General features: G+C 60.1%; 48 protein-coding genes and 1 pseudogene. 30 read left to right on the top strand and 19 right to left on the bottom strand.

Annotated features, from left to right (window positions below):
* Positions 1–256: 256 nt before the first annotated feature.
* The 7 genes from NIT7645_RS02880 to ccmI all read left to right on the top strand — a co-directional run bounded on the left by NIT7645_RS02880 (position 257) and on the right by ccmI (position 6,945).
* Positions 257–979: a response regulator gene (locus NIT7645_RS02880; RefSeq protein WP_046212146.1), complete on the top strand. Its 723-nt coding sequence runs from the start codon at positions 257–259 to the stop codon at positions 977–979.
* Positions 979–2,445, top strand: coding sequence for an ATP-binding protein (locus NIT7645_RS02885; RefSeq protein ID WP_050686159.1), 1,467 nt, complete (start codon positions 979–981; stop codon positions 2,443–2,445). The genes NIT7645_RS02880 and NIT7645_RS02885 overlap by 1 nt, the downstream gene beginning before the upstream one ends.
* Complete coding sequence (locus tag NIT7645_RS19640; RefSeq protein ID WP_224888728.1) at positions 2,381–2,686, top strand: SHOCT domain-containing protein; 306 nt, start codon at positions 2,381–2,383, stop codon at positions 2,684–2,686. The genes NIT7645_RS02885 and NIT7645_RS19640 overlap by 65 nt, the downstream gene beginning before the upstream one ends.
* 65 nt (positions 2,687–2,751) lie before the next feature.
* Positions 2,752–4,752 carry a heme lyase CcmF/NrfE family subunit gene (locus tag NIT7645_RS02895; protein WP_046212145.1) on the top strand — a complete coding sequence of 667 codons (2,001 nt, stop codon included), beginning with the start codon at positions 2,752–2,754 and terminating at the stop codon, positions 4,750–4,752.
* Positions 4,753–4,760: 8 nt separating this feature from the next.
* Positions 4,761–5,327, top strand: a complete 567-nt coding sequence (locus NIT7645_RS02900; protein WP_046212144.1) for a DsbE family thiol:disulfide interchange protein — start codon at positions 4,761–4,763, stop codon at positions 5,325–5,327.
* Positions 5,324–5,797, top strand: a complete 474-nt coding sequence (locus NIT7645_RS02905) for a cytochrome c-type biogenesis protein (RefSeq protein WP_050686130.1) — start codon at positions 5,324–5,326, stop codon at positions 5,795–5,797. The genes NIT7645_RS02900 and NIT7645_RS02905 overlap by 4 nt, the downstream gene beginning before the upstream one ends.
* A complete protein-coding gene (gene ccmI / locus NIT7645_RS02910; protein ID WP_050686135.1) occupies positions 5,794–6,945 on the top strand; it encodes a c-type cytochrome biogenesis protein CcmI in 1,152 nt (383 codons plus the stop codon). Before NIT7645_RS02905 ends, ccmI begins: the two co-directional genes overlap by 4 nt.
* 28 nt (positions 6,946–6,973) lie before the next feature.
* On the opposite strand, the gene NIT7645_RS02915 is transcribed toward ccmI, so the two are convergent.
* A complete protein-coding gene (locus NIT7645_RS02915; protein ID WP_050686136.1) occupies positions 6,974–9,103 on the bottom strand; it encodes a protein-disulfide reductase DsbD family protein in 2,130 nt (709 codons plus the stop codon).
* Positions 9,104–9,388: 285 nt separating this feature from the next.
* Positions 9,389–9,691: a DUF2933 domain-containing protein gene (locus NIT7645_RS02920; RefSeq protein WP_046212140.1), complete on the bottom strand. Its 303-nt coding sequence runs from the start codon at positions 9,689–9,691 to the stop codon at positions 9,389–9,391.
* 156 nt (positions 9,692–9,847) lie between these two features.
* Here NIT7645_RS02920 and NIT7645_RS02925 point away from each other — a divergent pair, with 156 nt between their 5' ends.
* The 7 genes from NIT7645_RS02925 to NIT7645_RS02955 all read left to right on the top strand — a co-directional run bounded on the left by NIT7645_RS02925 (position 9,848) and on the right by NIT7645_RS02955 (position 15,443).
* On the top strand, positions 9,848–10,408 hold the full coding sequence (locus tag NIT7645_RS02925) for a L,D-transpeptidase (RefSeq protein ID WP_050686137.1): 561 nt from the start codon (positions 9,848–9,850) through the stop codon (positions 10,406–10,408).
* Positions 10,409–10,436: 28 nt separating this feature from the next.
* Positions 10,437–10,907, top strand: coding sequence for a c-type cytochrome (locus tag NIT7645_RS02930; RefSeq protein ID WP_046212138.1), 471 nt, complete (start codon positions 10,437–10,439; stop codon positions 10,905–10,907).
* 372 nt (positions 10,908–11,279) lie between these two features.
* Positions 11,280–11,873, top strand: a complete 594-nt coding sequence (locus NIT7645_RS02935) for a c-type cytochrome (protein ID WP_040182553.1) — start codon at positions 11,280–11,282, stop codon at positions 11,871–11,873.
* A 2-nt stretch (positions 11,874–11,875) separates the two neighbouring features.
* Positions 11,876–12,793: a c-type cytochrome gene (locus tag NIT7645_RS02940; RefSeq protein ID WP_046212137.1), complete on the top strand. Its 918-nt coding sequence runs from the start codon at positions 11,876–11,878 to the stop codon at positions 12,791–12,793.
* Between the two features lie 43 nt (positions 12,794–12,836).
* Positions 12,837–14,231, top strand: coding sequence for a multicopper oxidase family protein (locus NIT7645_RS02945; protein WP_007803406.1), 1,395 nt, complete (start codon positions 12,837–12,839; stop codon positions 14,229–14,231).
* Entirely contained in the window at positions 14,228–14,710 is a 483-nt protein-coding gene (locus NIT7645_RS02950) for a c-type cytochrome (protein ID WP_050686139.1), read from the top strand. Before NIT7645_RS02945 ends, NIT7645_RS02950 begins: the two co-directional genes overlap by 4 nt.
* Before the next feature lies 1 nt (position 14,711).
* Positions 14,712–15,443, top strand: coding sequence for a DsbA family protein (locus NIT7645_RS02955; RefSeq protein WP_040182558.1), 732 nt, complete (start codon positions 14,712–14,714; stop codon positions 15,441–15,443).
* A gap of 42 nt (positions 15,444–15,485) precedes the next feature.
* On the opposite strand, the gene NIT7645_RS19120 is transcribed toward NIT7645_RS02955, so the two are convergent.
* Positions 15,486–15,686 carry a heavy-metal-associated domain-containing protein gene (locus NIT7645_RS19120; protein ID WP_058239067.1) on the bottom strand — a complete coding sequence of 67 codons (201 nt, stop codon included), beginning with the start codon at positions 15,684–15,686 and terminating at the stop codon, positions 15,486–15,488.
* 152 nt (positions 15,687–15,838) lie between these two features.
* On the opposite strand from NIT7645_RS19120, the gene NIT7645_RS02960 reads away from it, so the two are divergent.
* Entirely contained in the window at positions 15,839–18,349 is a 2,511-nt protein-coding gene (locus NIT7645_RS02960) for a heavy metal translocating P-type ATPase (protein WP_050686161.1), read from the top strand.
* A 12-nt stretch (positions 18,350–18,361) separates the two neighbouring features.
* Positions 18,362–18,760 carry a Cu(I)-responsive transcriptional regulator gene (gene cueR, locus NIT7645_RS02965; RefSeq protein WP_038008399.1) on the top strand — a complete coding sequence of 133 codons (399 nt, stop codon included), beginning with the start codon at positions 18,362–18,364 and terminating at the stop codon, positions 18,758–18,760.
* Positions 18,761–18,781: 21 nt separating this feature from the next.
* Here cueR and NIT7645_RS02970 read toward each other — a convergent pair whose 3' ends face one another.
* Entirely contained in the window at positions 18,782–19,546 is a 765-nt protein-coding gene (locus NIT7645_RS02970; protein WP_012187037.1) for a MauE/DoxX family redox-associated membrane protein, read from the bottom strand.
* Between the two features lie 12 nt (positions 19,547–19,558).
* Entirely contained in the window at positions 19,559–20,395 is an 837-nt protein-coding gene (locus NIT7645_RS02975) for a DUF305 domain-containing protein (protein ID WP_012187184.1), read from the bottom strand.
* Positions 20,396–20,574: 179 nt separating this feature from the next.
* Between NIT7645_RS02975 and NIT7645_RS19125 the strand changes: the two genes are divergently transcribed.
* The 4 genes from NIT7645_RS19125 (at position 20,575) to NIT7645_RS02995 (ending at position 23,878) form a co-directional block, all read left to right on the top strand.
* Positions 20,575–21,156 carry a L,D-transpeptidase gene (locus tag NIT7645_RS19125; protein ID WP_082204816.1) on the top strand — a complete coding sequence of 194 codons (582 nt, stop codon included), beginning with the start codon at positions 20,575–20,577 and terminating at the stop codon, positions 21,154–21,156.
* Positions 21,157–21,281: 125 nt separating this feature from the next.
* Positions 21,282–22,544, top strand: coding sequence for a multicopper oxidase family protein (locus NIT7645_RS02985; RefSeq protein ID WP_007803424.1), 1,263 nt, complete (start codon positions 21,282–21,284; stop codon positions 22,542–22,544).
* Between the two features lie 113 nt (positions 22,545–22,657).
* On the top strand, positions 22,658–23,170 hold the full coding sequence (locus NIT7645_RS02990) for a disulfide bond formation protein B (protein ID WP_442416241.1): 513 nt from the start codon (positions 22,658–22,660) through the stop codon (positions 23,168–23,170).
* A gap of 42 nt (positions 23,171–23,212) precedes the next feature.
* Entirely contained in the window at positions 23,213–23,878 is a 666-nt protein-coding gene (locus NIT7645_RS02995) for a L,D-transpeptidase (RefSeq protein ID WP_012187180.1), read from the top strand.
* Between the two features lie 76 nt (positions 23,879–23,954).
* Here the strand turns inward: NIT7645_RS02995 and NIT7645_RS03000 are convergent, their stop codons facing one another.
* Positions 23,955–24,512, bottom strand: coding sequence for a hypothetical protein (locus tag NIT7645_RS03000; RefSeq protein ID WP_012187179.1), 558 nt, complete (start codon positions 24,510–24,512; stop codon positions 23,955–23,957).
* Between the two features lie 397 nt (positions 24,513–24,909).
* Here NIT7645_RS03000 and NIT7645_RS03005 point away from each other — a divergent pair, with 397 nt between their 5' ends.
* The 5 genes from NIT7645_RS03005 (at position 24,910) to NIT7645_RS03025 (ending at position 30,865) form a co-directional block, all read left to right on the top strand.
* Positions 24,910–25,503, top strand: coding sequence for an EF-hand domain-containing protein (locus tag NIT7645_RS03005; protein ID WP_223229252.1), 594 nt, complete (start codon positions 24,910–24,912; stop codon positions 25,501–25,503).
* Positions 25,504–25,642: 139 nt separating this feature from the next.
* Positions 25,643–26,029: a DUF302 domain-containing protein gene (locus NIT7645_RS03010; RefSeq protein WP_050686143.1), complete on the top strand. Its 387-nt coding sequence runs from the start codon at positions 25,643–25,645 to the stop codon at positions 26,027–26,029.
* A gap of 105 nt (positions 26,030–26,134) precedes the next feature.
* Entirely contained in the window at positions 26,135–27,055 is a 921-nt protein-coding gene (gene lgt, locus NIT7645_RS03015) for a prolipoprotein diacylglyceryl transferase (protein ID WP_050686145.1), read from the top strand.
* Positions 27,056–27,133: 78 nt separating this feature from the next.
* Positions 27,134–29,479 (top strand): copper-transporting P-type ATPase, encoded by a 2,346-nt coding sequence (locus NIT7645_RS03020; RefSeq protein WP_012187177.1) that lies wholly within the window; start codon positions 27,134–27,136, stop codon positions 29,477–29,479.
* A 48-nt stretch (positions 29,480–29,527) separates the two neighbouring features.
* Complete coding sequence (locus tag NIT7645_RS03025) at positions 29,528–30,865, top strand: APC family permease (RefSeq protein ID WP_007803442.1); 1,338 nt, start codon at positions 29,528–29,530, stop codon at positions 30,863–30,865.
* Positions 30,866–30,872: 7 nt separating this feature from the next.
* On the opposite strand, the gene NIT7645_RS03030 is transcribed toward NIT7645_RS03025, so the two are convergent.
* Positions 30,873–31,517, bottom strand: coding sequence for a hypothetical protein (locus NIT7645_RS03030; protein ID WP_007803445.1), 645 nt, complete (start codon positions 31,515–31,517; stop codon positions 30,873–30,875).
* Between the two features lie 109 nt (positions 31,518–31,626).
* Between NIT7645_RS03030 and NIT7645_RS19375 the strand changes: the two are divergent.
* From NIT7645_RS19375 to NIT7645_RS03040, 3 genes and pseudogenes are all read left to right on the top strand, one after another.
* Positions 31,627–31,746: pseudogene (locus NIT7645_RS19375) on the top strand (IS5/IS1182 family transposase); the annotation flags it as partial.
* A complete protein-coding gene (locus tag NIT7645_RS03035; protein WP_007803446.1) occupies positions 31,734–32,456 on the top strand; it encodes a cytochrome c biogenesis CcdA family protein in 723 nt (240 codons plus the stop codon). The pseudogene NIT7645_RS19375 and the gene NIT7645_RS03035, both read left to right, overlap by 13 nt.
* Positions 32,457–32,649: 193 nt before the next feature.
* Entirely contained in the window at positions 32,650–33,315 is a 666-nt protein-coding gene (locus NIT7645_RS03040) for a L,D-transpeptidase (protein WP_007803448.1), read from the top strand.
* Between the two features lie 47 nt (positions 33,316–33,362).
* Here the strand turns inward: NIT7645_RS03040 and NIT7645_RS03045 are convergent, their stop codons facing one another.
* Positions 33,363–33,635, bottom strand: coding sequence for a hypothetical protein (locus tag NIT7645_RS03045; RefSeq protein ID WP_012187176.1), 273 nt, complete (start codon positions 33,633–33,635; stop codon positions 33,363–33,365).
* Positions 33,636–33,827: 192 nt separating this feature from the next.
* Between NIT7645_RS03045 and NIT7645_RS03050 the strand changes: the two genes are divergently transcribed.
* Positions 33,828–36,182 (top strand): heavy metal translocating P-type ATPase, encoded by a 2,355-nt coding sequence (locus tag NIT7645_RS03050; protein WP_207287124.1) that lies wholly within the window; start codon positions 33,828–33,830, stop codon positions 36,180–36,182.
* On the opposite strand, the gene NIT7645_RS03055 is transcribed toward NIT7645_RS03050, so the two are convergent.
* Positions 36,176–36,451 carry a hypothetical protein gene (locus NIT7645_RS03055; protein ID WP_012187175.1) on the bottom strand — a complete coding sequence of 92 codons (276 nt, stop codon included), beginning with the start codon at positions 36,449–36,451 and terminating at the stop codon, positions 36,176–36,178. The two genes, NIT7645_RS03050 and NIT7645_RS03055, sit on opposite strands and share 7 nt — an antisense overlap.
* 97 nt (positions 36,452–36,548) lie before the next feature.
* Here NIT7645_RS03055 and mntR point away from each other — a divergent pair, with 97 nt between their 5' ends.
* Positions 36,549–37,007: a manganese-binding transcriptional regulator MntR gene (gene mntR / locus NIT7645_RS03060; RefSeq protein WP_008327326.1), complete on the top strand. Its 459-nt coding sequence runs from the start codon at positions 36,549–36,551 to the stop codon at positions 37,005–37,007.
* A 261-nt stretch (positions 37,008–37,268) separates the two neighbouring features.
* On the opposite strand, the gene lnt is transcribed toward mntR, so the two are convergent.
* From lnt to NIT7645_RS03115, 10 genes are read right to left on the bottom strand one after another with little or no spacing between them, the layout of a single operon-like run.
* Positions 37,269–38,840, bottom strand: a complete 1,572-nt coding sequence (gene lnt / locus NIT7645_RS03070) for an apolipoprotein N-acyltransferase (RefSeq protein ID WP_009807490.1) — start codon at positions 38,838–38,840, stop codon at positions 37,269–37,271.
* Positions 38,837–39,310, bottom strand: a complete 474-nt coding sequence (lspA, locus tag NIT7645_RS03075) for a signal peptidase II (protein ID WP_007803461.1) — start codon at positions 39,308–39,310, stop codon at positions 38,837–38,839. Before lspA ends, lnt begins: the two co-directional genes overlap by 4 nt.
* 4 nt (positions 39,311–39,314) lie before the next feature.
* Positions 39,315–40,097: a ZIP family metal transporter gene (locus NIT7645_RS03080; RefSeq protein WP_050686155.1), complete on the bottom strand. Its 783-nt coding sequence runs from the start codon at positions 40,095–40,097 to the stop codon at positions 39,315–39,317.
* 22 nt (positions 40,098–40,119) lie between these two features.
* Entirely contained in the window at positions 40,120–40,578 is a 459-nt protein-coding gene (locus tag NIT7645_RS03085; protein ID WP_007803465.1) for a DUF411 domain-containing protein, read from the bottom strand.
* A 3-nt stretch (positions 40,579–40,581) separates the two neighbouring features.
* Positions 40,582–41,955: a M23 family metallopeptidase gene (locus NIT7645_RS03090; protein WP_050686157.1), complete on the bottom strand. Its 1,374-nt coding sequence runs from the start codon at positions 41,953–41,955 to the stop codon at positions 40,582–40,584.
* Positions 41,952–42,578 (bottom strand): SCO family protein, encoded by a 627-nt coding sequence (locus tag NIT7645_RS03095; protein ID WP_007803468.1) that lies wholly within the window; start codon positions 42,576–42,578, stop codon positions 41,952–41,954. The genes NIT7645_RS03090 and NIT7645_RS03095 overlap by 4 nt, the downstream gene beginning before the upstream one ends.
* Positions 42,578–43,048 (bottom strand): copper chaperone PCu(A)C, encoded by a 471-nt coding sequence (locus NIT7645_RS03100; protein WP_008327335.1) that lies wholly within the window; start codon positions 43,046–43,048, stop codon positions 42,578–42,580. Before NIT7645_RS03100 ends, NIT7645_RS03095 begins: the two co-directional genes overlap by 1 nt.
* A gap of 22 nt (positions 43,049–43,070) precedes the next feature.
* Positions 43,071–43,730 (bottom strand): DsbA family protein, encoded by a 660-nt coding sequence (locus NIT7645_RS03105; RefSeq protein ID WP_007803472.1) that lies wholly within the window; start codon positions 43,728–43,730, stop codon positions 43,071–43,073.
* Positions 43,727–44,149 carry a disulfide bond formation protein B gene (locus NIT7645_RS03110; RefSeq protein ID WP_007803474.1) on the bottom strand — a complete coding sequence of 141 codons (423 nt, stop codon included), beginning with the start codon at positions 44,147–44,149 and terminating at the stop codon, positions 43,727–43,729. Before NIT7645_RS03110 ends, NIT7645_RS03105 begins: the two co-directional genes overlap by 4 nt.
* Positions 44,150–44,154: 5 nt before the next feature.
* Positions 44,155–44,409: an SCO family protein gene (locus tag NIT7645_RS03115; protein ID WP_278245803.1), complete on the bottom strand. Its 255-nt coding sequence runs from the start codon at positions 44,407–44,409 to the stop codon at positions 44,155–44,157.
* Between the last annotated feature and the right edge of the window lie 44 nt (positions 44,410–44,453).

A 44,453-nucleotide genomic window follows, 5' to 3' on the forward strand; every position in this document is an offset into this window, starting at 1 on the left:
CTCGATGGTCGGCTGACCGTCGCAAACAGAAAACGCGCCGCATGACCCCCATGTTTTGTCCACTCCCTGTTCGAAAACCTCATCGTTTGATCGGTTGCGGTTCTATGCGTCACGGGCCACGTGCACGACGCTACCCGGGAGTGCCGCGCGGTGCAGGTTTAGATTTGTATCCATGTGTAGCAAGGGACTGACCTGATACAAACAGCTACAATTCTGCCCCTGAAACATGAAACGACTATGATTTAGGAAGGACGCCATGGGACCACCACCTCATATCCTTATCGTGGATGATCACGCTCAGATTCGCGAAAGCGTCGCGCGCTTTCTGGAGAAGAACGGGATGCGGACCACAGTCGCCAAAGACGCCGTGGAAATGGATGCGAAACTCGTGACCGGCCATTTCGACCTGCTCGTGCTCGATGTCATGATGCCTGGAGAGGATGGCCTGTCGGTGTGCCGACGCCTTGCGCCCAAAGGTGATCTTCCGATAATTATGCTTACGGCGCTTGGTGAGGAAACAGATCGTATTGTGGGTCTGGAAATCGGCGCTGATGACTATCTGGCCAAGCCTTTCAATCCGCGAGAACTGCTCGCCCGGATCAAATCGGTTCTCAGAAGAAGCAACCGCGATGAACCCTTGGCCGGAAGTCTGGCTGGACGGAAAGTCAGTTTTGCGCATTGGATCCTGGATACCGACCGACAGGTCCTGATCGACGGCTCCGCCACCGAGACGCCATTGACGACATCCGAGTTCAAATTGCTGGCGGTCCTGCTTGAGAGAGCGAGGATGGTGCTCAGTCGTGACCAGTTGCTTGACCTGACCGCCGGTCGGAGCGCCGGTCCCATGGATCGCACAATTGACAATCAAATCAGCCGTCTTCGCCGCAAGATCGAGCCGGATGTGTTAAGACCAAGCGTCATCAAGACAGTGCGAAATGGTGGGTACTGTCTGGCGGCCGATGTCGAGGATGCGATATGATGCGCCGTGCGTTGGCCTCTCTGAGCGGACAGTTGATCCTGCTTGTGGTCGCCGCGCTTGTCGTGGCCCAGGCAATCAGCCTTTTCCTCTTCGCAGATGAGCGCAGCCTGGCTATCCGGGCGGCTTTGGGTTTTGAAGCCGCCGGTCGAGCGGCGAATGTCGCACGGCTGATCGAGGAGGCGCCGCGGGATTTGCATCAATCGATCCTTCGAGCGGCAAATTCACCTCTTATCCGTTTTGATCTATCGAGTACCCCGAGTGTCGAACACACCGGCCATTCCGACGGCGGCATCGTAGAGGGACGCATACGCGCCCTGATGGATGACAGCTACAGCCGGGATATTCGTGTTGAGTTGCATGAGGTCGAGGGCGAGTTGCGACCCTTGCCCAATCTCTCTGATGAAATGACAGAAATGCATCTCGCAATGATGCGTGGGGAGTTGACAGCGGTTGAAATGAACTTGTCGATCGCGATCGAGGGATCGCGTTGGCTGAATGTCGGAACGCGGTTCGAGCGTCCGCCAATCCAATGGCCTTTCTATTCGATGCTGACCTTTGGAATTTCCGCCGGACTGCTCCTGGTGGCGATCTTCTGGTTTGTCATGACGCGCCTGACGCGTCCTTTGCGGCACCTCTCCAAGGCCGCGGACCATCTTGGCCGGGGCGAGGATGTGGGTGAATTGACCGTCGCGGGGCCGACCGAGGTCAAGGATCTGACCGTCGCCTTCAACCGCATGCAACGACGGCTGACCCGGTTTGTCAGCGATCGGACACGGATGCTCGCAGCGCTTGGTCACGATTTGCGCTCGCCGTTGACTGCTATGCGTGTCCGCGCGGAGCTGGTTGACGAAGAAGAGACGCGGGACAGCCTCATCGCATCGGTCGAAGAGATGCAGAGCATGGTCGAAGCGACGCTCACCTTTGCACGGGGCCTTACCGGATCCGAAGGTGCCGAAGTGGTCGATCTGCGCAATTTTCTGGACAGCTTGTGCAGCGATATGGCGGCACACTGCACCTTTGCCCCGAGTGATGATGTTGCCGTGCGGCTTCGACCCAACGCGTTCCGAAGGGCGCTGAGGAACCTGCTTGAGAACGCCGTTCGCTACGGTGGTGCCGCAAAAGTCAGCTGGGCGACCCACGGTTCGAACCTCGTACTCAACATCGATGACAATGGGCCCGGCATTCCCGTCGACCAGTTGGAAAAGGTCTTCGATCCCTTCTATCGCCTCGAGCAATCGAGGTCTCTGGAAACGGGCGGTTATGGGCTTGGGCTCTCGATCGCGAGGACAATCGTCCAATCCCATGGCGGCGATATCCAGCTGGTCAACCATAACAGCGCGGGTTTGCGCGCTGTTGTCACCATCCCACTGGATGAAAGCGAACTAATCGAAGGAGAAACAGATGAAACTGAAAACGCTCATTCCAACGTTGCTGGCCAGCTTGCCCGCCAGCATGGCGCGAGCTGATGGTCCAGGCTCCTGGACAGGTCACATGTGGGGCGGAGGCTATGGCTTTATGGGCGGCTTCATGATGCTCGCCTTCTGGGGCGCCGTGATCGCATTGATCGTGTTTCTGGTGCTCAGGCTGCGGGACAATGGCACCCGTCCCTCGGACTCGGACGCGCAGGAAGCGCTCCGGCGCCGCTTTGCGAATGGGGAAATCGACGAAGAAGAGTTCCGTCGCCGCAAAGCAACGCTCGACGAATAGACCCCGCCGCGGACGCCAAAGCCGTCCGACGCGACGCCCACCGACACTGGATAGGAAAGAACGCCATGGTCCCGGAAATTGGTCACTTCGCACTGGCCCTCGCGCTTGCGCTTGCGCTTGTTCAAAGCGTTCTGCCGATTGCAGGTGCGTCGCGTGGAAACGCCGTCTGGATGAAATCCGCCCAGGCGACGGCAATAGGACAAGTGCTGTTTGTGGCCATAGCCTTCGCAGCGCTGATGCAGGCCTTCATCGTCAGCGACTTCACCGTCAGGAACGTCGTCGAGAATTCCCATTCGCTCAAGCCGATGCTCTACAAGGTGGCCGGGACCTGGGGCAGCCATGAGGGTTCGCTGCTGCTCTGGATTCTGATCCTCGCGGTGTTCGGCGCGGGCGTCGCCTGGTTCGGATCGAACATCCCCGCCGAGACCAAGGCGCGCACCTTGTCGGTGCAGGCGTGGATCAGTGTCGGCTTCCTGTCCTTCCTGCTGCTGACGTCGAACCCCTTCGAGCGGGTGTTTCCGCCGCCGCTCGACGGCAATGACCTGAACCCGTTGCTTCAGGACATGGGTCTCGCCATGCACCCGCCGCTCTTGTATTTCGGGTATGTCGGCTTCTCCATCGTGTTTTCCTTCGCCGTTGCGGCTCTTCTGGAAGGGCGCGTCGATCCGGCCTGGGCCAGATGGGTCCGCCCGTGGACATTGGCCGCGTGGGTCAGCCTTACGGCAGGTATCGCTCTTGGATCGTGGTGGGCCTATTATGAACTGGGCTGGGGCGGCTGGTGGTTCTGGGACCCGGTCGAGAACGTGAGCTTCATGCCCTGGCTTCTGGGCACGGCGCTGCTGCATTCCGCCATCGTCACCGAAAAGCGCGACGCGTTCAAAAGCTGGACCATCCTACTTGCCATCCTGACTTTCTCGCTTTCGCTGCTCGGGACGTTCATCGTCCGGTCGGGCCTGCTTACATCCGTGCATGCCTTCGCCGTCGATCCAGAGCGCGGGCTTTACATTCTGGGTCTGCTGGCCGTGTCCATCGGTGGGTCGCTGGCGCTCTACGCCTGGCGGGCGCCCGAAATGGAGCCTGGCGGTCTGTTTCGCCCGATCAGCCGCGAAGCCGGGCTGCTGGTGAACAACCTCATTCTTGCCGCCGCTACCGGAACAGTCCTGTTCGGAACACTTTATCCGCTAATCCTGGAGGCTGTCACCGGGGACAAGATCTCGGTGGGTCCACCTTTCTTCAATGCCGCATTTATCCCGATGATGCTGGCTTTGGTGGTGTTCATGGGTCTCGGTCCATTCCTGTCGTGGAAACGGGCCGATATCGCTGGGTTGCTCGATCGCATTCGGTTCGTAGCCGTGCTGGCTGTCATCGCAACTTTGGCCGCGTGGTATCTTCTGAACGGTGGGCCGATCATGGCCTATCTTGCCATCCTCGGCGCTGCGTGGCTGCTTTTGGCGACTTTACGGGAATGGGCGCTACGCATCCGTCTGTTCGAGGTTTCCTTTGCTGAGAGCGCGAGACGGGCGCGCAACCTGCCACGGGCGTCTCACGGCATGACGCTTGCCCATGCCGGCGTTGCCATTTTGATGATGGGGATGATCGGCTCCAGCGCTTGGAAGAGTGAAGAGATCGTCTTTGCTGCTCCAGGGACCGAAGTTGCGATCGCCGGGTTCGACATCACCTTCGAAGGCGCCGCGCAGGTTCAAGGGCCGAACTACATTGCGGATCGCGGCACCCTTGTGGTCCGCAGGGATGACGAATTGGTCACGACACTGTTCCCGGAACGTCGATATTACCCGGTCGCGGAAAGCCAGACGACGGAATCGGCGATCCGGTCCACACTTGCGGGCGATCTCTACACGTCGATTGCAACGCCAGCCTCGGATCAAGTGAACAACGCCGGAGCATGGACCCTGCGGATCCTCTATGAACCGCTCGTCAACCTGATCTGGATTGGCTCGATCCTGCTGGTGATCGGCGGCTGTCTTTCCTTGTCGGATCGCCGCTTGAGGGTCGGGGCGCCGCGCCGCGCCAAACAGCCTGCCAGCGACGCTGTTCCTGCCGAGTAGGAGAGAAGATGAAACGTCTCATCGCCGGGCTGCCGTTTATTGCAGCAGTCATATTCGGGGGGTTTTTCCTCTGGGGGCTCAATCCCGACCGGGATCCGAACGAAATCCCCTCCGTCCTCATCTCGCAACCGGCCCCGGCGTTCGACCTCGATCCCGTGCCGGGGTTGGAGACACCCGGCCTGGCCCGAAGCGATCTTGTCGGCAACGAACGACCGGTCGTGGTCAATGTCTTTGCGTCCTGGTGCGTGCCCTGCCGCGCGGAACATGCCGTGTTGACAAGATTTGTCGAACGAGACGGCATGCGGTTGTTCGGAATAAACTACAAAGACAAACCTGAGGATGCCGTGAAGTGGCTCAATGACCTCGGCAATCCCTACGAGCGGATCGGGTCCGACCTGTCGGGCCGCACCGGGATCGAATGGGGACTCTCGGGCGTGCCGGAGACCTTCATCGTCGATGGCGATGGCACCGTTTTGTTTCGCTATGTCGGGCCAGTTGTGGGTCCGGACGCTGTTGAACGTTTCACTACAGCCCTGACGCAAGCAGGCGCGCTGCCAAACGGAGCAGGATCATGAGACAGCTGATTTTCGCATTGTGCATCGGGGCGCTTCCCTTTGCTGCCAACGCCGTCGAACCGGACGAAATGCTGACTGACCCGCTATTGGAACAACGTGCACGGGAGATCTCCAAGGATCTGCGATGCGTCGTCTGTCAGAATCAGGACATCGACAGCTCCAACGCGGGTGTGGCCCGGGACCTGCGCCTTCTTGTCCGCGAGCGACTGGTCGCAGGAGACACTGACACCCAGGTGGTCGAGTACATTCGGGCGCGGTACGGCGATTACGTGCTGCTCAAACCGCCTCTGGAGCCTGCGACCTACGCGCTTTGGTTTGCGCCGATCGCTTTCGTTCTGATCGGGGTTTTCGTTGGTGGCGGGGTACTGATGAGTCGGCGAAAGCAAGAGGCTTTTGAAGATTTGGGCGCGGAGGATGAGAACACCGTGTCCGAGATTCTCAGACAAAACGAAGCGGGGGATGCGTCATGATCTGGGGTATTTTCGGTCTTCTGACGCTGGTCGCGATCGGAATAGTCCTCTACCCGCTGCTGCTGTCCAAATCGAACACTCTCACCAGAGGAGATGCGGTACCGGCCATCCTCGCCGATCAGATGCAGGAAATCGAACGAGACATGGACCGCGGTTTGATTTCTGAACAAGAAGCTCAAGCAGCCAGACTCGAGATCAAGAAACGGATCCTCGCGACGACCCGCAATTTGGAAGCAAAAGCCGGATCGTCCCGTAGTGGTGGCAGAGGCACTCTTGTTGTCGCGGCGGTCCTCGCGCCGGTTATTGCCGCGGGCTACTATCTGACAATGGGATCGCCGGAGGTGCCTTCAATGGCCTTCGCTGCCCGTGCAGAGGAGCGCGCACAGACTGATGAAGTGACGGCGCTGGCAATACAACTTCGCGAAAGGCTTATATCCGATCCGACCGGCGGCCCCAGCGAAGGGTGGATGCTGTTGGGCCAGACCTATCAGCGCATGGGCAGAACAGTTGATGCTGTCGAAGCATTCGAAGTTGTCGCCAAACGGGAGGATGCCACCTCCGCGACATTCTCCATGCTGGCGGAGGCTGTCGCGGTTGCCAATGATGGCGTTGTTATTCCACGGGCGAAATTGGCCATTGATCGCGCTTTGGAACTTGACCCATCCAATCCTGCGGCAACCTATTTCGAGTCTCTCTACCATCTTCAAAAAGAAGAGACGCGTAAGGCCTACGATCTGCTCGTTTCCCGGCTGAACCAGGAAAAGACGTTCGTGCCCTGGATGGAAACATACGTTTTGCAGATCAACCGGATTGCAGCGGCAGCTGACCTCCCGGTCGTCAATCTACCCAGCGGGCCGACATCCCCACCCGGCCCGAGTGCGGCAGATGTCGCGGCGGCGTCGGAGATGAATGACGCGGACCGCGCGGAGTTCATCCGATCGATGGTCTCGCGGCTGGCCGAGCGTCTTGAGGATGAACCGGACGATCTGGATGGTTGGATGCGGCTGGCAAACGCCTATACGGTCCTTGAGGAGCCCGATCGCGCCGTTGAGGCCTACCGCAAGGCTGAAGCGCTGTTGGAGCAGCAGCCCGCCAGTGATCCTCGGCGTGCGGCGGTCCGTGCCGCGCTTGAGCGGCTCGGCGGCTGACTGCTGGTCGGTGTCCCGCCCGGGCAGGTCACTCCTGTCCGGCAACCTTTGCGGAAACATCCCGACCGCTGGCTTGCGCCAAGGCGTCCATCACGTCTTCGGTTGTTAGCAATTCGGACAGCACAATGCCGTTCGGTGCCGATGGTCCGTAGACGGCATTGAAGGGGATGCCGTATCTGCCGAAACTCTCAAGGTAGCGGGAAATGCGCGTGTCCGGGCGTGTCCAATCTGCCTGCATCGCCGTGACTCCAGGCGCTTCAAGCGCGCTCCGGACTGGCTCCCGGTCGATGACAAGTGTCTTGTTCGCTTTGCAAGTCAGGCACCAGTCAGCGGTCACATCGACAAAAACGACCTCTCCTGCGGACACGCGTTTCGCTATGTCCGAACGATCAAATGCGATCCAAGCCATTGCCAACTGCGGCGTCGAACGCGCAGGTGCTGATTGCTGCAAGAGAGGACCTGCGGCAATGGCCAGGACAAGGCTGGCTATGGCAATAGACCACCTGAACTGGGACTGCACATTCGGGAGAGATAGTATCAGAACGGCGAGACCGGACAACGCCGCGACCGCGATGACAGACACAAGCCCGGCGACACCGTCGAGCACCCAGAACAGCCACACGGCGGTTGCAAGCAACAAGACCCCCATGACGCTTTTGATGATCAGCATCCATCGACCAGGCTTAGGCATGAATGCGACCAGACGCGGGAACGCGGCGATGACGAGATAGGGCAGGGCGAGGCCGAACCCGAGGCTCGAAAAGACTATGAGGATGTCCAAGCCACGCCCGGCCAAAGCAAAGGCCACAGCGGTGCCGAGGAACGGTGCCGAACAAGGCGTCGCCATGACGGCACCGAACATGCCAGTGAAAAAGTCGGCGGAATACCCGTTGCGTCCACCGGCCCCTGCAAGCCGCGTTTGAATGCCGTGTGGAAGGGCGAACTCGAACGCTCCGAACAGATTTGCCGAAAAGACGAGCAGGACAGCGATCATCACCGCAAGAAACAGCGGGCTTTGAAACTGCAGACCCCACCCGACGCTGAGGCCTGCCGTCTGGAGCGCCCAGAGGACGAGCGCCAGACCCCACATGAACGTCATGATGCCGGCGCTGGCAGCGACGAAACCGAACCGGACACGGGTTGTGTCGTGATCGGTGTGTTTGAGCACAGACGACACCTTGATGGACAGCACCGGCAGCACGCAGGGCATCACATTCAGGATCAATCCGCCCAGCAGCGCGATCGCGGCAATCCAGATCAGTTCCATCATGTCCGGTGTCGTGGCGGCCAGCTCAAAGGGTGGTGCTATTCCTTGCGCCACGCGATCCGCGATGATCGTGAAGGCCCGGTTCTCGCCGTCGGTGACGGTAATCGACGGAGCCACTGTCACATCCGTATTCGACGAGAGGATCGGCAAGCGCGCCCAAAGCAAACGATCCTCTTCTCCCAAACGGATATCGGGTTTGCCAAGCGCAACACCCATACCCAGTTCGGGAAACACATCCGGCGACTGGAGTGGTTCATCGACGCGAAGGCTGACGATCAACTCCGTGAGGTCTTCGTCGATGAAGGCATTTGCCTCGCTGACGCCGCTCGTCTTGGCCCCTTCGGGGACGCGCTCGGAAAACGTACCGATCAGCCCAGCCGAAGTGCTGTCGATGACGTTGCCCCGTCCGAGGCGAAGTGACAGGTCAAACTCTTCCGGGACACAGACATTGGAGCACACCAGCAGTTTGACCTGCGCGGAAAGAGTCACAGGTGCGCCGGGATCTTCGAGCGTTATGCGCAGCGGAAAGACGACTTCACCCGCATAACCAAAATTTTCGATGCCGAAGGCGGTGAAGCGCGTCGGGGCGGGCCACATGAATTCGACATCTGCGACGTTTTCGGAACCGCTCCATTCGACCGAAGGCGGTATTCCCCCCTCGCCCGCCGACCGCCAATAGGTCTTCCAGTTTTCGTTCAGTTGAAGGTGAAGCCCGGCTGACAGAGTCTGTGTGTTCTCGGGAACGCCGTCCTGTACACTAATGAGATGCGCGGTGAGTGGCGCGCTCTGGTATTCAGCAGAGGTTGCTGCCGCGACACTTCCAGAGACAAGGGCCAGGAGCACGAAGGGAATAAGCAAAACCCGTCGCAGGATCAAAAGGCAATCGATCAAGATACCTGCTTCCTTCCCTTATTTTTACCGCAGATTTCGCCAAGACGGCGGAGGTCGCCTCAACGGAAACCTACGGCAAAACCCTGACGACCATCCGCGCAGTCAACTCGCGCGACGCCAGTCGCAGAAGTTGAAAGATACCGACACCCATCCGGCAGAAGGTCTGACGCTTGCTTCGTGGACACGATAGCGCCGCGATCCGGGCAGTCTTCTAGACTTCCTGCACATCCCCCAAGCAAGAAACCCGACAACAGCAACGCGCCTACGCGTACCTTCCCGCGTACATCACGGCCTGTCGCGGACCACGACTGGAATCGCGGAGGTCATGGGCTCGGTCGTTTCCTCGATAGTATCCTTTGCCTTGTCGGAATGGCACGATTTCCCCATGAATTTGTGCATCGCAAGATGCGCCCCCACGCACAGCAGGAGCGGGGCGAAAGCCGCTGCATTGCCCCACATGCCCGCCAATGTGCCGCCGGCAAGAAAAAATCCCGCAACGGGCAGCAGCATGACGGCGCAACACGCCATCATTCCGTAATGCATGAGCCTGTCCGTGATCGGCTTTTTTCTGTGGTTCTGGTGGTCCATGACACCCTCTTTGTCTCGTTTCCCGCGTCATTTGCGGCCCTCCAGCAGGGTAAGGTCAAGGATACAAATGGATACACTTCTCGCGGCCTTGTCAGGTTGCCAGATGCCGGGTCTCGCGTAAAAGACGTGTGACAAAACCGAGGCTGGGAGTGTGTCATGACGTCTTTGCCGAATAACAAGATTAACCGACGACGCCTATTTGGTTTGGCGGCGGTTGCTTTGGCTGCCCCAAGCGTGGTTCGGGCCGAAGTCATTCGCCGCAATATCTCTTCTTTCCGAGTTCACGAGTGGCAAGACCATTTCGATACGCTTGGAAAGGGTATCATTATCTCGGACACGGAAACACGGGCTCTGCAGCATTGGACAGCAGATGGGTCAATGCGGATCTATCCGACATCCGTTCCTCTGACCGATGAACTCACAAAACGCGGTTATACCGAAGTCGTGGAAAAGCGCAAAAACCCCAACTGGGCGCCGACGCCCTCCATGCGGGAACGCAATCCAGAATGGCCGGCACGTGTCGAGGGAGGCGATCCTGCCAACCCTCTGGGTACCCGCGCATTGTATCTGTCCTGGCAATACTACCGTATCCACGGAACACAGGACACGCGAAAAATCGGCCGTCGGTCATCAAATGGCTGCATCGGTTTGTTCAACGAACAGGTTGAAGAGCTTTACGAGCGGGTGCCCGTCGGCACTCAAGTCAAACTCATCTGACCCAAGAGACAAGGCGGAAGATACAGGCATGGACAAATTGACCGCGCTTATTGGAGCCGTAGTTATAGCTGGCGGGGGAGTTGCAACTTGGCAGTTCATTTCTGCGGAAGATTCTGCGGAAGATACAGCGATGGGTCATTCCATGACGCCTCCTGACACGAGTAGCATAGAAGCAGGCGACCCAATCGTTCAGGTCCAACTGCCGGCAGAATTCTCGGAGCAAGCCACGATTGGGAAAACCATATTCGAGGCTAAGTGTTCCGAGTGCCATGGAGCAAACGCAGCGGGACAAAACGGGATTGCCCCGCCTCTTGTGCACAAGATTTACGAGCCGAGCCACCATTCAGACATGGCCTTTGTTCTGGCCGCTCAAAATGGCGTGCGTGCGCATCACTGGAAATTCGGTAATATGCCCAAGATCGAGGGGCTGACCCAAGGAGACGTCAAGATGGTGGCTGCCTATGTCCGAGAACTACAGCGGGCCAACGGGATCAACTGATGCGTTGGTCGAAGACGAACAGATGGATCCTGTCGATCGTTTTTGGCCTGTTCCTTGTGGTTCTCGGTGTCCCTGAGGCACCAGCGTTCCATGATAGAGCGTCTTTGGCGCAAGAATCACACAGTCATGAAAATGTGGGGCCATCTACGAGCGAGACCTCTGGTCACTGTCATCCGGGACTCGACTGTTCTGTTCCGGCAGCGTTGTTGTTCCCAGAAACGGTGGTTTACGAGCCTCATTTTATGAACGCCGTCATGCAAGACGGCGCGACCCAACGAACCGAATTGCGCCCCGACAGCGATCCTCCACCCCCACGGAAGTGGGTCTGATTTCACACCCCTCTTAGAGCAGACCCATTAAAGGATCGAAGACATGAAAAAGACGACTATCGCAGCGGCAGTGTTGATTGCAGGAACCGCGGTCGCGGCATTTGCGCATAGCGGTGCCACGGGCATCGTAAAGGAACGCATGGATGCCATGGCCGCCATGGGAAAGGCAGTCAAAACCGTAGCCCCGATGATGCGGGGCGAAACGGCCTATGACGCAGAAATAGTGGGCGATGCAGCGCGCCTGTTCCAGCAGCACGCCGGTGAGAGCATGACAAAGCTGTTCCCAGAGGGCACAGGTGGCATGCCCTCGGAAGCCAAAGACGAAGTGTGGACCGATTGGGACCGCTTCGCAGCACTGGCAAATCAGCTGGAAGAATACTCTGAAGGCCTGAAACGCGCAGCCGACAATGGGCTAGGCGGCATGGGCGGCAATACCTCCACGGATGGCGCCTCGATGATGGGCGGCGGATCCATGATGGGAAGCGATACAACCATGATGGGCGGGAGCACGATGATGGGCAGCGGCGGCATGATGGATGCTGCCGCCATTGCCGAAATGCCCGCCGACGCGGCATTCGCGATGACGACACAGGTCTGTTCCGCATGCCATGAACGCTTCCGGGCGGAAGAAGACTAACCATGCGCCGGTTTTTGAAACTCGTCACCGGGGTCGCCGTGCTGGGCGCGGCCGGCCTCGGCGTGGTGATTGCATGGCCTGTCGGCAGTGCAGTGACTCCGATTGCAACAGAGGGCAATGTCGACCGGGGCGCATATTTGGCGCGCGCCAGTGGGTGCATTGCCTGTCATACCAATTTTGAAGCGGGCGGCGCACCACTTGCCGGAGGGGCGCCGCTCGAAACCCCGTTCGGAACGTTCTATCCGCCCAACCTGACGACCGACCCCGAACATGGCATGGGCGAATGGACGGCAGAACAGTTCGCAAAAGCCGTGCGGCAGGGGATCGGCCCCGATGGAACGCCCTACTATCCATCTTTCCCATATACGTTCTATGCGGATTTTTCTGACCAGGATATCGCTGACCTCTGGGCGGCGTTTCAAACCGTGCCGCCCGTGGACGAGCCTGCACCAGAAAATGATGTCAGCTTCCCATTCGACCAACGATGGGGGCTGAAGCTCTGGCGAGCGGCGTTCTTCTACGATCCGGATACCGAACCGATTGAAGGGCGAAGCGACGCATGGAATCGAGGACGGGAATTGGTGCGCGGTGCGGCACATTGCGGAGCCTGCCATACGCCGCGCAATCTTGCGGGAGGCCGCGATATCGGTGCTTCCTTTGCAGGCAACGCCCAGCTTCCCGGTGGCAGCAAGGCCCCCGCGATACGGCCAAAAGACCTGGTCAAAAATGACTGGACGGTTTCAAACCTCGCTTATGCGCTCCAGACCGGCATCACCCCTTCGGGCGATGCTTTCGGCGGCAGCATGGCGGAAGTGGTTCGCGAGGGAACTCGGTTTCTGACACCTGCCGATCGCGAAGCGATGGCGCTTTTCCTGCTGAACAAGGACACGGTCGAGGCGGAGAACCCCGCGTCGAACTAACACCACGCGGGGGCAACACGCCCCCGCTTTCTCGAGGATCGAAATGAGACAAACACGTCGGGATTTCTTGCGCCATGCAACACTGGCGGCCTGCGCGGCGGCCATCCCGCAGTCGGCTTTTGCCGCGACCCCGTTCGAGGACCTGATTGCCAAGGTTGCACGTCGACAGCTTCTTCCGGACACCTACCCGGAAACAGAGATCTGGGGCTATGACGGCCTCGTTCCGGCCCCGGAAATCAGGGTCACACAAGGCGATCGGGTGCGTCGCAGGTTTCGCAACGAGGTACCCGATCCCAGTTCGGTTCACTGGCACGGAATCCGGATCGACAACGCGATGGATGGCGTTTCAGGGCTGACCCAAGAGGCCGTAGCGCCGGGTGGAACCTTTGACTACGACTTCGTCGTACCGGACGCGGGCACCTATTGGTATCACGCGCATAATCGTTCATACGAGCAAGTCGCGCGTGGTCTGCGCGGTGCCTTGATCGTCGAAGAGGTCGATGGACCGGACATCGACCGCGAGGAAGTCATCGTTCTGGAGGACTGGTTGCTCGACCCTGAGAGCGGGCAGCTGTTCGACAATTTCGAACAGCCCATGATGATGAGCCACGGTGGACGTACCGGCAACTTTATCACGACCAACGGGCGCTATGACCTGACCTTGCCCGCGCAGCGCAACGAGCGCATTCGCTTGCGGATCATCAACGCAGCAAGCGCTCGAATTTTCCCGCTGAGGCTCTCTGGATTCAGTGGCTGGACGGTGGCCGTGGATGGAATGCCAACCGGCCAACCCCAGTCGGTTGACGGCGAGTTGATCCTCGGCCCGGCACAGCGCGTCGACTTAATTGTGGATGTGACCGAAGACGAAGGCGGCACCGCCCAATTGCTTCGCATCGGCGATGATGATCAACTGACCCCGTTGGTGAGTTTTCTGGTCAACGGCACAGCCAGTTCAGTACCAAGAGGCAAGCCACTGCCGTTGCCGCCGAACCCCGCGGCACACGCCCCGGACCTTGCCGATGCGCGAGATTTGCGACTGGTCATGTCCGGCGGGGCAATGGGGCGAATGCAGTCCGCATTGCTTGGCGGGGAACGTCTTGGATTCCGTCAGCTTGCCCAAGCGGGCAAATTCTGGGCCCTGAATGATGTCGCCGAAATGACCTACACGCCACTGGCCGATCTATCCCTGAACGAGCCGGTGCGCCTGAAGATCGAGAACCAGACCGTTTTCCCACATGCGATGCACCTGCACGGGATGCATTTCCGCGAGCTGCGCCCCGACGGCGCGTTCGGGCCGATGCGGGACACGATCCTGTTGGCCGGCAACGAGTCCCGGGAGATCGCCTTTACGGCAGACAATCCCGGCAAGTGGCTGTTCCATTGCCACATGCTCAGCCACGCCGCATCTGGCATGACAACCTGGATACGGGTCACATGAGATATCTCGTTTGGTCCCTTCCGATCACTGTCGCAGCAGCCGCCTTCACGTATTGGCTCTCGACCAGTGCATCCTCGGATGTCGGCAGCGCGTCCAGGGCGGAGAGCTACGACATCGAAGAAGGCGCGTTGCTCTACGCAGAAAACTGCGCGTCTTGTCATGGCGCGGATCTGGAAGGCCAGCCGGAATGGCGAACGCCGGGCGCGGATGGGCGCCTGCCAGCACCACCGCATGATGAGACGGGTCACACCTGGCATCATCCTGACAGCCTGCTCTTCGATTACACAAAACTGGGGGGTGCAACGCTTCTGGCGCGTCAGGGCGTCGAATTCGACAGTGGCATGCCCGGTTTCGCAGACGTGCTGACCGACCAGCGAATTCACAACATCCTGGCCTTCATCCGGTCCACCTGGCCAGATCGCATCCGCGAAGTCCAGGCCGCGCGGACAGAAGCCGACGAACAACGGGGAGAGAACTAAAATGCGTTTCAGACAAGCCTTCACGACGGTCGCGATAGCTGCCTTGCTTCCGCTACCGGCACTCGCCGACGAACTGTCAGAGTCCCGGGTCAAGGAACTTGTGCTGGAAGCAATCCGCGAGAACCCGGAGATTGTCATGGAGGCCGTCGCCATCCTTGAACAAAGGCAGGCGCAAGCGCAGGAGCTCAGTCAGGCCCAAGTTCTGAATGACCAGCGCGATCTGATCGAGAACGATCCGAATGCGCCGGTTCTCGGCAACGCGGAAGGGGACGTCACCGTTGTGGAATTTTTCGACTACAACTGTCCTTATTGTCGGCGGGTCAAACCCGAGGTGCGGGCTTTGATCGAAGACGATCCAAACATTCGCCTCGTCTATCGTGAATGGCCCATTCTCGGAGACGGATCGGTGTTCGCCGCGAAAGCGGCCTTGGCAGCGCGCAAGCAGGACAAATACGAAGAGTTTCACTGGGCGATGATGGGGCTGGAAGGCCGCGCGGAAGAGGCCTCCGTGCTGCGCGTTGCCGAGGAGATCGGCCTGGATATCGCACAGTTGCGCAAGGACATGGAGGCCCCCGAGGTCGAAGAGCACATTGCGACATCCATGCAACTGACCCAAGCTCTGGGCTTTAACGGCACGCCGTCTTTCGTGATCGGTGACGCGCTGGTCCCGGGCTTCGTCGAAAAGGCGCAGCTTGTCGACTTGGTCGAGGAAGCCCGCAAAGTCGAAGACTGAAATTCTGTGCCCGGACCGCCCTTGGGTGGTCCAGGCACTGCATCAAGCGGCCGCAGGTTCCACGTTGTAGCCCGCATCCCGAATGATCGCTAGGACTTGATCGGCTGGTAACACGCTGGCGACACGCACATGTCGGGCAGAAAGGTCACATTCTACGCCTGCATTCGGATCTGCGCTCTTCACCGCGCTTTCGATTGCTGCGGTGCAATGTCCACAGCTCATGTCCGGAACGCTGAACTTCATCGGAACCACTCCTTGATCTGATTTCTGTCGGTGACATGGGGCTTCCCCCCGCTGGAAGGTCAAGTGAAGAAATTTATTTGGCGCCCTCCCATTGACCCTCCAGTAACTGGAAGCCTCATATTCCACTTCGAATGGAAAAACAGGTGACACATATGCCCGAACCCAAACAGATCAGCCTGCCGATCGAAGGCATGTCATGTGCGTCCTGCGTTGGCAGGGTCGACCGCGCATTGAATGCAATCGACGGCGTAGAGGATGTGTCGGTGAATCTTGCATCCGAAACCGCGCGTATGAGCGTGGACGCGCTCAAGCGCGTTCCGGAAATCATCGAAACCCTTCGCGAGCTGGGCTACCCCGCGCGGACGGCCAAGGCCGAACTCACGATTGCAGCCATGTCCTGTGCCTCTTGCGTCGGGCGGGTCGACAAGGCGCTTTCCGCGGTGCCTGGAGTGGTCGAGGTGAACGTCAACCTCGCCTCCGAGACGGCGACGGTGGTTTACGTCGAAGGTCTTGTCACGACATCCGATCTGGTAAATGCAAGCGGCGCGGCAGGGTATCCAGCAACCGTGGCAACGGCCCAAGCCGGTGACGACAGGGTTGCGCGCAAGGAGGAAGAGGCTCAGGCGCTTGCCAAACGGGTCACCTTTGCAGCCATCCTCGCCTTGCCGGTCTTTTTGATCGAGATGGGTGGCCACGTCATTCCGGCCGTTCATATGCTTATCGAGACCACGATTGGTCAGCAGACGAGTTGGCTTCTTCAATTCGTTCTCACGACAATCGTTCTCTTCGGCCCGGGCCGGACGTTTTACACCAAGGGTTTCCCGGCCTTGTTCCGGGGTGCCCCCGACATGAACAGCCTCGTCGCGGTCGGCACCGGGGCGGCTTACCTTTATTCCGTGGTTGCGACATTCGTACCGTCGGTCCTGCCTGACACGCTGCGCACCGTCTATTTCGAGGCGGCAGCGGTCATCGTCGTTCTGATCCTTCTGGGGCGGTTTCTTGAAGCGCGCGCCAAGGGGAGAACGGGCGCGGCCATCCAGAAGCTATTAGGGCTTCAGGCGCGGACTGCACGCGTGATGCGGGACGGAGAAAGCGTCGAGATCGAGATCGATGCGCTGGTTCAGGGTGACATCGTCATCGTGCGCCCTGGTGAACGCATCGCGGTCGATGGCGAGGTCATCGAGGGGACCAGCCGCGTCGACGAAAGCATGCTGACAGGCGAGCCGATCCCCGCTGAAAAAGGTGCCGGAGATACGGTGACCGGCGGGACGGTCAACGGCGCCGGAAGCCTGCAGTTCCTCGCCACGCGGGTCGGCGCCGACACGACCCTGGCGCAGATTATTCGCATGGTCGAAGAGGCCCAGGGCGCCAAACTGCCGATCCAGGGATTGGTCGACCGGATCACCTTGTGGTTCGTGCCTGCCGTGATGGCGATCGCGGCGGCGACCGTGCTGGTCTGGCTGTTTTTCGGGCCTGATCCGGCCCTGACGATGGCGCTGGTCGCCGGTGTGTCGGTGCTCATCATCGCGTGCCCCTGCGCGATGGGGCTTGCGACGCCGACCTCGATCATGGTCGGGACGGGACGTGCTGCGGAAATGGGTGTCCTGTTCCGTAAAGGTGACGCCTTGCAGCAACTTGATTCCGTTGATGTGGTCGCCCTCGACAAAACAGGCACGGTGACCGAGGGGCGACCCGCACTGACTGACCTTGTGCTGGCGGAAGGGTTCGATCGCCCAACAACGCTCTCGAAGATCGCTGCCGTGGAGTCGCTCTCCGAGCATCCTGTCGCGGACGCCATCGTGCGGGCCGCGCGGGCCGAGGGCGCACCTCTTGTGGCGGCCGAAGGCTTTCAATCGGTCACAGGTTACGGCGTGCGCGCCGTGGTCGAAGACGTGGAGGTGTTGGTTGGGGCCGACCGCTACATGGCACGCGAAGGCATTGACGTCTCGGCATTGGCTCCAGAGGAAACGAAGATCGCAAGCAAGGGTCGCACGGCGCTTTACGCTGCCATAGATGGGCGTGTCGCCGCCGTGATCGGCGTGGCCGATCCGGTCAAACCGGCAAGCCGCGCAGCCATCGCAGCGCTGCACGAAAAGGGTCTTGCGGTTGCGATGATCACCGGCGACAAACGCGAAACCGCCGAAGCCATCGCCCGCGAAACCGGTATCGACCACGTCATCGCCGGCGTCCTGCCGGACGGCAAGGTTGCGGCGCTCGACAGTTTGCGCCAAGGGAACAAGCGCATCGCCTTTGTCGGCGACGGGATCAACGACGCCCCGGCGCTGGCGCATGCCGATGTGGGCATCGCCATTGGAACCGGCACCGATGTGGCCATCGAATCTGCGGATGTCGTCCTGATGTCGGGCGATTTGCGCGGCGTGGTGAACGCCTTCGAAGTATCGCGGCGGACCATGCGCAACATCCGGCAGAACCTGTTCTGGGCCTTTGCCTACAACGTGGCACTTATTCCGGTCGCTGCCGGGGTGCTTTATCCCGCCTTTGGGTTGCTCCTGTCACCAATCCTTGCGGCGGGTGCGATGGCGTTGTCCTCGGTGTTTGTCCTGACCAATGCCCTGCGGCTGCGGCGCATCGCGCCTGCGATGGACGAGCAGCGCGCAATCCCGGCAGAGCTGGCAGCCGCCACTCCTGCTCCAGCAGAATAACGGAGGTCCGACATGAACATCGGAGACGTTGCCCGACAATCGGGTGTGCCCGCCAAGACGATCCGCTACTACGAGGACATCGGTCTGATCCGCCCGAACCGTAGCGAGAACGGCTATCGCGCGTTCACCGAGAACCATGTTCACAAGCTGGCGTTTCTGGGTCGCGCACGGGCCTTGGGGTTCACCATCGAAGATTGCAGGACGCTCCTGTCGCTCTACGAGGATGAAAACCGCGAAAGCATGCAAGTGAAGGCGGTTGCGGAAGACCATCTGCGCCAGATCGAGGAAAAGATCGCGAAACTGCAATCCATGCGCGCGACGCTCGCCGAACTGGTGGAAAAATGTGCCGGGGATCACCGGCCCGACTGCCCCATCATCGAGGATCTGTCGCCGGAGCGGTTGGCCAAGTGACAGGCAAGAAGGGGCTGTACCTCAGAACCAGATCGCGCGGACCGGCATCCAGATACCCATGAAGATCATCATCAGGTTTTCCGTCAGCGAAATGAACCCCAGCGGGACGGAACTGTCACCGCCGACGCAGGCGCATTTCAGCTCTCTCTTGTCGATATAAACAGCCTTGAACACGCTGACAGCGCCTACCGTGCCGATAAACAGGGCGACAGGCGCCGAGAGCCACAGCAGCGCGCCGGCAGTCATCAGGACACCTGCCAACGCTTCGCCGAACGGGTAGACCTTGCCGTATCGCACCCATTTGCGCGCCAGCAGATCGTAGTTGAGGAACATCGTCGAAAACCCTTCGACATCCTGCAATTTCTGGATCGCGAGAATGGTCATGGACAGCGAAATGAACCATTCGAACCCCCGCAAGGTAAGGACCGACCCGTACTGGTGCCAAGACAGGCCCAATGCCAACAGCGCGGCAACGGAAAAGATCGCGATGACCGGCTGGTAGGTCGTGTCGCTTTGCTCTTCCTCGGGTGGGTCAATGTCGAAAAACACCCTGAGATCATCGTAACCGCCGATCCGTTCGTCCCCGATGAAAGTCTGCGGCGTCGTCTCGACCCCGTGCTTCTCCATGAAAGCATCGGTGTCTTCACGGGTGTCAAGCGGATGGTCTTCCACCTCGAAGCCTTGCCGCTCCAGCAGGTCTTTCGATTTCAGACCGTAGGGGCAGACATGGCCCGGCATGACCATGCGATAAAGCTGCGCGGATTTACTGTCTGTGTCGCGGGGCATGTCCTTTCCTCCTTATCCGCTGCACGTAAGTTGACCACGGAACCCGGCTTCGTAGTCGGTTCCCGCGCTGACGATCAGATCGGTCAGGTCACCGTTCGTCTCTGCGATCTCGGCCGACAGCGGGCCTTCAGAAAATGCATTTTCGCCCTGCGCATTCAGGCGCACCAGATCACCGCTGATCTTCATTGCGGCGGCAGACCCTTCGCCGGTTTCACCAGTCACCAGTACAGCCGGACTGTCCGAGGTGTAAGCAAAGCGGCAATTTCCGCCATTCGGGAACACCGCAGCGATTTCGTCTTCCGTCAGAAACTCAGGATCGACCTTCGACACGACCTCCGTTTGAAGCGCCTGTTGCGCATCCACAACCTGCGCCGGCGTTTCGCTTCGCGTGGCCGATGCTTCGCCGTTTGCTCCAATGTCAGCAATAAGGTAGCGCATTTCGGCGATTTCCTTGTCCTGCGCATAGATAATGTCGTCTGCGAGCCCCCGGACGCGCGGGTCGGTGATCTCGGCACGAGTCGACGTCATGATGGCGATCGAGTGGTGCGGGATCATGGCGCGCATGTAGGACCTGTCCTGCACCGTGAATTGCCCGCGAACCAGCCAGAGGCTCGCCGCGAAAAGGACTATTGCGCCAACGAAAATCGCGATGTTGGCTTTGGTGTTCTGATACATGGACAACATGTACGCCAACATGATCACGGCCATGGTCGCCCCCATCAGGATGGCCATGTAAAGGCGTGTCTCCGAAAAGAAGATATGGCCCCAAAGATAGGTGTTCAGGTACATCAGAACGAACATGACCACGGTCGATGTTCCGATCATCATAAAGAATCGTGAGTAGTGCATTTCCAGTCACCTCCTTGCAGTTCTCTGTAAAACAACAACATTCCAGCGCTGGAGAGTTCCAAAAGCACGAATTTTCGTAGTTTCAAGGCAACAAAGGCGCGTCGTTTGCCCCGGTTCACGGCTTCTTTTCTTTGCCCCTGACGCGCACTGAATTTTCATGGGTCCGAGGAGATCGCGCCATGCAGAATTTCACGAGACGAGAATTGATTTGTGCCGGAGCGATGGGTTGCTTTCTGCCCACAACTGCCTGGGCCCACAAAGTCAAATTGCCCGAACGGTTCGAACCACAATTGGTAAACACCCGTCGTGGTGACTGGGTTAAAGGCGATGTCCACGTCGTTCCCGACGATTTTTTCCTTTATTTCATGCTCGAGGACGGGATGGCGATCCGCTACGGGGTCGGGGTAGGGCGCAAAGGTTTGTACGAACCCGGAGAGTTCACGGTAGCGCGCAAGGCCAAATGGCCATGGTGGCGGCCAACGAACGCCATGATCCGGCGCGAGCCACGCAAATACGCAAAGTACAAGGATGGACTGAAAGGCGGGCCAAACAACCCGCTCGGGGCCCGCGCGCTCTATCTCTACGATGCCGAGGGACGCGATACCTATCTTCGCATTCATGGAACGAACGCCCCGGAGACAATTGGGTCTGCCGTGTCGAATGGATGCGCGCGGTTGACGAATGAACATGTGAAGAATCTGTACGAACGCGTTGAAATCGGCGCCCGCGTCTTCCTGTATCCCAAAGTGACAACGGCGTGAGGAGTGTTCTGTCGCCTTGAAGTTCCTCTTCCGGAAATGGCACAAGTGCGGCAGTTGGCGAAAGCCAGTCTATCATTCATGAGGTGACGGAATTGTCTTTGAGCCGGAGGTCTTTCCTTGGCGGGATGACCGTTGCGCTGGCTGGTACCCGCTTGCCAGCAGCGACACACGAGTTGATCCTCGCGCCCCAATCGATCAAGGCGCACCTTGCTGGGTACGACGTGTCGATGTTGGGCTTCAACGGTGGTCTGCCGGGCCCAGAAGTCAGAATGCGACAAGGACAAACCGCCCGCATTACCCTCGATAACCGATTGGAGGAGGGCGCTCTCGTTCACTGGCATGGGTTGCGGGTTCCAAATCGGATGGATGGTGTCAACGTCCTCACTCAGGATGTGGTCATTCCGGGCGACTCGTATCGTTATCAATTCGGCGTCCCGGATGCCGGCACGTATTGGTATCACTCGCATTACCTGTCTTACGATCAGGTCAGCCGCGGTCTTTTCGGCGCCTTCATCGTCGAGGAGCAAAATGCGCCGGCTGTCGACCATGACATCGTTGTTCAGTTCTTCGATGTCTTGCTGGATCAGTCCGGGCAGTACGACGAAGCGTTCAACCCGGCCCATTTCGCAACCGAGGGCCGTATCGGCAATACGGTCACGGCACTTGTTTTCAATGGAACCGGCAAGACTGTGAAACGAGGCGACCGTCTGCGACTGCGTCTCATAAATCCCTCTATCGACAGGGTGTACCGTGTCGGCCTGGATGGTTTGATAGGCAAGATCGTTGCACTGGATGGCATGCCTCTGGCGCATCCTCGGACGCTCGAACCGATCCTTCTCGCTCCGGGGCAAAGATGCGATGTGATTGGTGATGCGACCGGGCCTATTAGATTCGACGACAGCTTTGGAGAACAGACGTTGAGCCTTGGCGAAATCGCTGTTTCCGGTTCCCGTGAGCCCGCGAAAGCGCCCATCACCGCATTGCCCGCCAACCGAATGCCCGCCCCGAAAGACCCCGGCCAAACCGCGGAGCTGGTGCTCCAGGGAGGTGCGGGAAGCGCGTCCCACAACGGCACAGGGACATGGGCGCTCAATGACGTATCCGGCCTGCCTCGAAGGCCTTTCCTATCCGCCGCGCAGGGGACGACCGCGCGCATTTCGATCCGCAACGAAACCGGGTTCCCACACGTCATGCACCTGCATGGCCACCATTTCTGGGAACTCGATGCGGCGGGTGAAGCCGGTCCATACCGGGACTCGACCTATCTGGATACCGGCGAGACGCGGGATATTCTCGTCGTCCTGGACAATCCGGGATCGTGGATGCTGCATTGCCACATGTTGAGCCACCAGGCCGACGGTATGGCAACGTGGATCAGAGTCGGCTGAGGGTCGCGACGGATACATACCGTTACAAATCTCTGAATGATAACAGCCCTTCTGCCGTTTACGTAACCTGACAAGCGAGAAACAGGTCCATCGATTGCCAACGGGAGCGTTCATTGACCCTGACACCAAAATCTCTCGGCATGACTGCGGCGGCAGGATCAGCCGCCTTGCTGTTAGGGGCCTTCGTTTTCCAGGCTCTTGGCTACGCGCCTTGCGCAATGTGCATCTGGCAACGCTACCCACACGCAATCGCCATTGGAATGGGCGCTCTGTTGCTCTTTGCTCTGCCGATTTTGCCAATCCTGATAATCGGTGCCCTGTCGGAACTCAGCACATCCGCGTTGGGAGTGTTTCATACCGGTGTCGAGCGCGGCTGGTGGGAGGGACCGACTTCTTGCACGGGATCCGGCCTCGATGTTTCCCAAATGTCGGTATCGGAATTGCTGCCCTCTGCCAGTTCAAATGCGTCCAATCTTGTTCTGTGCAGTGAGGTTGTCTGGGAATTTCTGACGTTGTCCATGGCGAGTTGGAACGCGATCCTAAGCGGTGTCCTTGCTTGCCTCTGGTTGGTCGCGATCGCAAGACATCAAAAGGTTCGGTGGCATGGGGTCGCGGACGTTTCTTGAATCGTCCCGCATTCATCGAAAACAAACAAAGGGCTTCGCTTCATGGTTACAAGACGACACTTCCTTGCACTTTCCGGCTCGCTGTTTTCAGCTTCTCTGAGTTCGCCAGCATTCGCTAAGACCTGGCCGTCAACAGCCGAAAAAGCAGCTTGGGATGCGCAGATCACGCCCGCCAACTATGACCCGGCAACAACCAACCCATGGGGGCTGCATCCCAGGCTGCTGCCGCAACGCGTTTTGGCGAATGACGGTTTGCGCCCGGGTGACATTCACGTCGATGCGATCGCGCGCTATCTGTACCATATCGAGGAAGGTGGCACCGCGATGCGATACGGGGTGGCGATTGCCAAGGGCGATCTCTATGAACCCGGCACCTATACGATCCGCCGAAAGGTCGAATGGCCGCACTGGACGCCAACGCAGTCAATGATCGAACGCGATCCGGAGGCTTACGAGCGGTTTGCCGACGGTATGGAGCCCGGCCCCAACAATGCCTTGGGCAGCAGGGCTTTGTATCTATTCGTCGGAGATCGGGATACGTACCTTCGAATTCACGGAACGCCGAGCCCTCGCAGCATTGGCGGCCGGGCCAGTTCGGGATGCGTGCGCATGGTGATGGCCCACATCAATGATCTCTATCCGAATGTCGCTGTCGGATCGACGGCGTTCCTTTACTCGGCCGAAGACAGCGTTACCGCTCGAAGCTAACCTATTGCATCTTTGGCTCACACGCCGAGGACTGCGTCGTGCAGGGACATCTTCCAATGAATTGTTGGACGAACACTCACGGCTGTGTCGCAAGTGAACTTTCGAACTGTGCGATCGCTACGGATTTGTCGTCCTCATCGTTCTCGAACAGCTTTGTGGTTCGCACGCCCGGCAACTTGCCAAAATCCGCCATCAGGCGCTTTGGAAAAAATGTGCGTCCGATGGATTCAAATCCTGGTAATTGTCTGAGTACCGCGGAGGTACTGGCACTACAAAAACCGGAAGCGGCTGGGCCGCTGGCAATTGCAAGGCGCAAAGCCTGCTCCGCGACTTCGGGAGACACATCGATCTCTTGTATGACGACATGGTAGGTCTCGCGAGCATGAGCCCGCGCATAAAAATCGGCCACTTGTGGAGTAATGCCATAAAGCACATCTCCCCGTTCCGGTACAGCGCTCAGCCGGACCGTTCCTGCCGGATCGAAGATAACACGCTGCGACCCATTAATCATGACGCTGCTATGCGCACCCGCCCCGGACCTGTTGTTGATCATGGTGTACAACGTCAGCGCGGCCGGTCCATCGTGACGGTAGGATGCGCTACTGATGACTTCGGCTGAAGCATCCGGGCGCATGTCGTTTCCTGCGCCGCACCCCGCCAAAATTACCAAGGTTAGAACTGAGAAAATGCGGTTCAAAAAGAGCACCCTGCAGCCTCCTGCCATGGGTTGAATAATTGAATTTTCGGGATATTCAGGTCCTCTACCACTCTCGACACCAACTCTTCCGGATTTCACGTCCACCGAAACACGGGTTCGGTGTCGGTTGGTACGCGACTCCTCGACAGGTTTTTCTCTGGATATCGCAAGTCTCAGATTAAGAGGAGCGTTCGCCCCGAATTGATTTGTCGCAATTTGTAACAGACCCCGCCTTTGTGACCTCGCGATACAAAACACCGGCTCGCGTGGCATTCCGCATCTGCAGGTGCATCCCATATGGTGGCTATCGTAACACTGACACGAGGTGATCGACATGAAACGCAATACTCTACTCGCTGCAATGACTCTGGCTGCAACCGCCTTTGGTGGCGTCGCCTTGGCGGATGCCAACCATGGGCACAGTGGTCAACCTGGTGCCCAAAGTGGGGCAGGCATGATGCAGAACGGTGGTCCGGGCATGATGGGGAACATGGGCGGAATGATGGACATGATGCAGCGCATGCACGGAAACATGATGGGCGCAGGCATGGGCAGTGGTATGATGGGCGCAGGCATGGCTGGCGGCATGATGCAAATGTTCGACACCGATGGAGACGGCACAACGACGCCGGAAGAAATGCGCACGCAGCTGCAGGCCAAGCTTTCCGAGTTTGACAGCGACGGGGATGGAAACCTCTCGATTACCGAGTTTGAAGCTCTCCACAGCGCGATGATCCGCGAAATGATGGTGGATCGTTTTCAACACCTCGATGCCGATGGCGACGGCGCGGTGACGCCGGAAGAGATGGCCGCTCCGGCCGATAGGATGGAGCGGATGCAGATGATGCGGTCGAACATGGCAGATGCGCCTGCGCGGCCGGGCAACGGTCAGGGCATGGGCAACGGCTCCATGATGCAGGACAACTGAGCCAACGGGTGCCGGTTTTTTCCGGCACCCGTCCTCAAAACGCCAAAACCGTTCTCGGCCGGGACATTGAACCGAACCGCGACCTGAACCGTTTAGCCTCGTTATGCCAAAAAATAGAGACACGGAAAGGAAAATTCCCATGGCCTATACCTATGATCGCGTCCTGAAAGACACCAATATCGATGACGCAGAGATGCGTGTTCGGGATGCTTTGGCAGACAAGGGCTTCGGCGTTCTGACTGAGATTGACGTCAAAGCGACGATGAAAAAGAAACTTGATGCGGACATGCCGCCTTACCGCATTCTCGGGGCCTGTAATCCGGGCATGGCGCACAAAGCCATCGAGATCGAGCCTCGCATCGGTGCGATGCTTCCCTGCAATGTCATCCTGCGGCAAGTGGACGGCGACACCGAGGTCAGCGCGGTCGATCCTGTCGCTTCGATGCAGGCGGTGCAGAACCAAGACCTGGACGCGGTCGCCGGCGAAGTCCGCGATCTACTCCGGGACGCCCTCGACGCCGCGTGATGGCGGGATGGGCGTTGGATGCCCTGTCGCAGATCGAGCGCCTTTAGCGGTGCTCGATCAATGCCATCTAATCCCCACGTAAATTCCTGATGAGGAACTCACCCAGTGCTGCCAGCGGGATTGCCATTTCCGGATATTGGAACCGACCTCATCTCCTTCGACATCGGGGGGGTCACATTCGCACTCCGCTGGTACGCGCTAGCCTATATCTTCGGTATCCTGATTGGCTGGCGCATTTGTTTGAGTGCGATAAGCCGTCCCGCGCTCTGGACATCAGTTGGACCGCCGCTTGACCGGACGCAGATCGAAGATCTTCTGACGTGGATCATCATCGGCGTGATTGCTGGTGGTCGCCTAGGCTTTGTACTGTTCTACCAGCCCGCATATTATCTCGCAAATCCCTTGGAAATTCTGATGGTCTGGCAAGGCGGCATGTCCTTCCACGGGGGGTTCGCGGGCGTTGTCATCGCTGCCTTGCTGTTCTGCCTTCGACAGAACGCGTCTTTGCTCAGCACTGGCGACTTGCTGGCTTTGGCGGCACCGCCAGGCTTGTTTCTTGGGAGGCTGGCGAACTTCACCAACAATGAGTTGTGGGGGCGGCCGACGGACGTTCCCTGGGCGGTGATCTTTCCCGGCGAAGTCGCGCAGGCCTGCCCAGGGATTAGTGGCCTCTGCGCCCGACACCCGTCCCAGCTGTACGAGGCGCTATTGGAGGGGCTCATTCTTGGAATGCTGCTCATTTATCTCGCTTGGGGCCGGGGCTGGCTGAAAATGCCCGGTGCCTTGGCTGGCGTGTTTCTGACCGGCTATGGTCTTGCCCGAAGTTTCGTCGAGATGTTCCGGCAACCGGACCAACAATTTGTAACGGCGGACAACCCGATCGGCCATGCGCTTCATTTTGGTGAGTGGGGTTTGACCATGGGCCAGTTGCTCTCCATGCCAATGGCGCTGGTCGGGCTGGCGTTGATCGTGTTCGCCCGGCGGGAACGGGGCCGGACAGCGCCACCCCGCAGAGCCGCAATGTAATCGCCGTACTGATCTCTCTTGACCCTCCCGCGGATGGAAGCCCTAGGCAAGAGAAGCATTCTCGGAAAGGACCGCAAAATGAGCACTCCCGACAGTTCTGAAACCACAGCAGCTTCTTCGGTATTCGTTTGCCCCATGCACCCTGAGGTGCGGCAGGACGAGCCCGGCAATTGTCCGAAATGCGGGATGCACCTCGTGCCGGAATCGGAGCTCGAGGTCCATTCAGCACATGATCATCACGAACACCACGCGGGTGCCACGCCGGCCGATGGCCGATATGATCTGGTTCCTACAGGACATGATGGTCCCATTTTCACCTGCCCGATGCACCCTCAGGTGCGGCAGCCTGATCCGGGCGCGTGTCCGATCTGTGGTATGGGATTGGAACTGGAATCCGGTGTGCCGGGCGATGAAGGTCCAAATCCCGAACTGGTGGATTTCACACGGCGGTTCTGGGTCGGCACAGTCCTGACGATCCCGCTCCTTGTCCTCACGATGGGGCCATTCGTCGGTTTCCCCGCAGTCCGGACTTTTTTTGGCGAAAGCACCACACAATGGATCGAATTGATCCTGGCAACGCCAGTGGTCTTGTGGTGCGGCTGGCCGTTTCTGGAACGCGGATGGATTTCGTTCCGCACATTGAACCTCAACATGTTCTCCCTGATCGGCATGGGCGTTCTTGCCGCCTGGCTCTTCAGCGTCGTTGCCGTTCTCGCACCGGACATATTCCCTGATGGGTTCCGAGACTCCGAAGGCCATGTCGGCGTCTATTTCGAGGCGGCGGCGGTGATCGTGACGCTGGTGCTGCTCGGCCAGGTGATGGAACTACGCGCCCGCGAGGGGACCGGCAAGGCGATCCGCGCGCTTCTCGACATGGCGGCAAAGACCGCGCGGGTCATCCGGGACGACGGATCCGAGGAGGAAATCCCGCTGGAGGACGTGCAAGTCGGGGACCGGCTGCGCGTGCGGCCCGGTGACAAGGTGCCGGTCGATGGCGTGGTTCTGGACGGCCGGTCCTCGGTCGACGAAAGCATGATCTCCGGTGAACCCGTGCCGGTCGAGAAGACCGAGGGCGACCCGCTGACCGGCGCGACGATCAATGGCACCGGCAGTCTGGTGATGGAGGCGACGCGTGTCGGGTCCGACACGATGCTGGCTCAAATTGTCGAGATGGTGTCGAACGCGCAGCGCTCGCGCGCCCCGATCCAGAAATACGCCGACAAGGTGGCGGGATATTTCGTTCCGGCCGTCATCGGTATCGCGGTCCTGTCCTTCATCGCCTGGGCGATCTGGGGGCCCGCGCCTGCGCTTTCCTACGCATTGATTTCGGCGGTGGCGGTTCTGATCATCGCCTGTCCTTGTGCGCTTGGCCTGGCGACACCGATGTCGATCATGACAGCGACAGGACGGGGCGCTCAGGCAGGGGTGCTGATCAAGAACGCCGAGGCGCTGGAGCGGTTCGAGAAAGTCGATACCCTGATCGTCGACAAGACCGGCACGTTGACCGAAGGCAAGCCGCGGCTTGTCGACGTACTCCCGCAACCCGGCCACGACGAAGCCGAGGTCTTGCGTCTCGCCGCATCGCTTGAGCGCGGATCGGAGCACCCCTTGGCCGAAGCGATCGTCAGGGGTGCGGAGGAGCGAGATGTCAAAATGGACGAGGCACGGGACTTCGAGGCGGTCACTGGCAAGGGCGTCAAGGGGGTCGTTGACGGCAAAGCGGTCGCGCTCGGCAATTTGGCGATGATCCGCGAATTGGGGCTCGAGGCGGGCGCGTTGACCGCCAAGGCCAATGCCCGCCGCGACGAAGGCGAGACGGTCATGTTCGTTGTGCTGGATGGCGAGATCGCCGGTCTAGTTGCTGTCGCCGACCCAGTGAAGGAGACCACGCCAGAAGCCATCGAGGATCTGCATGAACTGGGGTTCCGCGTCATCATGGCGACCGGCGACAACGAACGCACGGCCAAGGCCATCGGCACGCGGCTCGGAATCGATGAGATCCGGGCCGACGTGCTGCCGGAGGACAAGGCGCGGATCATCCTTGAGTTGCAAGAGGCGGGCCACAAGGTCGCCATGGCCGGGGATGGCGTCAACGACGCCCCCGCGCTCGCGCAGGCCGATGTCGGCATCGCCATGGGCACCGGCGCCGATGTGGCCATCGAAAGCGCGGGCGTCACGCTGGTCAAGGGCAACCTTGATGGTATCGTGCGTGCGCGGCGGCTCGCCCGGGCCACGATGCGCAACATCCGCCAGAACCTGTTCTTCGCGCTGATCTACAACGCCTCCGGCGTGCCGGTCGCGGCGGGAGTTCTGTTTCCCTTCTTTGGCATCCTCATCAGTCCGATGTTTGCTGCCTTCGCCATGAGCGCGTCGTCAATCTCGGTGGTGCTCAATTCGCTGCGCCTTCGCGGCGTTCGTATCTAGAAGCGCGCAACAGCGTTCGGATGAACCAAAATTAAAAGGGGGCCATTTATGCAGAGCGAAAAAGAAACGTACCGCGAAAATTCCATCAGTCTGGGCGGAGCCGTTGCGATGGGGACAGGCGTGATGATCGGCGCTGGAATCTTTGCGTTGACGGGGCAAATCGCGCAGCTCGCCGGCCCGCTTTTCCCGCTTGCATTCATCGCCGGCGCGGTCGTCACAAGCTTCAGCGCCTACAGCTACATCAGGATGTCGAACAAATGGCCGTCCTCGGGTGGCATCGCCATGATCCTGCAGAAATGCTATGGCCCCGGAGCCATCGCGGGCGGGGCCGCACTGCTGATGGCGCTCAGCATGGTGATCGCGGAAAGCCTCGTCGCGCGAACCTTCGCCACCTATGTCCTGCGCCCTTTCGATATCGAAGGTGGCCCATTGGTCCCCGCTCTGGCTGTGGCCGTGATCGTTTTCGCCTTTTTGGTGAACATGGCCGGAAACCGCTCGGTCGGGCTGTTCTCGTTGATCATGGCCGCGATCAAGATCGGAGGCATAGCTCTGTTTGGCATCGCGGCCCTGTGGTCCAGTGGTTTTGCGTTCGCCGCGGCGTCCGAGACCTCACAATCCTACGGGCTCACGGGGTTCATCGCCTCTACGGCGCTGGCCATCCTTGCGTTCAAGGGATTCACCACGATCACCAACAGCGGAGCCGAGATCACTGAACCAAATCGCAATGTTGGCCGAGCGATCATGTTCTCTATCGGAATCTGCGTCGTCGTCTACCTGTTGGTCGCCTACGGGGTCGGTTCGAGTCTCACGATCGAGGAGATCATCTCAGCGCGTGACTATTCGCTGGCACAAGCGGCGCAGCCCGCCCTTGGACAAACCGGCTTCATACTCACGGTGATCCTGGCCGCTGTCGCAACGGCGTCCGGCGTTCTGGCCAGCGTCTTCGCGGTGTCGCGTATGCTGGCGATGCTGACCGACATGGAAATGATCCCGCACAGCCACTTCGGTATGCCAGGTCCCATCCAACGCCACACCCTGGTCTATACTGTCGTCATCGCCGCGACGTTGGCCGTGCTCTTTGATTTAGGCCGGATCGCATCCCTCGGTGCTTTCTTTTACCTCGTCATGGACATGATCATACATTGGGGCGTGTTCCGCTATCGTCGAGCAGACGTCGGCGCCTTCGGTATCGTGCTTTTGACTGCCCTGGCGCTCGATGCGATAGTACTGGCAGCTTTCACCGTGATGAAGCTTCAAAGCGACCCGATGATCGTTCTCTACGCCGCTGTCGGGATGATCGCTGTGTTCGCCTTCGAGCGCGTTTACTTGTCGCAATGGGTGGCACCGCAAGTCGCCCCCGCCCCCGCCCACGCCCACGGTGATTAGCCTGCCATCACCTGGCCTGAAGAGATGCGATGCCTTGTGCGCCGATCGTGATCAGCCCGACCGACAAGGCAAACGCAGCCAGGGCAAGCAGCATCACGCCCGTGTTCATGGGCAAGCGACGTACAACCGGTCCAAGAAATTCCGACCGCCCGAAAGCCGAGACGTAGAGCGGCAACGCGCTTATCATAGTCGCATAGAGGTAAACGCCGGAGATGTTCTCGAAAAATGCCGAACGCGCAAGAGTCGGGGATACAACCGCCAAAGCGGTTGAACGATTGCCGCCGAATGACCCGAACCAGTCGGCAGATAGAACGTATATCAGCACGTGGAGACCTGGAAAGAGAAGGGCTCTGAGCAAGACATCGACCAGCACGAAAAACGCCGTGTCTCTTGAGCCCGCCTTTGGTTGCTTTGTCATAGCGAAAAGGAAAAAACTGACATAGTTGACGGCAAAAACCACGGGCAAACCGTTGGTCGCAACCTGCCTTAGTAAGCGCATGAGTGCCGGTCCGCCGGCAGCAAGAGCCGGAGCAAAGCCCGGAGCCAGTAAGACGTAGAACAACAGGACCGGCAGTAATGCAGCGAAGCTGAACAGCAGGACATTTCTAACAAACTGAGCCGCGGGCATACTGATAGAGAAAAATCTATCCATTGAAATAGCCTGCCATGTGGGCACCACTAGGTCGATGATACGGGGCGTTGTTGCACAAGTCTGACGCCTCAGGATTCCCTTCGCGAACCCATGCTGTTAGCCGCATTCCATGAGCAACCCATCTCCCGCCCGCTATCGTACGACCAACTGGTCCAGCTACAACGCATCGCTGCGCAAGCGGGGGTCCCTGCTGATCTGGGTCGACGAAGACATCACTTGGCGCGCGCCCTCACCGCCGCCCTCCTAGCCGGCACGATATCATTTCTGTCCCCCTGCGTGCTACCTCTTGTGCCAGGTTATGTCTCCTACGTAACCGGGCGCACAGCCGCTGAGGGCGGGGTGGTCGGCGCTTCGCCGTCGCGCGCGGTCTGGCTGAGCCTGTGTTTTGTCCTCGGCTTCTCCACCATCTTCATGGGACTTGGCGCATCCGCGACTGCAATGGGTCAGGCCCTGCTTCGGTGGCGGTATGAACTCAACCTCGTTGGGGGCGGCATCATCATTTTCTTCGGGCTCTTCATGATAGGAGCCGCGCGTGTTTCGGTCATGGAACGCGACTTCCGATTCAATCTCAACATCCCCGGGGGCCAACCCGCTGCGTCCTATGTCCTCGGTCTTGCCTTCGGTTTCGGCTGGACTCCGTGCATCGGCCCGATCCTCGGCGCGATCCTGACAGCCAGTGCGGCGAGTGCCACGATGGGCGAAGGTATCATGCTGCTTGCCGTCTATTCCGCCGGCCTTGGAATACCGTTTCTGATCGTGGCCGGATTCACCGACCAGATCGCGGGACGGTTGCGGGCCATCGGCCGGGTTGGCCGCCGCCTCCACCAGCTTGCGGGCATAGTGATGATCTTGATGGGGCTGGCGATGATGACAGGGCAGTTGAGCGCGCTGTCATACTGGATGCTCGACGTATTTCCGGTTCTGGGACGGATCGGATAGCTCCATTAGTAGCAGCGTCTATTGATAACAGAAAATTTTCTTGAACCTCTAGTAGCTTTAGGAGTTAAGCCACCGACAAAGAACGGCACCATGGAGCAAGTTGCCAATAACGCCTCACTCCTTCCCGGGCGAACAACACTGCGTTCGGGGTAAGGTTCGGTTTGCCGTCCAATGCGTGAACGGAGCAATCTATATGCTGACAAGACGACATTTCATCCAGACGACCACCGCGCTGTTTTCGGCATCGATATCCAGCCCGCTCCTTGCAGACACGTGGCCTACCGATGCGCAGAAGGCAGCTTGGGACGCACAGGTTACACCTCCCGGCTACGACCCGGCCACGTCCAACCCTTGGGGCCTTCACCCTCGCTTCCTGCCACAGCGGGTCCTCGCGAAGGACGGACTTGTACCCGGTGATATCCATGTCGATGCTGTTGCGCGCTATCTCTACCACATCGAAGAAGGCGGCACGGCGATGCGCTATGGCGTGGCGATCGCGCGCGGTAAACTTTACGAACCGGGCACCTATACGATCAAGCGCAAGGTCAGGTGGCCGCATTGGCAGCCGACACAAAACATGATCGACCGCGACCCAGAGCTTTACGCCGATATCGCTGACGGTATGGAACCCGGACCTGAAAACGCGCTCGGATCGCGAGCCCTCTATCTCTTCGTCGGCGACCGAGACACCTATCTAAGGATTCACGGGACACCGTATCCAAGAAGCATTGGCGGCCGTGCGAGTTCCGGCTGCGTCCGAATGGTCATGGCACACATCAATGATCTCTATCCCAACGTCGAGATTGGCTCGACGGCATTCCTGTACTCGGCGGAAGACAGCGTCACCCCGAGAAGTTGACTGGCGCATCATGTGTTACGCGTGGGCTTGACGCATCTATGGGCTGATCAGGACTGGCGCGAAGTGCAGATGGGGTTGCCACCTGCCGAGCGTAGCGGAACCAAGGTGTTTTCCACCGGACCGCTGTGTTCATACCAATAACAGCCATCCTCGGGACGAAGCCGCGCCGTGGTGAGATCCTGACCAGGCGCAGCAAGGGCAATGACGGCCTCGGGAACACTTCCCACTTCGTTGCGAGCGCCGCCGTCGTCCAGCGTTGGCACCGCGCAGCCAGCAAGCACCAATGTCGCTGCGATAATCGGCGCGTTTCGTTTCTGCATGTCTACCTCACTCATTCTGATCGCTTCGTACCGGCAAGCGTTGCTCCAACCGCGTCGTTTCAAGGGGGCGGCTAGCTTCAAGCCTCCGCAGGGCGCCTTTCTTGCTGGACGAATATCCACTTGTTGCCCTTGAAGCTCTAGTTACTGTAGGGGCTATGTCAATGTGGAATCAATGAATCCTGAGGTCAATCCATGTCTTCCGACGGCAACCGCAACGATCACGGCCATCCGGGTGATCAAGAGCATTCTGACCCAAGAGGCAACTCCTGTTGCGACGCCAGCAAGGACGTCGCGTCCACGGCGCCAGCGCCGTCTGGCGGAAGGAGCTTTCAGGTCTCCGGGCTCGATTGCGCCGAAGAGGTGGCGATCCTGAACCGGGTTGTCGGGCCGAAAGTGGGCGGAACCGAACACCTGGCATTCGACGTGATCAACGGGCGAATGACCATCCTCGATAGCGCCGAGAGGATACCAGACGACGAAGTCACGCAGTTGGTCGCAACGACCGGCATGAGCGCCAAGCCATGGGATGCCGACAACGCAGCAGAGGACCAGGCGGCGCATCTGGCACGTCAGAAGCGCTTTACCTCGTTGAGCGGCGGCTTCTGGGCGGCGGGATTCCTTTTTCACATTGTCGAGACCGGCATGGGCGGCGCGCTCGGGCTCTTTGCGGGCCATGGCGAGGTGCCTATGCCTATGGTGGAAGCAGGGATCTTCGCCGTCGCGATTCTTTTTGGCGTCTGGCTTGTCGCGCCCAAGGCCTGGTCTTCGGCGCGGAGGCTTAGCCCCGACATGAACCTGCTCATGGTGGTGGCCGTCGCGGGCGCCATCGGCCTCGGCGAGTTTTTTGAGGCCGCGACGGTCGCCTTCTTCTTCTCGCTTTCGCTTTATCTTGAGAGCTGGAGCGTGGGGCGGGCGCGTAATGCGGTTTCCGCGCTCCTCGATCTGGCGCCGCCAACGGCGCGGGTTCTTTACGACGACGGATCTGAATCCGACGTTCCGGCCGCGGCCGTGGCAGTCAATGCAAGGTTTATCGTGCGCGGCGGCGACCGGATCCCCCTCGACGGTGAGGTCGTGGACGGGGCAGGGGCCGTCGATCAGGCCCCAATTACTGGGGAAAGCGCGCTAGTGCCCAAGGAACCAGGCGACGAGGTCTATGCCGGCACGATCAACGGCGAGGGCACACTGACGGTGCGGGCGACGAAGGCCGCCTCGGACACGGTGCTCGCGAAAATCATTCGCATGGTGGGCGATGCCCATGCCCGCCGCGCGCCGGTCGAACAGTGGGTGGCCAAGTTCGCGCGCATCTACACACCCATCGTGATGGCTTTGGCGATCGCCATCGCGCTGGTGCCGCCACTGCTGCTCGGCGGCGCCTGGGACTACTGGTTCTACAATGCTCTGGTCCTTCTGGTCATCGCATGTCCTTGCGCGCTGGTCATTTCTACGCCGGTCTCCATCGTGGCAGCGCTGACCGCGTCGGCACGGGCGGGGGTGCTCATCAAGGGCGGCGCCTATGTCGAGGCGCCGGGGCGGACCACGGCACTGGCGATGGACAAGACCGGGACGATCACCATGGGCGAGCCTGAGGTGGCGGCGGTTCACCCACTGGTCGGCGTTTCCGCACGCGATCTCATGGCGCTGGCAGCAAGCCTGGAGGCGCGGTCTTCACACCCGCTGGCACGCGCCATCCTCTCGCGCGCCGAAGCCGATGGTGTTTCCGTGTCTGCCGCAGAGGACACCCGTACCGTGCCCGGGCGCGGTCTGGAAGGACGCGCCGACGGGCGCGCTATCTGGCTCGGCTCGGATCGCTTCGCCGAAGAGAAGGGGTTCGGCAATGCCATTCCGGCGGATCTGCGGGATCGGATCGAAGGGGCAGGGAGCACCCTCGTTGCCGTGGGTGACGAGACCGGCGTGACCGGCGTACTGGAGCTTCGCGACCGCATCCGCCCAGATGCAAAGGGGATCGTTGCGCGTCTGCATGCGCAGGGTGTGAAGACCATCGTGATGTTGACGGGCGACAACGAACGCACCGCGCGCGCGGTGGCAGCCGAAGTCGGCATCGACGAGGTGCGCGCCGAACTTTTGCCAGAAGACAAGGTGACGGCCATTGAGGAACTCGTCGAAAGCCACGACATGGTGGCGATGATCGGCGACGGTGTGAATGACGCACCGGCCATGGCGCGGGCGCATTATGCCATCGCCATGGGCGCTGTCGGATCGGATGCCGCGATCGAGACGGCCGACATCGCGCTGATGACCGACGACATCGGCAAGGTACCCTGGCTTATCGGCCATTCGCGCCGTGCCATGACGATCATCCACCAGAATATCGGCATATCGCTGGCGACCAAGGCGCTGTTCGTCGGGCTGACCGCGTTCGGTATGGCCTCAATGTGGGGCGCCATTGCTGCGGATGTAGGCGTGTCTCTGCTGGTGGTCGCCAACGCACTTCGGCTCCTGAACGGCCATCAGGTTGAGGCCGGGCCTTCAGGCGGAGAACCGGTGGGCGAGCAGATGGCGAAAGGAGCACTGGCGCACGGTCATTGATCCGGCGGTTTCGGTAGCTCGATATCGCTTTTGCGGTCCAGCCACGCCAGCGCCCCGACAGAGAATTCCGAACCCCGGTAGGGTTCCGTCCAGGCGGTCTCGATGTCGTCCCAGGGCAGAGGCTCGAGATTTCCAAGAAAGAGCGTCAGACGGTAGGCCGCTGCCTCGGGAAGCCAAGGCGCCTCCTTGGCCGGCGTCGCGGCGACAGGTCCGGACAGGAGGAGCGCACTTGCGAGTGTGGCGAGCAGCACTCTCATAATATTTCGCATCACCACGGCCTCCAAAGTAAAAAGTTAGACATGGCTAACTTATCTACCCGAAGCAAACAAGTTGTCAATCCCGCTGTTTCGCTGCAAAGTCCCGAGTATGACAAAGCTACAATCACAAGGGCGTGAGCCATTCGAAGCGGTCGACCGGGCTCCCGAGGCGCAGGCCGATGGCTTTGCGACCGTGCGTCAGGCACATGAAAGCGAGATGGCGGAGGATTACGTCGAACTGATCGCGGAACTGATCGAGACGCGCGGGGAGGCCAGACCGGTCGAGATCGCCGAGCGGCTTGGCGTGAAGCCGCCGACCGTGACCAAGAACATCTCGCGGCTCAAGGCTGCTGGTCTGGTCCGGCGGGAGCCATACCGCGCGATATTCCTCACCGATGCCGGGCAGGACCTCGCGGAGATCTGTCGACGCCGCCACAGGGTCGTCGTCGCCTTTCTTCTGAGCCTGGGAATCGACGAAGAGACCGCGGAACGCGATGCGGAAGGGATCGAGCATCACGTCAGCGGGACGACATTGGAGGCGTTCGAGCGACGGCTCAATCAGAAATGAGCTCGCCTAGATGCACATTCGCGCGATTCTCTATCGGGACCTCGAGCTATCAGGTCTTCAAGCCGCTGACACGTTTGCGCAATTTCGAAGCTCGCTAGCCGAGAACCCGCGACAGCACGATGGTTGCAAACAGGGCGACAAGTCCGAAGGCGATCGCAGACGCTACCGCATATTGGAGGATATCCAGGTGATTCCCCCTCCTCCGTCGTGCCAGATAGCCACCCCAGATCGCGCCTCCGATAGCGCTCACGATCACAAGCATCAGGATACCTCCGTTCCAAAATGCCGCGCATCGGGATCTCGTCCGAGCAAACTGGCCAGCCAGCCGAAGACCCAGCACCCAAAAACAAGAACCAACAAGGTCCAGTCGCCGAACCGCGCATAGGGCGTTGGAGTACGCGCGCCCGGCAGGCCGGCATCAATGGTGCCTGTTTCCCCGGTATCAAGACGCGCGACGACATTTCCATTGGCGTCGATGATCGCGGATATCCCAGTGTTGGCCGCCCGGACCACGGGAAGTCCCTCCTCGACCGCGCGCATCCGCGCGGAGGCGAGGTGCTGCTCGGGTCCGATGCTGGTTCCGAACCAGGCATCATTTGTGGCGTTGAATATCCAGTCGGGGCGGAAAAGGTCATCGACCACGTGGCCCGGAAAGATGATCTCGTAACAGATCGCCACCGCGACCAGAGGCGCGCCAGGGATCGCCAGCGTGCGCGGCCCTGGTCCCGGCGTGAAATCGCCCAACCCTTCGGTCAGCCGCTCGATGGGCAGCCAGCCTTTCAGGGGCACATATTCCCCGAACGGAACAAGATGATGTTTTGCATACCCCGTCAGAACCTCGCCGCTGCCGTCATAGGCCTGAACCGTGTTGAAATATCTGGTTCCCCCATCGCCCTCCACTCGGTCAGGCGCACCTGTCAGTAGGATCCTGCCGTCTGGCAAAGCTGCAGATATCCGCGCGCGTGCCGCAGCATCTTCGTCCAGAAAGCCGGGGAAGGCCGTTTCCGGCCAAAGCAGCAAATCGAAACGTCCGGGTTGCGCGGACAAGCCCAGGTATTTTTCCAAGGTTCGCTGGCGGCTGCCCGGTACCCACTTCTCGACTTGTGGCACATTGCCTTGGACGATGCGCAAAGCAACGTCTGTCGGCGGCACGTCCTGCCCTGACCGAAGCGCACCGCCAACCCAGAAACCCGCCACAGCAACGGCGAAGAGCACGAGAACAGGCGCGCGTCTCTTTGGCGCCGCCACAGTCAACACACCTGGCAATATGCCGATGAAGACCGTGAGAAAGCCCAAACCGTAGCTTCCGACCCAGGCGGCGGGTTGGCGCAGGGCGGCATAGTCGACAAGGGCATAAGCGGCAAGGTTCCAGGGAAACCCTGTCAGGACATGACCCCGCAGCCATTCCGTGGCCACCCAGCAGGTTGCAAACAGCAGGCCCGCCGCAATGCCGCCGACAGCTCGGCGCTGCATGATGGCGGCAAAAAGCATCGCCGCCATGCCCGGGAAGATGGCAAGTCCGGCGGACAGACCCGCGACCGCCGGAATCGCCAGTGCGCCGAAACGTTCGGCATCGACGTAAAAGCTCTCGGCGATCCAGGAAATTCCAATCCCGAATTGGCCCAGTCCGAAAGCCCAACCGACAAGGAAAGCGCGCGAGGTTGAGATGTTCCGGAGAACGATAAAGAGCACGGAGAAGGCGACAGGGACCGCGATGAGCCAAGAAAACGGCGGAAGAGTCAAAACCGTCAATCCGCCGGCAGCAAGGGCAAGACCCATGCGCTGGAACAGGTTCAGGTCCTCACTAACGAACTGCGGCAATCCCGGCTTCATGAATCGGTCTGAAGTCGAGCGCCAACCCACGGCGCAATGAGCAGCAGCATCACGCCGCCAACCACAAAAACATCGGCCATGTTGAAGGCAGGCCAGTGCGCCGTCCCGATGTAGAAATCGAGGAAATCCGTCACCGCACGATAGCGCAGGCGGTCCAGAATATTGCCGAGTGCACCGCCGATGATCGCACCATAGGCAATGGCCTCGACCCGGCTGCTGGTACGGACCAGCATGAACGCCAGCCAGACGCAGATGCCAAGCGCCAGTAAGACAAGGCTCCACCACGGCGCGCCGCCGAGAAGCCCGAAGGTCACTCCGTCATTGCGCAGGTAGATGAGATTGAAGCCGGGAAAGACCGATACGCCGGAACTAAGAACAGTCGCATTGGACACAACGATTGCCTTCGTTGCCTGATCGACAAGAAAGGCGATCAGCGCAGCAAGCAGACCGACGAAGAGGCAAGTTCTCATCAGCTTATCCCAGCCAGACGTCGAGGAACAACATGATCACAAGACCAACGGCGAGGCCGAGCGTCGCCCTGTTCTGATGGCCGGATCGGTGGGTTTCCGGAATGATCTCGTGGCTGATGACGTAGAGCATCGCACCTGCTGCGAAGGCGAGACCCCAGGGCAGCAGCGGTTGCGAAAGACTGATAATCCCTGCGCCGAGAAGTCCACCGACGGGCTCGACGAGACCGGTCAGAGCGGCGATGCCCCAGGCGCGAAGCCTGGAATAGCCCTCGCCGAGCAACGAAACCGCCACCCCCAGACCTTCGGGGGCATTCTGTAATCCAATACCGATCGCAAGTGGCAACCCGCCCGACAAACCGTCAGCCCCGAACCCGACGCCGACGGCAAGCCCTTCGGGAAAATTGTGGATAGTGATCGCGATGATGAAAAGCCAGACGCGCCGCAGCGATGCGGCGTCGGGACCTTCCCGCCCCGTCTTGAAATGTTCATGCGGTAGCCGTTCGTTCATCAGAGCGATCGCGCCCATGCCAAGCAGGATCGCAACACATACGATGGCCGCCGGGAGAGCACCGTTGTCGAACTGTCCTTCAGCTGCGTCGAGAGCCGGGATGATCAGCGAGAAGAACGAAGCCGCGAGCATGACACCCGCCGCGAAGCCAAGCAGCAGATCGCGCGTGGCCCGGGACGGGATGCGCCCAAAAAGAACGGGGACCGCCCCGACCGCGGTCAGCGATCCGGCGGCCAGGCTTCCAAGAAAGCCAAGCGCTATGGGGGAGAGGGGTTCCAATTGTTAAGGTTCTGCCGCGAGTTCAGTCAGGAGCCGAGTAGCTGGTGTAGACCTCGGTCGATCCGTCTTCGTGGATCAGGAAGACATCGTAAGCCTCCCGGTCGTCCTCCGGTCCCATGCCGGGCGACCCGTAGGGCATTCCCGGCACCGCCAGGCCTACCGCGTCTGGCCGGTCCTCCAGCAGGCGTTGGATGTCAGCCGCCGGCACGTGGCCCTCGATCACATAGCCGTCGACCAAAGCCGTATGGCAGGAGACCATGCGCTGCGGCACGCCATTGTCGAGTTTGAAGCGCACAAGAGATCCTCCGAACATGTCCTCGCCCATCGGCGCGAAGCCATTCTCCTCGAGGTGCTTCATCCAGGACAGGCAACAGCCGCAGCCGTTTGTCTTCCGGACGTCGATCTGAATCGCCTCTGCGACGGCCTGCGCCGCAGGAAGCAAGGCAAATGCGATGGCAAGGGCGGGAGTAAATCGTTTCATGGATCAAAGCCTTTCGGTTGTCGTCTGTGCAAATTCGCTGGCGAGCCTCTCAGCAAGAAGTGAACGCGCCTCACGCAGTCGCTCAAGCGCGGCCGTGTCGTCCGCTTCACGCTCGGCCGCCTCTGCCAATCGGTCGTCAGAGAGAGGGTCGGTTGGGCGACCGTCCACCAGCACTTCGTAATGTAGGTTGGGGCCTGTCGCGGTACCCGTCGCACCGACCCGCCCGATCATATCTCCGGCCATCACGCGTTGCCCTTGTGTGAGCCCGTCCGGTACGGCGCTCAGATGCGCATAGCGCGTCAGGGTGTCGGAGCCATGAGCGATCTCGACGACCCGGCCATACCCACCGCGTCGGCCGATGAAGCTAACGCGGCCCGGCGCCGTCGCCTGTACCGGCGTGCCGCGCGCCGCCGCGAAGTCGACTCCTGTGTGCATCCGTACATTGCCGTAGACCGGATGGGTGCGGCGCCCGAACACAGAACTCAGCCGTGCACCTTCGACCGGTTGCGCAAACACGCGCAGGACTTCTCCGTCGACATAGATCGTCGCTTGGCCGCTGCCGTCGTTCGGCCAGACGATTTCATAGACCGAGCCATCGATATCCAGTGCGGCAAAGGCAAGCTCGGGCTGACCAATCCTCTTGTTCCCGTCTCGGGCCTCGCGCCAAAGGAGGCGCATCGTCTCGCCACCCGCAAGATCACGACGGAAATCCACGGTGCCGCCCAGCATCTGCGCCAGGTCCACCGCAAAACGGGCGGGGATGTCTGCCGTGTTCAGGGCGGCGAAAATCGAGCTCTCGATCACCGCCTCGCCGGCGAAAGTCACCAATTCGGGATCCGGGTCCAACACGCGGGCGGCAAGCTGTTCGCCGAAGACCGCCTCTATCCGGACACCGTCTTCGACGGCGAGCTCTACACGACGCGGGTTGTCGTCCGTTGTGGAAACCACCGTAATGATGTGACCCGGACGCAGACGGCGCAGATCGTATTCCGTGCCAATCGCCAAGGCGATTTCGGCGCGATCCGAAGCATCCAGCCCCGCATCGGAAAGGACCGCATCAAGCATCTCGCCGGACGCAATCTCCCGCGACCAGGTGACCAGCGGGGGCTCGATAGATGGCAAGGAGGTATCAGCGGGGGAAACGGTCAGGAGCGGCCGGGGTCTGAACTCGAATGCGATATCCGCCTGGGCGAGTGTAGGGCGGACCGAATTGGTTTCGGTAATCCGAGGCGGCGCAAGCGGATTGGGAGTCCAGAGGGTCGCTTCAGCAATCGCAGGGGGCACCGGTTCTTTGGACAGAACGCCAGAGATGGCGATGGCGGTCACCGAAAATGCGCCTGCGACCGCAACGGCCGCCAAGACAGTTCTTATCTTCATGTTGCCCCCTCTACGTCTTCTGTCAGTGCGCGCTGGATCTTCGGCACCGCGAATTCTCTTTGCTCGTGATAGTCGATCATGGTGACGAGCTCACCCTCGGCATCGAACAGGAATACGCTTGCCGTATGGTTCATCGTATAGCCGCCGCCCTCAGTCGGGACGCGCTCAAATGAGGCACGAAACCCTTCTGCAGCGCGGGCAATTTGGTCTTCCGGCCCCGTCCAGCCACGAATGACCGGATGAAAATAGCCGACATATTCGGCCATGGCCTCGACCGTGTCCCGCTCCGGGTCGACCGTGATGAAGACCACGTTCATCTCTGATGCTTCGTCGCCCAGTTCCTCAAGCCAGCCGGAAATATCCGATAGGGTCGTCGGGCAGACGTCCGGGCAGTAGGTGAACCCGAAAAACACCATTGTGGGACGACCGATCAGGTTGCCAGGCCCTACCTCATTTTCCTCGTGGTCGGTCAGCCGGAACTCCATCGCCGATAGGGGCAGGGGCCGCTGCCCTTTTGGTTCAGGCGCACCGGGCCCGTCCACCCGCCACCAGCCCACGAAGAGCGTCAGGCCAAGAACGCCGGCACCGGCTGCGCCGTATAGAAGGAGCTGCCGACGTTGCATCAGCCCTCCGGTCCACGCGCGGCGATTCCGAGGATTGGGACCTCGACCGTCACCTTGCCGCCATCCGAGAAGGTCAGTGTCAGCGGGAAATTCTCGCCTTCGGTCATCGGCTCTTGCAGCTTCATGAGCATGGCGTGCAACCCGCCCGGCTCCAATGCCACGCTTTGGCCGGGCTCAATCGTGATCTCGCCTGCAGGCGCCATGGAACTGACGCCATCGGAGTTGGTTTTCGACTCATGGATCTCGGGCATCATTGCCAGCGGTGTCGCAAGTCCGGTCAGCGTAACGGCGTCTTCACCCGTGTTGCGCACGGTCATATAGGCGGCACCTGGCCTGTTGACGCCGATCGAGGCGCGGGACCACGCATTCTCGACCACGACATCCTCCGAACCGGCCAGTGCGGGGGCCGACAGCCCTGCAACCGTCAAAAGCACGGCCAATGCATTGGTATATCTCAACTTCTTCACCACTCGTTTCTCCTGCCTCCGCAAATCAGCTTTGGCTTGCCGCAACTTCCACTGCCACCAGCCTCTGCAATTCGGCCTCACCGAACGGATCGAGAGGCTTGCCGTTCACGAAGAACGTGGGCGTTTGGCGGACCCCGACTGTCTCGACATCGGCGCGGTCCTGGTTGAGCACCGCCACAACACCGGGGGCCAGCATCTGTGTCCGGGCAGCTTCGACATCCAGACCTCCGCTTGCTGCAATCTCAAGGATCAATCCGGGTGCCGGGGTCCCGTGAGACGCCCATCTGGGCTGCTCTCGCAAGACTGCCTCGAGCACAGGTTCAAACACGTCCTGCATGCGCGCCGCCTCGAGCACACGGATCGCTTCTACCGACGCCTCGCCGTGAAAAGGCGTATAGCGGATTACAACGCGCACCGCGTCTCCGTGCTCCGCCATGATATCCTCGACGACCGGATAGAAAGCGCGGCATGCCTCGCAGGCCGGGTCGAAGAATTCAACGATGGTTACGGGCGCATCCTCGGGCCCGAGGATCGGGGAATAGGGTCGGATCAGCGCGTCGGCCATTTCAGGGTCGATGGGATCGGACGCGGCAATCGGGTCGGGGCGGGTGGCATACCAGGCGGCACCGCCGAAACCGGCGACCCCGAGCGCGAGAACGGACAGGATGAGGCCGCGTCGTTTCATTTTTGTGTTTCCTTCAGTGAGAGAGCCGACAGCAGACCGATCATCGCGAAGGCGACGAGCGCCATCAAAGGAATCGGAATGCCGAAGACCAGTTGATTGTCGTCGGTACAGGATGGGCCGGTCGCCGTGCAGGGCTGGATACGCTCGGGGATAACGCCGACATAGAGGCCCAAGTGCCAAAGCGCGACGGCGGCACCGCCCAAAGCCAGCGCGATCCCGTAGCGACCCACGCGCCGATCCTGCCACCACAGCCCAAGCCCGAGGATGATGGCCAAGGGGAACATGAAGGCACGCTGGAACCAGCAGAGCACGCAAGGTGTCTGCCCCAGAACCTCGCCGATGAAGAGCACGGCAAGCGACGCGGTGAGCGCGATGATCCAGGCCAGGCCAAGGGCCGTCTCTCCGGAAAGTCGGGTCATGACGATCAGATCCTCTGTCTCAGATCGGCGAGGATCTCTTCGGCGGGCGTGCCGTAGGGCCAGGAGTCCGCGAAGCCTGCTTGCGTGTCGAAAAGGAAAAGATGCGACGTGTGACCCATCGTGTATCCGCCCGGCGCAGTCGCCTGCTCGATCCGCTCAAAGAATATCGGAAAGGTTTCGGATGTCGCGGCGATCTGCTCCGGTGTACCGGTCAGCCCGATGATCCCTGCGTCGAACAGGGGCACATACGGTGTTGTCACATTAACGGTCCTGAGGTTGCTGGTTCATTGATCTGGGCGTAGGC

Source organism: Phaeobacter italicus (genome assembly GCF_001258055.1).
GTDB classification, from domain to species: Bacteria; Pseudomonadota; Alphaproteobacteria; order Rhodobacterales; family Rhodobacteraceae; genus Phaeobacter; species Phaeobacter italicus.

What these genes read in the sequence shown, in the direction of transcription:
- NIT7645_RS02920 (WP_046212140.1), bottom strand. Translation starts at nt 9,691, where the DNA reads ATGGACCACCAGAACCACAGAAAAAAGCCGATCACGGACAGGCTCATG.
- NIT7645_RS02975 (WP_012187184.1), bottom strand. Translation starts at nt 20,395, where the DNA reads ATGCACTACTCACGATTCTTTATGATGATCGGAACATCGACCGTGGTC.
- NIT7645_RS02880 (WP_046212146.1), top strand. Translation starts at nt 257, where the DNA reads ATGGGACCACCACCTCATATCCTTATCGTGGATGATCACGCTCAGATT.
- NIT7645_RS03110 (WP_007803474.1), bottom strand. Translation starts at nt 44,149, where the DNA reads ATGACCCGACTTTCCGGAGAGACGGCCCTTGGCCTGGCCTGGATCATC.
- NIT7645_RS02955 (WP_040182558.1), top strand. Translation starts at nt 14,712, where the DNA reads ATGCGTTTCAGACAAGCCTTCACGACGGTCGCGATAGCTGCCTTGCTT.
- NIT7645_RS02900 (WP_046212144.1), top strand. Translation starts at nt 4,761, where the DNA reads ATGAAACGTCTCATCGCCGGGCTGCCGTTTATTGCAGCAGTCATATTC.
- NIT7645_RS02950 (WP_050686139.1), top strand. Translation starts at nt 14,228, where the DNA reads ATGAGATATCTCGTTTGGTCCCTTCCGATCACTGTCGCAGCAGCCGCC.
- NIT7645_RS02940 (WP_046212137.1), top strand. Translation starts at nt 11,876, where the DNA reads ATGCGCCGGTTTTTGAAACTCGTCACCGGGGTCGCCGTGCTGGGCGCG.
- NIT7645_RS03045 (WP_012187176.1), bottom strand. Translation starts at nt 33,635, where the DNA reads ATGCAGAAACGAAACGCGCCGATTATCGCAGCGACATTGGTGCTTGCT.
- NIT7645_RS02985 (WP_007803424.1), top strand. Translation starts at nt 21,282, where the DNA reads ATGACCGTTGCGCTGGCTGGTACCCGCTTGCCAGCAGCGACACACGAG.
- NIT7645_RS03085 (WP_007803465.1), bottom strand. Translation starts at nt 40,578, where the DNA reads ATGAAACGATTTACTCCCGCCCTTGCCATCGCATTTGCCTTGCTTCCT.
- cueR (WP_038008399.1), top strand. Translation starts at nt 18,362, where the DNA reads ATGAACATCGGAGACGTTGCCCGACAATCGGGTGTGCCCGCCAAGACG.
- NIT7645_RS02930 (WP_046212138.1), top strand. Translation starts at nt 10,437, where the DNA reads ATGGACAAATTGACCGCGCTTATTGGAGCCGTAGTTATAGCTGGCGGG.
- NIT7645_RS02960 (WP_050686161.1), top strand. Translation starts at nt 15,839, where the DNA reads ATGCCCGAACCCAAACAGATCAGCCTGCCGATCGAAGGCATGTCATGT.
- lspA (WP_007803461.1), bottom strand. Translation starts at nt 39,310, where the DNA reads ATGAGAACTTGCCTCTTCGTCGGTCTGCTTGCTGCGCTGATCGCCTTT.
- NIT7645_RS03055 (WP_012187175.1), bottom strand. Translation starts at nt 36,451, where the DNA reads ATGCGAAATATTATGAGAGTGCTGCTCGCCACACTCGCAAGTGCGCTC.
- NIT7645_RS02905 (WP_050686130.1), top strand. Translation starts at nt 5,324, where the DNA reads ATGAGACAGCTGATTTTCGCATTGTGCATCGGGGCGCTTCCCTTTGCT.
- lnt (WP_009807490.1), bottom strand. Translation starts at nt 38,840, where the DNA reads ATGAAGCCGGGATTGCCGCAGTTCGTTAGTGAGGACCTGAACCTGTTC.
- NIT7645_RS03050 (WP_207287124.1), top strand. Translation starts at nt 33,828, where the DNA reads ATGTCTTCCGACGGCAACCGCAACGATCACGGCCATCCGGGTGATCAA.
- NIT7645_RS02945 (WP_007803406.1), top strand. Translation starts at nt 12,837, where the DNA reads ATGAGACAAACACGTCGGGATTTCTTGCGCCATGCAACACTGGCGGCC.
- NIT7645_RS02970 (WP_012187037.1), bottom strand. Translation starts at nt 19,546, where the DNA reads ATGCCCCGCGACACAGACAGTAAATCCGCGCAGCTTTATCGCATGGTC.
- ccmI (WP_050686135.1), top strand. Translation starts at nt 5,794, where the DNA reads ATGATCTGGGGTATTTTCGGTCTTCTGACGCTGGTCGCGATCGGAATA.
- NIT7645_RS03090 (WP_050686157.1), bottom strand. Translation starts at nt 41,955, where the DNA reads ATGAAGATAAGAACTGTCTTGGCGGCCGTTGCGGTCGCAGGCGCATTT.
- NIT7645_RS03000 (WP_012187179.1), bottom strand. Translation starts at nt 24,512, where the DNA reads ATGCGCCCGGATGCTTCAGCCGAAGTCATCAGTAGCGCATCCTACCGT.
- NIT7645_RS03005 (WP_223229252.1), top strand. Translation starts at nt 24,910, where the DNA reads ATGAAACGCAATACTCTACTCGCTGCAATGACTCTGGCTGCAACCGCC.
- NIT7645_RS02885 (WP_050686159.1), top strand. Translation starts at nt 979, where the DNA reads ATGCGCCGTGCGTTGGCCTCTCTGAGCGGACAGTTGATCCTGCTTGTG.
- NIT7645_RS02895 (WP_046212145.1), top strand. Translation starts at nt 2,752, where the DNA reads ATGGTCCCGGAAATTGGTCACTTCGCACTGGCCCTCGCGCTTGCGCTT.
- NIT7645_RS03040 (WP_007803448.1), top strand. Translation starts at nt 32,650, where the DNA reads ATGCTGACAAGACGACATTTCATCCAGACGACCACCGCGCTGTTTTCG.
- NIT7645_RS19640 (WP_224888728.1), top strand. Translation starts at nt 2,381, where the DNA reads ATGAAACTGAAAACGCTCATTCCAACGTTGCTGGCCAGCTTGCCCGCC.
- NIT7645_RS03020 (WP_012187177.1), top strand. Translation starts at nt 27,134, where the DNA reads ATGAGCACTCCCGACAGTTCTGAAACCACAGCAGCTTCTTCGGTATTC.
- NIT7645_RS02995 (WP_012187180.1), top strand. Translation starts at nt 23,213, where the DNA reads ATGGTTACAAGACGACACTTCCTTGCACTTTCCGGCTCGCTGTTTTCA.
- NIT7645_RS03030 (WP_007803445.1), bottom strand. Translation starts at nt 31,517, where the DNA reads ATGGATAGATTTTTCTCTATCAGTATGCCCGCGGCTCAGTTTGTTAGA.
- NIT7645_RS19125 (WP_082204816.1), top strand. Translation starts at nt 20,575, where the DNA reads ATGCAGAATTTCACGAGACGAGAATTGATTTGTGCCGGAGCGATGGGT.
- NIT7645_RS02925 (WP_050686137.1), top strand. Translation starts at nt 9,848, where the DNA reads ATGACGTCTTTGCCGAATAACAAGATTAACCGACGACGCCTATTTGGT.
- NIT7645_RS03010 (WP_050686143.1), top strand. Translation starts at nt 25,643, where the DNA reads ATGGCCTATACCTATGATCGCGTCCTGAAAGACACCAATATCGATGAC.
- NIT7645_RS02935 (WP_040182553.1), top strand. Translation starts at nt 11,280, where the DNA reads ATGAAAAAGACGACTATCGCAGCGGCAGTGTTGATTGCAGGAACCGCG.
- mntR (WP_008327326.1), top strand. Translation starts at nt 36,549, where the DNA reads ATGACAAAGCTACAATCACAAGGGCGTGAGCCATTCGAAGCGGTCGAC.
- NIT7645_RS03095 (WP_007803468.1), bottom strand. Translation starts at nt 42,578, where the DNA reads ATGCAACGTCGGCAGCTCCTTCTATACGGCGCAGCCGGTGCCGGCGTT.
- NIT7645_RS03105 (WP_007803472.1), bottom strand. Translation starts at nt 43,730, where the DNA reads ATGAAACGACGCGGCCTCATCCTGTCCGTTCTCGCGCTCGGGGTCGCC.
- NIT7645_RS19120 (WP_058239067.1), bottom strand. Translation starts at nt 15,686, where the DNA reads ATGAAGTTCAGCGTTCCGGACATGAGCTGTGGACATTGCACCGCAGCA.
- NIT7645_RS03025 (WP_007803442.1), top strand. Translation starts at nt 29,528, where the DNA reads ATGCAGAGCGAAAAAGAAACGTACCGCGAAAATTCCATCAGTCTGGGC.